At 35.9% G+C, this 57,671-nt stretch carries 63 protein-coding genes and 1 riboswitch (2 of these 64 running past the window's edge); of the genes, 50 read left to right on the top strand and 13 right to left on the bottom strand.

Annotation, left to right across the window (positions count from 1 at the left end):
* The 14 genes from rpsH to rplQ all read left to right on the top strand — a co-directional run.
* Window positions 1-385: the 3' portion of a 30S ribosomal protein S8 gene (gene rpsH, locus ODE14_RS12395; RefSeq protein ID WP_116095828.1), read on the top strand. 14 nt of this gene lie to the left of the window's left edge; only the last 385 of its 399 coding nucleotides appear in the window; its start codon lies off the left edge, out of view; the stop codon is at window positions 383-385.
* 17 nt (window positions 386-402) lie between these two features.
* Window positions 403-948: a 50S ribosomal protein L6 gene (rplF, locus tag ODE14_RS12390; protein ID WP_076391864.1), complete on the top strand. Its 546-nt coding sequence runs from the start codon at window positions 403-405 to the stop codon at window positions 946-948.
* 15 nt (window positions 949-963) lie between these two features.
* The gene (gene rplR / locus ODE14_RS12385; RefSeq protein WP_169231319.1) at window positions 964-1,317 is read left to right on the top strand and encodes a 50S ribosomal protein L18; all 354 of its coding nucleotides are present in this window, start codon (window positions 964-966) and stop codon (window positions 1,315-1,317) included.
* An 18-nt stretch (window positions 1,318-1,335) separates the two neighbouring features.
* Entirely contained in the window at window positions 1,336-1,857 is a 522-nt protein-coding gene (gene rpsE / locus ODE14_RS12380) for a 30S ribosomal protein S5 (protein WP_034712988.1), read from the top strand.
* A gap of 11 nt (window positions 1,858-1,868) precedes the next feature.
* Window positions 1,869-2,045, top strand: a complete 177-nt coding sequence (gene rpmD, locus ODE14_RS12375) for a 50S ribosomal protein L30 (protein ID WP_029297759.1) — start codon at window positions 1,869-1,871, stop codon at window positions 2,043-2,045.
* Between the two features lie 19 nt (window positions 2,046-2,064).
* A complete protein-coding gene (rplO, locus tag ODE14_RS12370; RefSeq protein WP_248390176.1) occupies window positions 2,065-2,514 on the top strand; it encodes a 50S ribosomal protein L15 in 450 nt (149 codons plus the stop codon).
* Between the two features lie 9 nt (window positions 2,515-2,523).
* On the top strand, window positions 2,524-3,903 hold the full coding sequence (secY, locus tag ODE14_RS12365) for a preprotein translocase subunit SecY (protein WP_066434454.1): 1,380 nt from the start codon (window positions 2,524-2,526) through the stop codon (window positions 3,901-3,903).
* A 3-nt stretch (window positions 3,904-3,906) separates the two neighbouring features.
* Entirely contained in the window at window positions 3,907-4,122 is a 216-nt protein-coding gene (gene infA / locus ODE14_RS12360; RefSeq protein ID WP_029297754.1) for a translation initiation factor IF-1, read from the top strand.
* A gap of 111 nt (window positions 4,123-4,233) precedes the next feature.
* Window positions 4,234-4,350, top strand: coding sequence for a 50S ribosomal protein L36 (rpmJ, locus tag ODE14_RS12355; protein WP_007839480.1), 117 nt, complete (start codon window positions 4,234-4,236; stop codon window positions 4,348-4,350).
* 9 nt (window positions 4,351-4,359) lie between these two features.
* Entirely contained in the window at window positions 4,360-4,737 is a 378-nt protein-coding gene (rpsM, locus tag ODE14_RS12350; RefSeq protein WP_042720400.1) for a 30S ribosomal protein S13, read from the top strand.
* A 12-nt stretch (window positions 4,738-4,749) separates the two neighbouring features.
* Entirely contained in the window at window positions 4,750-5,139 is a 390-nt protein-coding gene (gene rpsK, locus ODE14_RS12345; protein WP_002983263.1) for a 30S ribosomal protein S11, read from the top strand.
* Window positions 5,140-5,158: 19 nt separating this feature from the next.
* On the top strand, window positions 5,159-5,767 hold the full coding sequence (gene rpsD / locus ODE14_RS12340) for a 30S ribosomal protein S4 (RefSeq protein WP_169231317.1): 609 nt from the start codon (window positions 5,159-5,161) through the stop codon (window positions 5,765-5,767).
* Between the two features lie 33 nt (window positions 5,768-5,800).
* A complete protein-coding gene (locus tag ODE14_RS12335) occupies window positions 5,801-6,796 on the top strand; it encodes a DNA-directed RNA polymerase subunit alpha (protein WP_066434456.1) in 996 nt (331 codons plus the stop codon).
* Window positions 6,797-6,802: 6 nt separating this feature from the next.
* The gene (gene rplQ / locus ODE14_RS12330; protein ID WP_248390179.1) at window positions 6,803-7,327 is read left to right on the top strand and encodes a 50S ribosomal protein L17; all 525 of its coding nucleotides are present in this window, start codon (window positions 6,803-6,805) and stop codon (window positions 7,325-7,327) included.
* 57 nt (window positions 7,328-7,384) lie between these two features.
* Here the strand turns inward: rplQ and ODE14_RS12325 are convergent, their stop codons facing one another.
* On the bottom strand, window positions 7,385-7,804 hold the full coding sequence (locus tag ODE14_RS12325) for a hypothetical protein (protein WP_263601658.1): 420 nt from the start codon (window positions 7,802-7,804) through the stop codon (window positions 7,385-7,387).
* Between the two features lie 182 nt (window positions 7,805-7,986).
* Between ODE14_RS12325 and ODE14_RS12320 the strand changes: the two genes are divergently transcribed.
* The 9 genes from ODE14_RS12320 (at window position 7,987) to ODE14_RS12280 (ending at window position 15,791) form a co-directional block, all read left to right on the top strand.
* Window positions 7,987-8,619, top strand: coding sequence for a response regulator (locus ODE14_RS12320; RefSeq protein ID WP_263601657.1), 633 nt, complete (start codon window positions 7,987-7,989; stop codon window positions 8,617-8,619).
* Between the two features lie 6 nt (window positions 8,620-8,625).
* Window positions 8,626-9,462: a hypothetical protein gene (locus ODE14_RS12315; RefSeq protein WP_263601656.1), complete on the top strand. Its 837-nt coding sequence runs from the start codon at window positions 8,626-8,628 to the stop codon at window positions 9,460-9,462.
* A gap of 655 nt (window positions 9,463-10,117) precedes the next feature.
* Window positions 10,118-10,873 carry a sensor histidine kinase gene (locus ODE14_RS12310; protein ID WP_263601655.1) on the top strand — a complete coding sequence of 252 codons (756 nt, stop codon included), beginning with the start codon at window positions 10,118-10,120 and terminating at the stop codon, window positions 10,871-10,873.
* Window positions 10,874-10,982: 109 nt separating this feature from the next.
* On the top strand, window positions 10,983-11,579 hold the full coding sequence (locus ODE14_RS12305; protein WP_263601654.1) for a hypothetical protein: 597 nt from the start codon (window positions 10,983-10,985) through the stop codon (window positions 11,577-11,579).
* 35 nt (window positions 11,580-11,614) lie between these two features.
* Window positions 11,615-11,815: a hypothetical protein gene (locus ODE14_RS12300; protein WP_263601653.1), complete on the top strand. Its 201-nt coding sequence runs from the start codon at window positions 11,615-11,617 to the stop codon at window positions 11,813-11,815.
* On the top strand, window positions 11,812-12,369 hold the full coding sequence (locus tag ODE14_RS12295) for a hypothetical protein (protein ID WP_263601652.1): 558 nt from the start codon (window positions 11,812-11,814) through the stop codon (window positions 12,367-12,369). The genes ODE14_RS12300 and ODE14_RS12295 overlap by 4 nt, the downstream gene beginning before the upstream one ends.
* Window positions 12,370-12,563: 194 nt before the next feature.
* Entirely contained in the window at window positions 12,564-13,856 is a 1,293-nt protein-coding gene (gene eno / locus ODE14_RS12290) for a phosphopyruvate hydratase (RefSeq protein ID WP_066434478.1), read from the top strand.
* A gap of 86 nt (window positions 13,857-13,942) precedes the next feature.
* Entirely contained in the window at window positions 13,943-15,229 is a 1,287-nt protein-coding gene (locus ODE14_RS12285) for a citrate synthase (RefSeq protein WP_263601651.1), read from the top strand.
* A gap of 112 nt (window positions 15,230-15,341) precedes the next feature.
* Window positions 15,342-15,791, top strand: a complete 450-nt coding sequence (locus ODE14_RS12280) for a hypothetical protein (protein WP_263601650.1) — start codon at window positions 15,342-15,344, stop codon at window positions 15,789-15,791.
* Window positions 15,792-15,812: 21 nt separating this feature from the next.
* On the opposite strand, the gene ODE14_RS12275 is transcribed toward ODE14_RS12280, so the two are convergent.
* Window positions 15,813-16,178 carry a hypothetical protein gene (locus tag ODE14_RS12275; protein WP_263601649.1) on the bottom strand — a complete coding sequence of 122 codons (366 nt, stop codon included), beginning with the start codon at window positions 16,176-16,178 and terminating at the stop codon, window positions 15,813-15,815.
* 390 nt (window positions 16,179-16,568) lie between these two features.
* On the opposite strand from ODE14_RS12275, the gene ODE14_RS12270 reads away from it, so the two are divergent.
* From ODE14_RS12270 to ODE14_RS12215, 12 genes are all read left to right on the top strand, one after another.
* Window positions 16,569-17,483: a dimethylarginine dimethylaminohydrolase family protein gene (locus tag ODE14_RS12270; protein ID WP_263601648.1), complete on the top strand. Its 915-nt coding sequence runs from the start codon at window positions 16,569-16,571 to the stop codon at window positions 17,481-17,483.
* 95 nt (window positions 17,484-17,578) lie between these two features.
* Window positions 17,579-17,767: a four helix bundle protein gene (locus ODE14_RS12265; protein ID WP_263601647.1), complete on the top strand. Its 189-nt coding sequence runs from the start codon at window positions 17,579-17,581 to the stop codon at window positions 17,765-17,767.
* 303 nt (window positions 17,768-18,070) lie between these two features.
* Window positions 18,071-18,994, top strand: coding sequence for a citrulline utilization hydrolase CtlX (gene ctlX, locus ODE14_RS12260; RefSeq protein WP_263601646.1), 924 nt, complete (start codon window positions 18,071-18,073; stop codon window positions 18,992-18,994).
* Window positions 18,995-19,018: 24 nt separating this feature from the next.
* A complete protein-coding gene (locus ODE14_RS12255) occupies window positions 19,019-19,378 on the top strand; it encodes an S-adenosylmethionine decarboxylase family protein (RefSeq protein WP_248390228.1) in 360 nt (119 codons plus the stop codon).
* A gap of 2 nt (window positions 19,379-19,380) precedes the next feature.
* Complete coding sequence (locus ODE14_RS12250) at window positions 19,381-20,850, top strand: DUF4178 domain-containing protein (RefSeq protein ID WP_263601645.1); 1,470 nt, start codon at window positions 19,381-19,383, stop codon at window positions 20,848-20,850.
* A gap of 1 nt (window position 20,851) precedes the next feature.
* Window positions 20,852-21,049, top strand: a complete 198-nt coding sequence (locus ODE14_RS12245; protein ID WP_263601644.1) for a hypothetical protein — start codon at window positions 20,852-20,854, stop codon at window positions 21,047-21,049.
* 10 nt (window positions 21,050-21,059) lie between these two features.
* On the top strand, window positions 21,060-21,275 hold the full coding sequence (locus tag ODE14_RS12240; protein WP_248390235.1) for a DUF350 domain-containing protein: 216 nt from the start codon (window positions 21,060-21,062) through the stop codon (window positions 21,273-21,275).
* A complete protein-coding gene (locus ODE14_RS12235; protein WP_263601643.1) occupies window positions 21,268-22,782 on the top strand; it encodes a polyamine aminopropyltransferase in 1,515 nt (504 codons plus the stop codon). Before ODE14_RS12240 ends, ODE14_RS12235 begins: the two co-directional genes overlap by 8 nt.
* Window positions 22,783-22,839: 57 nt before the next feature.
* Complete coding sequence (locus tag ODE14_RS12230) at window positions 22,840-23,184, top strand: hypothetical protein (RefSeq protein ID WP_076391904.1); 345 nt, start codon at window positions 22,840-22,842, stop codon at window positions 23,182-23,184.
* A 289-nt stretch (window positions 23,185-23,473) separates the two neighbouring features.
* On the top strand, window positions 23,474-25,066 hold the full coding sequence (locus tag ODE14_RS12225; protein WP_263601641.1) for an NAD(P)/FAD-dependent oxidoreductase: 1,593 nt from the start codon (window positions 23,474-23,476) through the stop codon (window positions 25,064-25,066).
* Window positions 25,063-26,088 (top strand): hypothetical protein, encoded by a 1,026-nt coding sequence (locus ODE14_RS12220; RefSeq protein ID WP_263601640.1) that lies wholly within the window; start codon window positions 25,063-25,065, stop codon window positions 26,086-26,088. Before ODE14_RS12225 ends, ODE14_RS12220 begins: the two co-directional genes overlap by 4 nt.
* 29 nt (window positions 26,089-26,117) lie before the next feature.
* Entirely contained in the window at window positions 26,118-27,875 is a 1,758-nt protein-coding gene (locus ODE14_RS12215; RefSeq protein WP_263601639.1) for a discoidin domain-containing protein, read from the top strand.
* A gap of 23 nt (window positions 27,876-27,898) precedes the next feature.
* Here the strand turns inward: ODE14_RS12215 and ODE14_RS12210 are convergent, their stop codons facing one another.
* From ODE14_RS12210 to ODE14_RS12180, 7 genes are all read right to left on the bottom strand, one after another.
* Window positions 27,899-28,759: an alpha/beta hydrolase gene (locus ODE14_RS12210; protein ID WP_263601638.1), complete on the bottom strand. Its 861-nt coding sequence runs from the start codon at window positions 28,757-28,759 to the stop codon at window positions 27,899-27,901.
* Window positions 28,760-28,898: 139 nt separating this feature from the next.
* Window positions 28,899-31,175 (bottom strand): outer membrane beta-barrel family protein, encoded by a 2,277-nt coding sequence (locus ODE14_RS12205; protein WP_263601637.1) that lies wholly within the window; start codon window positions 31,173-31,175, stop codon window positions 28,899-28,901.
* Between the two features lie 323 nt (window positions 31,176-31,498).
* Window positions 31,499-31,840, bottom strand: a complete 342-nt coding sequence (locus ODE14_RS12200; RefSeq protein ID WP_248390259.1) for a DUF3817 domain-containing protein — start codon at window positions 31,838-31,840, stop codon at window positions 31,499-31,501.
* 5 nt (window positions 31,841-31,845) lie between these two features.
* Entirely contained in the window at window positions 31,846-32,643 is a 798-nt protein-coding gene (locus ODE14_RS12195; RefSeq protein WP_263601636.1) for a hypothetical protein, read from the bottom strand.
* A gap of 6 nt (window positions 32,644-32,649) precedes the next feature.
* Window positions 32,650-33,234: a nicotinate (nicotinamide) nucleotide adenylyltransferase gene (gene nadD / locus ODE14_RS12190; protein WP_263601635.1), complete on the bottom strand. Its 585-nt coding sequence runs from the start codon at window positions 33,232-33,234 to the stop codon at window positions 32,650-32,652.
* The gene (gene recJ / locus ODE14_RS12185; protein WP_248390268.1) at window positions 33,235-34,947 is read right to left on the bottom strand and encodes a single-stranded-DNA-specific exonuclease RecJ; all 1,713 of its coding nucleotides are present in this window, start codon (window positions 34,945-34,947) and stop codon (window positions 33,235-33,237) included.
* Between the two features lie 95 nt (window positions 34,948-35,042).
* Entirely contained in the window at window positions 35,043-36,665 is a 1,623-nt protein-coding gene (locus ODE14_RS12180; RefSeq protein WP_169231294.1) for an ABC-F family ATP-binding cassette domain-containing protein, read from the bottom strand.
* Between the two features lie 191 nt (window positions 36,666-36,856).
* On the opposite strand from ODE14_RS12180, the gene smpB reads away from it, so the two are divergent.
* The 5 genes from smpB to ODE14_RS12155 all read left to right on the top strand — a co-directional run bounded on the left by smpB (window position 36,857) and on the right by ODE14_RS12155 (window position 41,645).
* Window positions 36,857-37,315 carry an SsrA-binding protein SmpB gene (smpB, locus tag ODE14_RS12175; protein ID WP_248390274.1) on the top strand — a complete coding sequence of 153 codons (459 nt, stop codon included), beginning with the start codon at window positions 36,857-36,859 and terminating at the stop codon, window positions 37,313-37,315.
* 77 nt (window positions 37,316-37,392) lie between these two features.
* The gene (locus ODE14_RS12170) at window positions 37,393-38,892 is read left to right on the top strand and encodes an OmpA family protein (RefSeq protein WP_263601634.1); all 1,500 of its coding nucleotides are present in this window, start codon (window positions 37,393-37,395) and stop codon (window positions 38,890-38,892) included.
* A gap of 93 nt (window positions 38,893-38,985) precedes the next feature.
* Window positions 38,986-39,726 (top strand): YebC/PmpR family DNA-binding transcriptional regulator, encoded by a 741-nt coding sequence (locus ODE14_RS12165; RefSeq protein ID WP_263601633.1) that lies wholly within the window; start codon window positions 38,986-38,988, stop codon window positions 39,724-39,726.
* Window positions 39,727-39,849: 123 nt separating this feature from the next.
* Complete coding sequence (locus ODE14_RS12160) at window positions 39,850-40,677, top strand: UDP-2,3-diacylglucosamine diphosphatase (protein WP_248390283.1); 828 nt, start codon at window positions 39,850-39,852, stop codon at window positions 40,675-40,677.
* Entirely contained in the window at window positions 40,674-41,645 is a 972-nt protein-coding gene (locus ODE14_RS12155; RefSeq protein ID WP_263601632.1) for a glycosyltransferase family protein, read from the top strand. Before ODE14_RS12160 ends, ODE14_RS12155 begins: the two co-directional genes overlap by 4 nt.
* Here the strand turns inward: ODE14_RS12155 and ODE14_RS12150 are convergent.
* Together ODE14_RS12150 and ODE14_RS12145 are read right to left on the bottom strand one after the other, a co-directional pair.
* Complete coding sequence (locus ODE14_RS12150) at window positions 41,634-41,924, bottom strand: GNAT family N-acetyltransferase (protein WP_248390289.1); 291 nt, start codon at window positions 41,922-41,924, stop codon at window positions 41,634-41,636. The genes ODE14_RS12155 and ODE14_RS12150 overlap by 12 nt on opposite strands.
* 154 nt (window positions 41,925-42,078) lie before the next feature.
* Window positions 42,079-42,828 carry an RDD family protein gene (locus ODE14_RS12145; protein ID WP_248390292.1) on the bottom strand — a complete coding sequence of 250 codons (750 nt, stop codon included), beginning with the start codon at window positions 42,826-42,828 and terminating at the stop codon, window positions 42,079-42,081.
* A gap of 26 nt (window positions 42,829-42,854) precedes the next feature.
* Here ODE14_RS12145 and ODE14_RS12140 point away from each other — a divergent pair, with 26 nt between their 5' ends.
* The 7 genes from ODE14_RS12140 (at window position 42,855) to ODE14_RS12110 (ending at window position 49,705) form a co-directional block, all read left to right on the top strand.
* The gene (locus ODE14_RS12140) at window positions 42,855-43,838 is read left to right on the top strand and encodes a stage II sporulation protein M (RefSeq protein ID WP_263601631.1); all 984 of its coding nucleotides are present in this window, start codon (window positions 42,855-42,857) and stop codon (window positions 43,836-43,838) included.
* Window positions 43,822-44,784 carry a DUF4013 domain-containing protein gene (locus tag ODE14_RS12135; RefSeq protein WP_263601630.1) on the top strand — a complete coding sequence of 321 codons (963 nt, stop codon included), beginning with the start codon at window positions 43,822-43,824 and terminating at the stop codon, window positions 44,782-44,784. The genes ODE14_RS12140 and ODE14_RS12135 overlap by 17 nt, the downstream gene beginning before the upstream one ends.
* On the top strand, window positions 44,777-45,568 hold the full coding sequence (locus tag ODE14_RS12130) for a DUF4129 domain-containing protein (RefSeq protein ID WP_263601629.1): 792 nt from the start codon (window positions 44,777-44,779) through the stop codon (window positions 45,566-45,568). The genes ODE14_RS12135 and ODE14_RS12130 overlap by 8 nt, the downstream gene beginning before the upstream one ends.
* A gap of 8 nt (window positions 45,569-45,576) precedes the next feature.
* On the top strand, window positions 45,577-46,728 hold the full coding sequence (locus ODE14_RS12125; RefSeq protein ID WP_263601628.1) for a hypothetical protein: 1,152 nt from the start codon (window positions 45,577-45,579) through the stop codon (window positions 46,726-46,728).
* Between the two features lie 82 nt (window positions 46,729-46,810).
* A complete protein-coding gene (locus ODE14_RS12120; protein ID WP_263601627.1) occupies window positions 46,811-47,842 on the top strand; it encodes an AAA family ATPase in 1,032 nt (343 codons plus the stop codon).
* Window positions 47,843-47,890: 48 nt separating this feature from the next.
* Window positions 47,891-49,213 carry a DUF58 domain-containing protein gene (locus ODE14_RS12115; protein ID WP_263601626.1) on the top strand — a complete coding sequence of 441 codons (1,323 nt, stop codon included), beginning with the start codon at window positions 47,891-47,893 and terminating at the stop codon, window positions 49,211-49,213.
* 66 nt (window positions 49,214-49,279) lie between these two features.
* On the top strand, window positions 49,280-49,705 hold the full coding sequence (locus ODE14_RS12110; RefSeq protein ID WP_248390306.1) for an OsmC family protein: 426 nt from the start codon (window positions 49,280-49,282) through the stop codon (window positions 49,703-49,705).
* 72 nt (window positions 49,706-49,777) lie between these two features.
* On the opposite strand, the gene ODE14_RS12105 is transcribed toward ODE14_RS12110, so the two are convergent.
* Together ODE14_RS12105 and ODE14_RS12100 are read right to left on the bottom strand one after the other, a co-directional pair.
* Window positions 49,778-51,457, bottom strand: coding sequence for a T9SS type A sorting domain-containing protein (locus tag ODE14_RS12105; RefSeq protein WP_263601625.1), 1,680 nt, complete (start codon window positions 51,455-51,457; stop codon window positions 49,778-49,780).
* Window positions 51,458-51,687: 230 nt separating this feature from the next.
* Window positions 51,688-54,303, bottom strand: a complete 2,616-nt coding sequence (locus ODE14_RS12100) for an MGH1-like glycoside hydrolase domain-containing protein (RefSeq protein ID WP_263601624.1) — start codon at window positions 54,301-54,303, stop codon at window positions 51,688-51,690.
* Between the two features lie 187 nt (window positions 54,304-54,490).
* Window positions 54,491-54,596, top strand: a riboswitch (SAM riboswitch).
* A 61-nt stretch (window positions 54,597-54,657) separates the two neighbouring features.
* On the opposite strand from ODE14_RS12100, the gene ODE14_RS18745 reads away from it, so the two are divergent.
* From ODE14_RS18745 to ODE14_RS12085, 3 genes are all read left to right on the top strand, one after another.
* Window positions 54,658-55,596, top strand: coding sequence for an alpha/beta fold hydrolase (locus ODE14_RS18745; RefSeq protein ID WP_263601623.1), 939 nt, complete (start codon window positions 54,658-54,660; stop codon window positions 55,594-55,596).
* A 3-nt stretch (window positions 55,597-55,599) separates the two neighbouring features.
* Window positions 55,600-57,141 (top strand): ACT domain-containing protein, encoded by a 1,542-nt coding sequence (locus ODE14_RS18740; RefSeq protein ID WP_263601622.1) that lies wholly within the window; start codon window positions 55,600-55,602, stop codon window positions 57,139-57,141.
* Between the two features lie 115 nt (window positions 57,142-57,256).
* A protein-coding gene (locus tag ODE14_RS12085) for an O-succinylhomoserine sulfhydrylase (protein WP_263601621.1) crosses the window boundary here: on the top strand, window positions 57,257-57,671 show its start. The gene runs 752 nt beyond the window's last position; the window shows 415 of its 1,167 coding nt (coding positions 1-415); the start codon lies at window positions 57,257-57,259; the stop codon falls past the right edge of the window.

Below are 57,671 nucleotides of genomic sequence, written 5' to 3'. Positions count from 1 at the left end.
AATTTCAGATTTCCTAACAAGAGTAAGGAACGCACAAAGCGCAGGCCACAAAGTGGTGGAAATTCCTGCATCGAAAATCAAAAAGGAGATTACTAAGATCTTATTTGATCAAGGGTATATCTTAAACTACAAGTTTGAAGATAGCGCTGTTCAGGGAACGATCAAAATCGCTTTAAAGTACGACAAGCAAACCAACAAACCAGCTATTAAGTCTATCCAAAGAGCTTCTAGACCAGGTTTGAGACAGTACAAAGGTTCAGGAGAACTTCCAAGAGTACTAAACGGTTTGGGTATTTCTATCATCTCTACTTCTAAAGGAGTAATGACTGACAAGAAAGCTAGAGAAGAGAAAGTAGGCGGTGAAGTAATCTGCTATGTTTATTAATTTTTAATCACAGGAAAATGTCAAGAATTGGTAAAGCAATTATAACAGTTCCAGCAGGAGTTACAATCACTGAAAAAGATGGTGTGGTAACTGTAAAAGGTCCTAAAGGAGAACTTTCTCAGGAGCTTACAGCAGGAATTACTATAGAACAGAAAGATGGTGAACTGAACGTAAACAGACCATCTGATGCTAAACAACACAAAGCGCTTCACGGTTTATACAGAGCGTTAATCAACAACATGATTGTTGGTGTAAATACAGGTTTCGAAAAGAAACTGGAATTAGTAGGGGTAGGATACAGAGCTTCTCACGCAGGTCAAAAACTTGAGTTGGCTTTAGGATTCTCTCACGGTATCGTATTAGAACTTCCAAGCGAAGTAAAAGTAGATACATTGACTGAAAAAGGTAAAAACCCAATTATTACTTTAACGTCTCACGACAACCAACTTCTAGGGATGGTAGCTGCAAAGATCCGTTCTTTCAGAAAGCCTGAACCATACAAAGGTAAAGGGGTAAGATTCGTAGGAGAAATTGTTAGACGTAAAGCTGGTAAATCTGCTTAATAAATTATAAGTATTATGGCATTAACTAAAGTAGAAAAAAGAATAAGAATCAAAAGAAGAGTAAGAGGAAAAATCTCTGGATCTTCTGAATTGCCAAGATTATCTGTATACAAAAGTAATAAGGAAATTTACGCTCAGTTAATCGACGATAACAGTGGAAAAACTTTGGCTTCTGCTTCTTCAAGAGAGAAAGGCGTTGAAGCTAACGGAACTAAGACTGAAGTTTCTGCTGCCGTAGGTAAGGCTATTGCTGCCAAAGCTATCGCTGCAGGAATCGAAAATATTGTATTTGATAGAAACGGATTCGTATATCACGGGAGAATCAAAGCTCTTGCGGACGGTGCGAGAGAAGGTGGACTTAAATTCTAATCATTAAATTTCGGAAATATGTTAGGACTAGATAATATAGAAAGAGTAAAACCGGGAGGATTAGAACTTAAAGATCGTCTCGTAGCTGTAAACAGAGTAACAAAAGTAACTAAAGGAGGTAGAGCTTTCGGATTTTCTGCAATTGTTGTTGTAGGGAACGAAGAAGGAGTGATCGGATACGGTTTAGGAAAATCTAAAGAGGTTGCTTCTGCAATTGCTAAGGCAGTTGAAGACGCTAAGAAAAACCTTGTGAAAGTTCCTGTAATGAACCATACGATTCCTCACCAGACTACTGCTAGATACGGAGGTGCGGATATCTTCTTAAGACCTGCTTCTCACGGTACAGGGCTTATCGCCGGTGGTGCGGTAAGAGCGGTACTGGAATCTGCTGGTATTCACGATATCCTTTCAAAATCTAAAGGATCTTCAAACCCTCACAACGTGGTGAAAGCTACTTTCAAAGCGTTATTGGATATCAGAAGACCTGAAGAAATTGCTAGAATGAGAGGAGTTTCACTAAGTAAAGTGTTTAACGGTTAATAAATAAGACAATGGCAACAATCAAAGTAAAACAAGTAAGAAGCGCTATTGGAAGAACAAAAACCCAAAAGAGAACGCTTGAAGCATTAGGATTAAAGAAACTTCACCAAGTTGTAGAACACGAAGCTACTCCTTCTATCTTAGGAATGATAGCTGCAGTTAGTCACTTACTTGAAGTTCAAAAATAATTTTTAAAATAATTTTAAAATGAATTTAAACAACATAAAGCCAGCTGCAGGATCTACTTTCAATTCAAAAAGAATTGGTAGAGGACAAGGTAGCGGAAAAGGTGGTACTTCTACAAAAGGACATAAAGGACAAAAAGCAAGAGCCGGATATTCTCAGAAAATCGGTTTCGAAGGAGGTCAGATGCCTTTACAAAGAAGATTACCTAAATTCGGTTTCAAAAACGTAAACAGAAAAGAGTTTAGAGCTATTAACCTTGATTCTATCCAGACTTTAATTGAAAATAAATCCATCACAGGAGATATTACAAAAGAAGTTTTGGTAGCAAACGGTTTGGCAACTAAAAACGAATTAGTGAAAATTATGGGTAGGGGAGAATTGAAATCTGCGGTTTCTATCTCAGCTGACAAATTCACTAAATCTGCTGAAGAGCTTATCGCTAAAGCAGGTGGAAAAGCAATTACCTTATAATAATTACTAATGAAAGAATTTATACAAACACTCAAAAATATTTGGAGTCTTAAAGAACTTAGAGATAAAATTATCTTTACTTTAGGAATTATCCTTGTGTATAGATTCGCATCTTATATCTCTCTGCCTGCAATTAACCTTGCAGAAGTGGGAGATCTCTTAGAGCATTATAAAAATCAAGGCGGTAACAAGCAAGGAGCAGGTCTCCTTGGCTTGCTTTCGTCGTTTACGGGGGGAGCTTTCAGTCACGCTTCCGTAATGGCGTTAGGTATCATGCCTTATATTTCTGCTTCTATTATTGTTCAGTTGATGGGAATGGCTATTCCTTATCTTCAGAAGCTTCAGAAAGATGGAGAGTCCGGTAGAAATACATTGAACCAGATAACTAGATGGTTAACAATTGGAGTTTGTCTTGTACAGGCACCTTCTTATTTAACTTCTATTACTCAATTATTCTTACCATATGCTCAGTTCTCATCTGCATATTATGTAGAGCCAAATTCCATCATGTTCTGGTTACCAAGTATTGTAATCTTGGTTGCCGGTTCAGTATTCGCAATGTGGTTGGGTGAAAAAATCACCGACAAAGGTATCGGAAACGGTATCTCTATCCTTATTATGGTGGGGATCCTTTCAAGATTACCGGAAGCATTCGTACAGGAAATGGCAGTTCAGAACGGAAAAGGAGGAATGGGATCAATCATGATCCTTATTGAAGTAATTTTCTGGATGTTGGTTGTTCTTTTAGCAGTGGTATTATCCGTTGCTGTGAGAAAAATCCCTATCCAGTATGTAAGCAGAGCTCAGGCAAGAGGAGGTGTAAACAGAAATCTTATGCAAGGAGCAAGACAGTGGATTCCATTGAAAGTAAACGCTGCCGGTGTAATGCCGATCATTTTCGCTCAGGCGCTGATGTTCGTTCCGGGGCTTTTAACTAAAGTAGATGAGTCAAACACTTTTCTTGCAGGTTTCAAGAATGTTTTTAGCTGGCAGTACAATGTATTGTTTGCGCTATTGATTATTATTTTCTCATTCTTCTATACTGCGATCACAATTCCGGTAAACCAAATGGCTGATGATTTGAAGAGAAATGGAGGTTTAGTACCAAAGGTAAGACCAGGAAAAGAGACCGCTGATTATTTAGATGATATTTTATCAAAAATTACCTTGCCAGGTGCAATTTTTTTATCTATCTTTGCAGTCCTTCCGGCAATTGTACACGGAAGCTTTGTTCAGACAGATGCGTTCGCCTTATTTTTCGGGGGAACGTCACTATTGATTATGGTGGGAGTAATTTTAGATACTGTTCAACAGATTAATACCTATCTGCTGAACCATCATTATGATGGCTTAATGCAGTCTAAATTATCAAGAACGACTGGATATTAATTTATGGCAAAACAAAAACATATTGAACAAGACGGCGTTATAACGGAAGCACTTTCGAACGCTCAGTTCCGTGTAGAGCTGGAAAACGGGCATGTTCTCATCGCCCATATCTCCGGCAAAATGCGTATGCACTATATTAAGTTATTACCTGGTGATAAGGTAAAATTAGAAATGTCTCCTTACGATTTGTCGAAGGGGAGGATTACATTTAGATATTAAGACAATCTGCCAAATGGAGCGTATGTTCCATTTGGCTATTGTTAAAGAAATAAATACTATCAAATGAAATCGAAGGATTCTTTTGGCAGTTAAAAAAATAAATATTTTCAAATGAAAGTAAGAGCATCAATTAAAAAAAGAAGCGCTGATTGCAAAATCGTACGCAGAAAAGGTGTACTATTCGTAATCAACAAGAAGAACCCAAAATTTAAACAAAGACAAGGCTAACATTAAATTATGGCGAGAATTTCAGGTATTGATTTACCAAAAAACAAAAGAGGTGTTATCGGTTTAACTTACATCTACGGAATTGGAAGAAGTACTTCTTCAGAAATCCTTAAAGCTGCCGGTATCAGCGAAGACAAGAAAGTCAACGAATGGAATGACGATGAATTGGCTGCAATCAGAAACTATATCTCTGAAAACGTTAAAGTAGAAGGAGAATTAAGATCTGAAGTGCAATTGAACATTAAGCGATTAATGGACATAGGATGCCAACGAGGAATACGTCACAGACTTGGATTACCTTTAAGAGGCCAGAGAACGAAAAACAACTCTAGAACCCGTAAAGGAAAGAGAAAAACTGTTGCTAACAAGAAAAAAGCTAGTAAATAATCGTTAGGAATTATGGCAAAACAAACTAAAGTAGTTAAGAAAAGAAAAGTAAAAGTTGAGGCTATTGGTGAAGCGCATATTCAGGCTTCTTTCAATAACATCATCATTTCTTTAACAAATAAAAACGGAGAGGTTATCTCTTGGGCTTCTGCCGGTAAAATGGGTTTCAGAGGTTCTAAAAAGAATACTCCATTTGCTGCTCAGATGGCAGCTGAAAATTGCTCTGCTGTAGCTCACGAAGCTGGATTAAGAAGAGTAAAGGTGTTTGTGAAAGGACCAGGTGCAGGTAGAGAATCTGCTATCAGATCTATTCACAATTCAGGAATTGAAGTTAGCGAAATCATTGATGTGACTCCTATGCCACACAATGGATGTAGACCACCAAAAAGAAGAAGAGTTTAATTTTTAGAATTTATCCATTATGGCAAGATATATTGGTCCTAAAACTAAGATTGCGAGAAAGTTTGGTGCTGCAATCTACGGAGATGACAAAAACTTCGAGAAAAGAAAAAACCAACCGCCGGGACAACACGGTCCTAACAAAAGAAGAGGTGCTAAGAAATCTGAATACGCAGTTCAGTTAGCTGAAAAGCAAAAAGCTAAATATACTTACGGTATTTTAGAAAGACAGTTTGCTAACTTATTCGACAAAGCACACAGAAGTAAAGGTGTAACAGGTGAAGTTCTATTGCAACTTTGCGAATCAAGATTGGACAACGTAGTGTACAGATTAGGTTTTGCTAAAACAAGATCTGCTGCAAGACAATTGGTTTCTCACAGACACATCACTGTGAACGGAGAAATCCTGAACATTCCTTCATATTTGGTAAAAGCAGGTGATGTAATTGCTGTAAGAGAAAAGTCTAAGTCTCTTGAAGTAGTTACCAACGCATTGGCTTCTAAAGCAAATTATGAGTGGTTACAATTCAACGATGAGAAGAAAGAAGGTACTTTCGTTTCTGCTCCTGAGAGAATCCAAATTCCGGAAGACATCAAGGAACAGCTTATCGTCGAACTTTACTCTAAATAATTTTTTAATCAAATTTTTGCTCAACCCAATAATATGGCAATTTTACAATTCATAAAACCCGATAAAGTAATTTTACTTAACTCTGATGAATTTAGAGGTCAATTTGAATTCAGACCACTAGAACCAGGTTTCGGGCTTACAATCGGTAATGCTTTGAGAAGAGTGTTGCTTTCTTCTCTGGAAGGTTATGCTATTTCATCTATCAAAATAGAAGGTGTAGAGCACGAATTTTCAACTATTCCAGGAGTAATCGAAGATGTTACCGAAATTATTCTTAACCTGAAGCAGGTAAGATTAAAAGCTACGGCAGAAAACCAGTCAAACGAGCAGGTTAATGCCAAAGTATCAGGTCAGACGGTTATTACTGCTGGTGATTTAGGAAAATCTATCAACGGATTTGAGGTTCTTAACCCGGATTTGGTGATCTGTAACCTAAACAGTGATGTAACTTTCGAAATTACTTTCAATATTGAAAAAGGTAGAGGATATGTTCCTTCTGAACAAAATAAGTCAAACAATGCACCGGTAGGTACTATTGCGATCGACTCTATTTTCACGCCAATCAAGAAAGTACAATATAGCATTGAAAATTATCGTGTAGAGCAAAAAACAGACTACGAAAAACTTGTATTAGATATAGAAACTGACGGATCTATTAGTCCTCAGAACGCTTTAACAGAAGCATCCAAGATATTAATTTATCACTTCATGCTGTTCTCTGATGAGAGAATCACGCTGGAAACGGAAGCTGTAAAAGCATCTATCCAATATGATGAGGAAACTCTTCATACAAGACAACTCCTTAAGTCTAAATTAGCAGATATGGATCTTTCTGTAAGAGCCCTTAACTGTCTGAAGGCGGCTGAAGTAGAAACTCTTGGAGAATTGGTTTCTTACAGTAAGTCTGATTTGATGAAATTCAGAAATTTTGGTAAAAAATCTTTGACAGAACTAGAAGAATTAGTGCATTCAAAAGGTCTTAACTTCGGTTTCGACGTTGCAAAATATAAGTTAGACGCTGATAAATAATTAATAATGAGACACGGTAAAAAATTCAATCACTTAGGAAGAACGGCTTCTCACAGAAGTGCTTTACTTTCTAATATGGCTTGTTCTCTAATTGAGCATAAAAGAATCAACACTACTGTTGCTAAAGCAAAAGCTTTAAGAGTATATGTTGAGCCTCTATTAACAAAAGCAAAAGAAGATACTACACACAATAGAAGAGTTGTTTTTTCATATCTTCAAAATAAAGAAGCAGTTGCTGAATTGTTCAGAACTGTAGCACCTAAAATCGCTGAGAGAAACGGTGGATACACAAGAATCATCAAAACTGGTTTCAGACCTGGTGATGCTGCTGATACTGCTCTTATCGAATTGGTAGACTTCAACGAGCTTTACAACCCTAATGCTGAAGAGAAGAAGACAACAAGAAGAAGCAGAAGATCTGCAACAGCTAAGAAAGAAGCTGTAGTAGCTGAAGCTCCTGTAGTAGAAGAAAAAGCTGCTGAGCCTACGGCTGAAGCTGCTGATTCTACAGAGGAAAAGACTGAAGAATAATATTCATTCAGATATAAAATGAAAAACCGTTCAGATTCTGAACGGTTTTTTCATTGCTTAGATTTTAGTTTTTACCAGCTCAATGATATGATTGTCCTGATCAAGAATCAGGCTGTCTCCTTTTATCGTGGCTTTCATGTCCATTTTCTCATAAACGGCCTCATTGCCTTCAGAATCAACTTTATTCAGAATGAAAGTTTTATTATTGCTTCTGATGCTCATCGTCTTTTCATTATAATTGAAGACAACCTTGGCAAGACTTCCGTCAGTTGCCTTATACACAAAGTCTGTTTTTACATATTTTTTTCCGTTAACGTCAGTTTCATACTGAATATTAGGATCTGCTTTACCGCTATCAGTCATAGATTTTTCGGTACCATCTGATTTTAATACAGCTTTATTCCCCGTTTCACTTTTTTTGCAGCTTGTAAATGATAGTGCAATGACTGTAAATGCTGCGAAAAGTCCCTTTTTCATGATGTTAATTTTTTTTAATGTGATGATTGCCAAATATTTTTAGAAATAAAATATTTTTTATTAAATTTAATAAAAACAAAAACTAAACCAACAAATGAAACTTAAATCTTTTAAAATTACCCGAAAGAGTAATTGACTTCCGTTTATTTTCTGTTGAAATTTGTACCTAAACAATCACAGACATGAGTATTTCCATAGCCATCGTAGAAGACGAAAAGAATTATAACAATGCGTTAAAGAAAGTCATCAATTATCAGGATGATATGAGAGTAATTGCCCAGTATTTTGATGGGAATGACGCGTTACATAATCTTCCCGATATTTCTCCGGATGTCGTAATGATGGATATCCAGCTGCAGGATATGCTCGGTATTGAAATTATTGAAAATCTAAAAAAAGAACTTCCGGATACTCAGTTTATCATGTGTACCAGTTTTGAAGATGATGAAAAAGTTTTTAATTCTTTAAAAGCCGGGGCAATGGGATATTTGGTAAAAGGTGAAAGCATGGAAAAGATTCTCTCTTCCATCCGGGACGTCTACAACGGTGGCGCTCCCATGAGCTTTTCCATCGCCAGAAAAGTATTAAGCCATTTCGAAAGAAAACTTCCTGAAATAAAGGGTTTCGATGAATTGACAGTGAGGGAAAAAGAAATCCTTGAGCTGCTTTCCCAAGGTCTGCTGTATAAAGAAATAGCCGATAGGAAATTCATCAGTATTGATACCGTCAAAAAACACGTCGGAAACATTTACAGAAAACTCCATGTCAATAATAAAGTGGAGGCTATTAATAAATTTAACCATTTTAAAAACTAAGAACTTATGAAAAATTTATTTAAAGTGTTTTGTATTTTAGCTGTATTAGCTATTATATGCAGTTTAGAAAGTTGTGGTGATTTAAATAAAAAAAAGAACCCTAATAATAAATTTATGCCATCTCCTGATCTTGTAAAGATTCCGGCAGAATTGGCAACAGTTATGAAAAAGAATTTTGACAGTTGTCCATATAATGTTTTGAAAAAGATTGTTACATCTCATCCAAAAGATTATTATATTACGAATGAACAATTTACAAACATATACAATAATTTTCCACAAAAATCTGAAACGTTAAAAATCCATTTTATTCAGTATCGTAAGGAGCAAAACTACAATAATAATTATCCAGAACTAATTCCTTTTGACAAACAATTATATATTGTCTATTCTTATGCAGAAAATGGCAACATTGAAAAATATCATGGAATTTTTAATCTAGAGAAAGATATTTATATCTCCCAAGAAGACTTTGAGAAAATGAAGAATAATTATAAAGAATATATAAAAAAAGAGATCGGCCGATTTAATTGTATTCCTGAACAAGAACAAACTGATTATGTAAACATTAAGAAACAAGAAATAAAAGATTATTTGATTGACGTCCAGAAATATGAGTTGTCAAATGCTGTAAAAGGAAATATTGTGAAGTTTATACTTTCTACTGTCAGCGATACGGATAAATATAAGAATTACTATCAAAAGAAAAATGACAATGCAAAGCCTGGCCAACTAACACTAATTACAGATACTTGGGCAGATAATAATAGTTCTTCTAGGATTTCATTATTGTCAGATTATGATTTAAATACTTTATGCCCTTCCAATTGTGATGCAAAATAGCTTGAATAATATCTATTACTTATCGCTTATAATAACTTTCTTTTTATCATTGTATTTAGCATATAAAAGAATAAATAAAGATCAGAATCATATTTATTTTTATTTATTTTTTACAATTTTAAATGATATTATTATTGCCAAGACACAGATAATAGGTCAAAATATCTCAATATTTATTTACACATTATTTTCTATAGGGTATTTTTTCAACGTTTATATAAGGAGATTCAAAATAGAATATATCAGATATTTAATAGTTATTTTAACAATCTGTATTTTTACGTTTGGTATTTTTAGCCAGTTTAGTAAAGGATTTCATATATTAAATATAAATTTTTTAGTCGGTCTGGCTATTTATTATATCATTTTGAGTTTATGCTGGTTTTTACAAAAAGTAATGGATTTAGACTCAGGAAGAATGTCAGAAGATTTTACATTTTGGATATCAAGCGGGATATTGTTATGGGGCTGCTTTTTCATATTTAGAGTTCTCCCGACATATCTTTTCAATTCACAAGATCCAAGATTTTTGATTATGATTCAAAATATTTTTACAGGTGTTAATATATTGACTTATTGGATCTTATTTTTAGGATTGGCTAAAATTCTTAAAAAAAATAATTGAAAAGCTATGTTGCCAACCGAAATAAAAATAATGTATATCATTGCTGTAATTTTGGTAATGATCTTTGTAACATTTATAATTTTTGTTGTTTTGATGTATAACCGAAAACAGTTTCTCTATCTCAAAGAAAAACAGCTCAAAGAATCCGAACACCAAAACCAGCTTCTCCAAAAAGAGCTTGAAAAACAAAAGCTCATCGAAAAAGAACGGGAACGGATTTCTCACGATATGCACGACGACCTCGGGGCCGGAATTTCTGCATTGAAACTGCAGGCAGAATTTTTAAAACAGCGTGCCGAAGATGAAGAACTCAAGAACGATATTGAAGAACTTTTGAAAACCTCAGAAGAAATGAATCTTTCCATGAGAGAAATGCTTTGGAGCCTGAATTCAGGGAATGATACACTGGGAAGTTTTATCGATTATGCTAAAATATATGCTCAAAACTTTCTTAAGAGAACAACAATTGTCATCATTACAGAAAGCGGAAAAATAGCTGAAGAAACAACCATTTCAACCGAACAGAGAAGAAATCTGTTCTTATGCTTGAAAGAAGCTTTGAATAACATTTATAAGCATAGTCAGGCCAGTGAGATTAAATTATCATTCACCCAAAAAGAAAAAGAATTTATCATGAAAATTTCCGACAACGGAATTGGCATTAACCATAAAAATCCGGAAGGCAATGGTCTCCGGAATATGAAAAGAAGAATGCAGGAGCAGAACGGTCATTGTGAAATTACAACTGAAAACGGAACTCATCTGTTTTTCATTATAAGTTTTTAGGATAAATTTTTTAACCGGAATATCACTTTCTATAGAATTATCTTTTTGAATAATGTTTAGAAGTAAATTTTTTAAATAACTTTGAAGTACAAATTAAAAATTAATACCCATGAAAATTTTATTCGAATATGTTCTTCCTGTAGCCATTTTTATATTCGGAATGTGGCTTGCTGTTAAAACAGATTTATTAAAAGACACACAGGTCGACAATGGATCAGAAAAAACATACAGCTTTTCAAGAAGCCAGTTGTTTTATTGGACAATGATTGTAATAATATGTTTGTGCGCCGGTATGGGAAACAATGGTAACTTTGATTTGCTTTTGAAACTGAAAGAACCTTCAATTTTACTTTTATTGGGAATAAGTGTGGGAACTGCAAGTGTAGCAACATATATTGATAACGAGATACCAAATCCTAAAAAAAATACTGATAGTAATGGTTTTATAAGAGATATATTATCAGATGCCGGCGGAATAAGCGTACACCGCTATCAGGCTTTGTTATTTAATATAATTTTCGGTTTAGTGTTTGTCTGCCAATTCATTAATAATACTACGGAGTTTCCTGTTTTTGATAATTATGCTTTAGCTTTAATGGGAACAAGTAGCGCGGGCTATTTACTCATTAAAACAAATGAAAAACAGAAAAAAACTGTTTCTGATAGCTCGGTTATCAATGTTAACACAAATACACCTGTAAAATAAAGTTCTTTATAATACATTAACTTAAAAAATTGACCATGAAAATAATTGTTGACTATTTATTAGAATGGAATATATCTTCCAAAAAAGGAAAGGTTATATTAAAGCTTAAAGACGCAGATCCTGAAATAATAGATGATCTGAACTTTCAGGAATTTTCAGCGTTGGCAATAGTGCTTGAAAAAGGAAATGCAAGATTTGATGAAACAGAAAACTCAATTTATAATGTAATGCCATGAAAATAATATTTTATCTACTCGTAATTTTGTCATGTATTTCATGTAATATAAGGCATAAAGCCACATTGAAAGAACTGGAAAATAAAGGTTCAAATTATCAGATGTCGTACGATGCTACACGCCGGGGAGCTGTCATAAGTCTTGATAATAATGGTAAGATTGATAAAATTTTATCAGAAGTTCAGCCTGATGCCGCTATAGCAACCACGACGGATATTACCAGCAACCTCACCGGCAAATTGAAAACAGGAGATAGTGTATCCGCCGAACAAATTACAAAAATAGCTGAAACATTATCCAAATTGGGAGAAAGAACAGCTCCGGTGAATATGCTCAGAGACGCCCTGTACAGATTAGAGGAGCATTGTGTGAATTTTCCTGAGCAATGCCAAGATGAAAAGTATTTTAACAGCTTTAATAAAGTTGTAGATTTAATAGTCTCATTACAGGAGAAAATTTCAGAAACAGCTGCTAATGAAGCTAGAGTGGAAGAAGCCAAAACAATGAGAGCACTTAGCCCGCAGGAGAGGGAAAAATATAATTTAAATAAATAAAAGAATAGGCCACGATATAGGTGATGATCATTCTCATTATGATTTAAATGATAACGGCTCTGTTTTTATTTCAGTTATTTTTTAATTCATATATTAACTAAAATTTAACTCTGAATAAACGTATAAATTACGTGTCATCTGCTTTTTAAAGTTAAAAATTGATTAAATTTGTCTGAACTATAAAAAAACGAACAATGAGTTACATTTCTTACATAGAAGCGAGACAAATTTTAGATTCAAGAGGAAATCCTACAGTTGAAGTAGATGTATTCACGGAAAGCGGTGCTATGGGTCGTGCTGCAGTACCTTCAGGAGCATCTACAGGAGAACATGAAGCAGTAGAACTGCGTGATGGCGGTTCAGAATATATGGGGAAGGGTGTTCTTAAAGCTGTTGAGAATGTAAGAGAAGTAATCGCGCCTGAATTGGTAGGGCTTCCTGTTTATGATCAGAATCTTATCGACCAGATTATGATCGATCTAGACGGAACAAATAATAAAGGAAACTTGGGTGCAAATGCCATCCTTGGAGTTTCTTTAGCGGCTGCGAAAGCTGCGGCTGCCGAACTGAAAATGCCTTTATACAAATATGTTGGCGGTGTAAATGCCAATACCCTTCCTGTTCCTATGATGAACGTTATCAATGGTGGTTCTCACTCAGATGCACCAATTGCATTCCAGGAATTTATGATCATGCCGGTGAAAGCAGATTCTTTCTCCCATGCATTAAGAAAAGGAACTGAAATTTTCCATAACCTAAAATCCATACTTCACTCAAGAGGCCTTTCAACTGCCGTAGGTGATGAAGGTGGTTTTGCGCCAACTTTCTCCGGAACTGAAGATGCGTTGGATACATTGCTTCAGGCCATCGAAAAAGCGGGATACAAGCCTGGTGACGACATCATGTTGGCACTGGACTGCGCTGCTTCAGAATTTTACAAAGACGGAATTTACGATTACAGAAAGTTCCAGACTCCGGATGCCGCTCAGTTTTCAAGCAGTGAGCAGGTTTCTTACCTTGCTGAACTGGCTGCGAAATACCCGATTATTTCTATCGAAGACGGTATGCAGGAAAACGACTGGGAAGGATGGAAAATGTTAACGGATAAAATCGGAGACAGAGTACAGTTAGTAGGGGACGATTTATTCGTAACAAACGTTGAAAGACTATCAAGAGGTGTTAAAGAAGGTATCGCCAACTCAATTTTGGTTAAAGTAAATCAGATTGGTTCTCTTTCTGAAACGATGGCTGCCGTACAAATGGCACAGAATAACAGATTCACATCCGTTATGTCCCACAGATCAGGGGAAACAGAGGATTCTACTATTGCTGATCTTGCAGTAGCAATGAACTGCGGACAGATTAAAACCGGATCTGCTTCAAGATCAGACAGAATGGCAAAATACAACCAGCTGCTGAGAATTGAAGAGGCACTTGGTGAAACTGCAGTATTCCCAGGATTGGATGCATTTAAAATCAAAAGATAATTAATTGAAATTATAAATAACGGCAAGCGAAATTTTTAGTTTGCCGTGTTTTGTAATAAATAGTATATTTAGAAAAAAAATAAATAATGTCAGACAACAAAGTAATATTGAATTACGATGGTAATTCATATGAATATCCAATTGTGGATAGTACTATCGGAGACAGAGGAATCGATATTTCAAAATTAAGAGACCAGACTGGTCTGATTACACTTGATTTAGGGTATAAAAATACCGGGGCTACACTTAGTGACATCACTTACTTAGATGGAGATAAAGGAGAGTTATTCTACAGAGGATACCCAATTGAGCAGATTGCCGATAAATCAAACTTCACAGAAGTAATGTACCTTTTACTGCACGGTGAATTGCCTACTCAGGATCAGTACAGTTCTTTCGAATCAAACATTAAAAAATATAACTTCGTAGCAGAGGAGATGAAAAAAATCATCGATGCTTTCCCTCGTTCTGCTCACCCTATGGGAGTTCTTTCTTCATTAACTTCTGCTTTAACGGCGTTTAATCCAAAAGCGGTTAATGTAAATTCTAAAGAAGAAATGGACCATGCTGCAGAATTGCTTATTGCAAAATTCTCTCACCTTTGTGCATGGACATACAGAAAAACCCAGGGATTGCCGCTTAACCACGGAGATAACAGCCTGAATTATGTAGAAAACTTCTATAAAATGGCGTTCAGAATGCCGAACCAGGAATTTGAAATTGATCCTGTTGTTGTAGGAGCTTTAGATAAGTTATTAATCCTTCACGCAGATCATGAGCAAAATTGTTCTACCTCTACGGTAAGAATGGTAGGTTCTGCTCATACAGGTCTTTTTGCATCGGTTTCTGCCGGAGTTTCTGCGCTTTGGGGACCACTTCACGGTGGAGCAAACCAGGCAGTGATCGAAATGCTTGAGCTTATTGAAAAAGATGGTGGTGATGTAAACAAATGGGTAGCAAAAGCTAAAGATAAAAACGACAGTTTCCGTTTAATGGGCTTCGGACACAGAGTGTACAAAAACTTTGATCCAAGAGCGAAAATCATTAAAAAAGCGGCAGACGATATTCTTAACGCATTGGGTATTCAGGATAAAGCATTGGATATTGCCATGCAGTTGGAAAAAGTGGCTTTGGAAGACGAATACTTCGTGGAAAGAAAACTATACCCGAACGTAGACTTCTATTCAGGTATTATTTACAGAGCTTTAGGAATCCCTACAGAAATGTTCACGGTAATGTTTGCCTTGGGAAGACTTCCGGGATGGATTTCTCAGTGGAAAGAAATGAGAATAAAAGGAGACCCTATCGGAAGACCAAGACAGGTATACCAAGGCGCTCAAAAGAGAGATTACATGGAAATGGTAAACAGATAATATTTCCTGTTATAATAAATAGTCCCAAAGCTTGCTTTGGGATTTTTTATTTCGTAGAATTTTTTTAACTTAAAGTATGGAAAATGAGAAATTAAATTCGTTAAAAAGAACAATGAGAATTAATATTGTTCTTTATATTGTCTACGGACTCTTCCTCCTGATTGAAACATTCGATTTTCTTGAAATGTTACATTCCAAACCTGCGGATTATTCGCCGACATACAGTCTTGTAAACGTTATTTTCTACCAGATGGAGATGCTTATTTGTTTCCTTTGTGCCTTTAGTCTTATTATTCTTGTATCAACAAGACAATCTGTAAAGATGTTGTTTTATATCAGCCTTAGCCTTTTCATTTTCAGAATCGGAACAGTGTATTATCTGTATTTTTATGAAACCGAAGAACGATGGGTGCCCTTTATCTACAAAAGAGCCAATGATTTCAGCATGCTTTTCAGAAGGACTCTCGTTCCGGGGCAGTTGATAGTGAGTTTGATTGCAGTTTGGTATTCAATTAAAGCTTTAAGAAAAGTAGAAAATAAAATTATTGCAAATTCATGTTAAATGTCGGTGGTTTATTAGATGCTAGTGTTGAATTTTTATTGCTGTCACTATACTCTGAATCATTACCATAGAAGCCTTTCCTGTTTCGATAAAGTATTTTAAAATTAATTCATTCTCAAGTTCTACAGAGCCAAAGGTAAACTCTTCTTTTTCACTTTTAAAATGTCCGTAAAACTGATCTTTTGCATTTTTCAGATCTCCGGAAAACAATATTCCATTTTCAAGAGTAATCAGTTTTCTCGTGGTCAAGATGCTAAAATTTTCTGAATCAATAATAGTAGAGGATATAATTAATTCTTCATTGTCCAGTTTGAAAGGGTAGTATTTAAATAAATCTTTGGAATCCATTTCGTAAAATTTTGTCCATTTAAAATCGTAGGGCTTCATTGTGCTCCGTTTAATTTTTGCGATGCAGATATTATGAATTGATTTATCAGATTTTCTCATTTTACTTTTTACTCTGTGAAAGAACAATATAACAAATAATAAGTTTTGTGCACAACTGCAAGGTCTATTTTATTTTACAGACAGCGATTTTGACATTTTGATTTATATAAATAGCTTAGAGTTTTTAATTTGATGCTGAAAATTATTTTAAAAATTATCTATAAAATGGCTGTCGTTAAGCGAACAATTGTTTTAGTCTATTAAATTACTCAAGTAAAAAACTGTCATACGACAATATAATAGATTAATATTATCCGGACAATCTAAAATGCAACAAAAGTTTCCCAGATTCACTCCTTTACTTATATTTGTAGCATTGCATAAATCTTTATGAAACTAAATATAAAAAACGAAACAGGAAGGCTGAAATCAGTGGTTCTGGGACAGCCAAATTCTATGGGAGGTGTTCCGACTCTTGAGGAAAGTTATGATGCCAAATCCTATTATTCCATACAAAACAATATTTACCCGAAAGAGCAGGATATTATTAATGAAATGAATGCTTTCGAATCCGTATTGAAAAAATACGACGTGGAAGTACTGCGCCCGAGTATTATAGAAGATTATAATCAGGTCTTCGCTAGAGACGTTGCTTTTGTTATTGATGATAAAATGATCATTTCTAATGTCATTACCGACAGGGCAGATGAACAGGGGGCTTACAGGAATATTTTTGAAAAAGTGGAATGGAGAAAGATTATCAATCTACCGGAAACCGCGCATATTGAAGGAGGAGATGTCATTGTATGGGACGATTTTCTTTTTATCGGAACCTGCTTCAGCGAAGACTACAGAAGCTATAAGACAGCCAGAACTAATGAATATGCCATAGAAATTCTCAAAGAATACTTTCCTAAAAAAAGGATTATCGATCTGGAACTGAAGAAAAATGATAAAATTCCATATGAAGGTATTTTGCATCTGGACTGTACTTTCAACCCGATCGGTAAAGACAAATGTATTATTTACAAAGACGGTTTTGTAGATGAAAGTGATTATCGCCTGATTATCGACATTTTTGGTGAAGAAAACTGTTTCCATGTAACGGCAGAAGAAATGTTTGAAATGTTCCCGAATGTTTTTTCGATCTCTCCGGAAGTAGTGGTTTCAGACAAAACTTTTACCAGGATGAACAACCACCTGAGAAACGAATGGGGGATGATCGTTGAAGAAATCCCTTATCGCGAAATTTCAAAAATGGGAGGGTTGTTAAGGTGTTCTACGATGCCACTTGTGAGAGAATAAGTTTAAACGCTATAGGGTTTTAGAATATGAGTGTATCAGTGTAATTGCATTTTGTTTTAAAAGTTTTATATTTTTAAACTTAAATACAAATGATTATGCCTACTATAAAATTTAATCAGGATCTGCGGGTTTATCAGAAATCTTCTGATACAGCAATGGAAATCTATCAGCTTTCAAAAATTTTCCCTACAGAAGAACGTTATTCTCTTACAGATCAAATACGAAGATCCTCACGCTCAGTTTCAGCCAATATCAGTAAAGCATGGGGCAAAAAGGAAATATGAGAAATCTTTATTTCAAAACTTACAGATTCTGAAGGCGAGGCAAGAGCAAACTCAGACCTGGCTGCAATTTGCAAGAAGTTGTGAGTATATTAATTAAGAATAATTTAAAATTTTAAACAATCAATACAACCAAATAATCGGGATGTTAATGAATATGATGAGTTCAGTCACAAACTTGGTGTAGATTTTCATCAATAAACGAAGAAAAGTAATTTTGTACTAAACACTAAACACTAAACACTAAACACTAAACACTAAACACCACTCAGACTCTCAAACCCAAAAACCCCTCCAACACAAACTATGCAGACAACAGATACCGTATTAATGATAGAGCCGATTGCATTCGGATTTAATGCAGAGACGGCAAAAAATAACTATTTTCAGATAGAGCAGAAAGGATTTGATACGCAGTTCAAAGCGTTGTCAGAATTTAAAGCTTTTGTTGAAAAACTGAGAAGCAAAGGAATCAATGTCATCACCATAAAAGATACATTGGATCCCCACACTCCGGATTCTATTTTCCCGAATAACTGGGTAAGCTTTCATAAAGAAGGAAAAGTGGTTTTATACCCTATGTTCGCTTCCAACAGAAGAGTGGAAAGAAGAGAAGATATCATCGAAACCATCAAAGACCAGGGATATGAAGTTTCGGAGATCGACGACTGGTCTTTCCCTGAAACGCAGGGTCATTACCTGGAAGGAACCGGAAGCATGATCTTCGATCACGATAATAAAATTGCGTACGGCTCGGTTTCTTTAAGACTGGATGAAAATCTATTCAGAGAGTTTTGTGAGAAATATGGTTTTACACCGGTTGTTTTCCATTCATTCCAGACGGTTGGAGAAGAAAGACTTCCGATTTACCATACCAATGTGATGATGTGTGTTGCAGATCAGTTTGTGGTTATTTGTCTTGATTGTATTGACGATGAACTGGAAAGAAGCAAGGTTATTGAAACCATTAAAAATTCTGGAAAAGAAATCATTGAAATTTCTGAAGAACAGATGCAGCAGTTTGCCGGAAATATGCTTCAGGTAAATAATAAAGAAGGGCAGAAGTTTTTGGTCATGAGCGAAACCGCTTATAAATCTTTACATGAAGATCAGATTTCTGCGATAGAGAAAAACTGTGAAATTATTTATTCAGACTTAAATACGATTGAAGTAAACGGAGGAGGCAGCGCACGTTGTATGCTTGCAGAAGTTTTCTTACCGAAAAAATAATATATTTGCTGAAAATATATTGAATTGGAATCATTTACCAGCAAAGGTTTACATATTCTTCTGACTTTGGAAACGGAGTCAGAAGCTTTATTATTAGACAGTGAAGGGTTTTTGGAATTTACCCGAAGTGTACTCTCAACAAAAGATGTTGAAATTGTAGGAGTAACAAGTCATGTTTTTGAAAACCATAGCTTTACAGCTGCTGTCTGCCTTAAGGAATCTCACCTGTGTATCCATACCTGGCCGGAATTCAGGCAGCTTACCTTTGATGTTTTCCTCTGCAATTATTTACAGGATAATACGGCAAAAGTTGAAAAAATTGCCGAAGAAATGATACAGTATTTTAAAGCTAAAACCATTCAGAAACACAAAATTTACAGATAAACATGCATTACATTTGTCCCGTATGTAAAACCGAGAATACAATTGATGCAGATTTTGAAATCAGTGAATATATCTGCAAATCCTGTTCAAATCTTATTGATATTTCTAAAAATATTTCCGCAAAAGTTGTTAAAAAGCCTGTCGAAAGTGTTGTTCTGGAAGTCGGGCAGAAAGGAACAATTGACGGAACAGACTATACCGTAACCGGAATTATCATCCGAAAATACGGAAGTACTGTTTTCTGGAGGGAATATTATTTAAAAGACAAAAAAGGACAAGACGCTTTCCTGAGCGAAAGCGACGGACACTGGGTTTTTCTGCATGTGATTAATGCTATGGATGTTAAGAAAAAGCTTAATGATAAAGTTGCGGAATTCCATATGAAAAACTACAGATGGTACGAAACTACGCAATGTACAATACATGCGGCGGCAGGCTTTTTTGAAGACAGGCTCAATTTTTCGATTGCCAACTACAAAGAATATGTAAACGGAACCCAAATGATTTCTCAGGAACAGTCGGGCAGTAACACCGAGTTTTTCTTCGGGAAACATATTTCAAAATATAAAGTAAAAAAAGCATTTAATATTCTTAGTCTTCCGAATTATTCAGGAATAGGAATTGTTCAGCCTTTTTATGTCAATGTAACACAGGCTATCAATATTCTGGCTGTATCAGCGTTAATAATCTGCCTCATTCAGCTTTACGTGGTCGGTACCAGAACAAATGCCCTGGTTTTTGAACAGGAAATTAACTTTGCCGATGTTGCAGATAAAGAAATGGTAAGCAAAAGCTTCGAATTATCCGGCGGTTCCGCACCGTTGAATGTTGAAGTTTCTTCTAATGTTGATAATTCCTGGGCAAATGTAGGATTAGGCCTGGTTAATGAAAAAAACAACGAAATTGTTTTCGCTTCAAAGGATATCGAACAATACCATGGCTATGAAGATGGAGAAAACTGGAGCGAGGGAAGCCAGCGTGAATCATTTAATTTTTGTGGCGTTGCTTCCGGAAATTATCATTTTGTGATTTCTGCTGAAAGACAGGAACCTCTTAAAACTTCGCAGCCTGCAAAATATATTTCTCCGGATGGTAATCTTTCGATATCGAGGGAAGAGAATGGAACCGTGAGCGTAACTAATCAGTCGACCTTCGAAACCACATCTTTCGGGGATGCTAAAATGATTAAAAAAGATTCAGTAAGTACACTCGGGCAATTGGTTCACAAGATACTGGGAAAAGCGGATATTGATTCTTTACTAAATGCAAATGCTCAGGCAGAAAGCATATCTGCAACCCCTGAAAATAAATCTGTAAAAATAAAAGCAGAATGGTTGCCGGTCTCTTTCAGGAATTTTGTATTTGTTCTTTTATTTCTCATAGCATTGGTTTTGGGTCTGTATTTCGGAAGAAGGGCCTTTGAAAGATCAAAATGGTTCAACAGTTCAAATTCACCGTATACCTATTCATAAGATGGAAAATATACTTCATTACTTAAAAGAAAACTGGATTTTGTTTCTGTGCGGAATGTTTTTTATCGGCTGGTTTACTTATCTTACTTTCGCAGGAAATCAGTTCTGTGACTGCGAAAAAACAGAAACCTACCGCGACGGAACAACAAGAAGATATCATTCTTCAGGAGTCGGCTATTACAGATACTATCACAAATAAAATATAAACTATGGATCAGATCAACTTTTTACCGGTCATCAATTCAGTGATTTATTCCTTTCTGGGAATAGCCATATTGCTGGTTTGCTATGTAATCATTGAAAAATTAACCCCTGAAAAAACCTGGCACGAAATCGCTCACAATAAAAATACAGCTTTGGCTATTATTTTCGGAGCTTTCATCATCGGGATTTCAATTATTATAAGCGCGGCAATTCATGGATAAAAAGAGGATTCCTCTTGAACTGCTGCTGATGTTCTCAGTATTTGTCATTGCTACCTGTGGACTGATCTACGAATTGGTGGCAGGGGCGCTGGCAAGCTATCTTTTGGGCGATTCCGTAAAACAGTTTTCCTTCATCATCGGCGTGTATCTTTTCTCAATGGGAGTAGGATCGTATTTTGCCAAATTTATTAAAGGAAATTTAATTGATAAATTCATAGAAATTGAAATTCTGGTAGGCATTATCGGCGGAATCAGTTCTGTGGTTTTGTTTATTTTATTCAATACGCTGGCGCATTTTGAAGCTGTTCTTTATCTTTTTGTTTTTTTTACCGGGTGCCTTGTTGGCGTTGAAATTCCGCTTCTGATGAATATTTTAAAAGACAGGGTGCAGTTTAAAGATCTGGTGTCAAACGTTTTTGCATTTGATTATATCGGTGCATTGCTGGCTTCTATTTTATTTCCATTGGTTTTAATTCCGAATCTTGGTATCGTAAAAACGCCATTGTTTTTTGGATTGATTAATATTTCGATAGCGATATTTTTATGTTTTTACCTTAAAAATGAATTGTCAAGACCGGTTTCATTAAAAATAAAATCGATTGGCGCATTCATTTTACTGGTTGTTCTTTTTATTTTTTCTGATAAAATTTTATCATTTTCGGAAGAAAAATTATATGGTGAAAATGTTGTATATACCAAAAGCTCACCGTATCAGAGAATAGTTTTAACAAGAAATAACCGGGAATTCAGGTTGTATTTAAATAATAACTTACAGTTTTCTTCTGTAGACGAATACCGTTATCATGAAGCATTGGTTCATCCTGCAATGTCGATGGCTAAAGAAATTGATCATATTCTAATTCTCGGCGGAGGAGACGGTTTTGCGGTTCGTGAAGTCTTAAAATATGAAGCCGTAAAAGACATTACTTTGGTAGACCTCGATGGAGAAATGACGAATTTTTTCAAAAATAATGAAACCATGCGTCGGTTAAATCAAAGCTCTTTATCCAGCCCTAAACTTAAAGTCATTAATAAAGATGCTTACATCTGGGTGAAAGAAAATACTAAAAAATACGACGTCGTCATTATTGATTTTCCGGATCCTTCTAATTATAGCTTGGGAAAATTATACTCTTTACAGTTTTACAGGGAACTCGAAAAACTGACAACTTTGGACACTAAAATTGTTGTGCAGACAACTTCTCCTTATTTTGCTTCTAAATCCTTCTGGTGTATTGAGAAAACAATTAATAAGGTTTTTCCTTTTACCTCGGCGTATCATACGTATGTTCCGTCATTTGGAGAATGGGGATTCTCAATGGCTTCATTTGAGCCGATCAATAATAAAATATACCGCAAAATTCCGAATCTGAAATTTTATGATTACAATTTTTCCCAACTTTCTTACTTTACGAAAGATATGAAGACAAAAGATATTGAAGTGAATCGTTTGGATAACCAAATTTTAGTACGTTATTTTGATGAAGAGTGGGGGAAAGTACAATAAAGACTATCAATTATTTGCTATATTTGTATCATAAATTGATATTTAAAATATAAAATTATGATAGCTGAAATTGAAAAATATATCGAAATCCAAAATAATATCGATCAGATTCTTAAAGATTCGCCCTTTAAAATCTCTTACATCATTGAAAAAACAGGAATAAAAAAACCAACTTTTTTTAAAAAGATGAAAGAAAAAAGATTTACTTCCGAAGAACTGCTTTCGATTGCTAAAGTAATGGAGCCAGTTTATAGAAATGAAACCCATGAAGAGATTTTAGAATCTTTAAAAAGGGCTGAAGAAGATATTGAAAATGGCAGAACTGTTTCCTTTAGAGAATTTTTGGCAGAGAAAAGAAAAAATTTGATACAGTCTAAGAATGATAAGAGTCGAAATAACTGAAGAAGCTCAACAGGATATCGACAATATTGGAGAATTTCTTCTGCAAAATTGGAACGAAAAGGTTTTGTTGAATTTTATGATAAGCTGGAGAATGCAATTACAATCTTAGAATCAGGAAAAGTCTTTTTTGAAAAATATGAAGATACCAAATATAGAAAATTCCTTCTAACAAAACATAATACCATGATTTGTGACATTAGAGCAGATGTTCTGTATGTTTTAAGAATTATCAACAACTTTCAAAATCCTGATGATAACTATGAAAGCATCTCAAAATAAACTTTAAATCTTGTCAAATCAATCCACTCAATTTTCACGGAAAGATTTCCTTAAAACTTTATTTTTAGGCAGTCTGATGCTTCCTTTTTTACAGTATTGCAGTAAGAAAGGCAAATCATTATTGCTTAAAATCACCGGAACCAATCATATTTTAGGCCATAAACTCTGGGCAAAAGATTTTCCTAAACCTACAGAAGCAATTCATACGAAATATCTTATTGTAGGAGGCGGGATTTCAGGGCTTTCGGCCTGCCGGTTTTTCAGTGAGAATAATGAACAAGATTATCTCTTACTGGAAATGGAAAACCATTTGGGCGGAAACTCATCCAACGGACAAAATCAATTCTCCAAATTTCCTCTGGGAGCACATTATCTACCGTTGCCCAATAAAGAAAACACCGAAATCATTGAATTTCTGAAAGAAACCGGAATTTATCAGGGCGACGATGAAACCGGTGACCCGACCCTGGATGAATACCAGATGACTTTTCCACAGCAGGAACGGCTATTCTTCAAAAATTCCTGGCAGAATGATATCGTTCCCCAAAACGGAATTTCAACAAAAGTAAAAACGGAATTCGACCGCTTTTTTAAACGGATGGATGATTTCAGGAACAAAAAAGACGAATCGGGGAACTATTGGTTTGCCATTCCGGTTCATGATTCCAGCCGCGAAGATGAGGTTTTACAATTGGAGAAAATTATTTTTAAAGACTGGCTTAAAAAGGAAAATTTTATGTCGGAAGAATTGTTATGGCTGCTGGATTATTCGTGCCGCGACGATTATGGATTGGGAATCGATTACGTTTCGGCTTGGGCGGGAATTCATTATTTTGCCGGAAGAAAAAACAACTGGAGTAAGAAATACAAAGATCAGGTTTTTACCTGGCCGGAAGGAAATGCACGATTGGCAAAGCATTTTTCAAAATATATAAAAGATAAAGCTTTATCTAACCATTTGGTTTTTGATCTTAAAATCAATGATGATAATGTTGAGGTTTTAAGCTTTGATAATATTCAGAACAAAACAAAGAAAATTGTAGCTGAAAAGGTTTTGTTTGCAACACCACAGTTTGTGAACGAAAGAATTTTAAATCATAAAAAAGCAGGAAATTTCAATTATGTTCCGTGGCTTTTAACAACGATTATTTTACGAAATGACTTTGGAGGAGATGAAGAATTGGCTTGGGATAACGTAATTTATGGTTCCGACGGTTTGGGTTATATTTATGACCAACATCAGAATGTAGAGCAAATTATGGGCGAAAAAGTGATCACTTATTACAGGAGTTTTTCGACGGATAATTGTAAGAAAGCACGGAAAAGATTATATGCTTTAAAAGAAAATCAGCTGAAAAACCTCGTTTTGGAAGATTTGAAAAAAGCACATCCTCTGATTGAAGATTTTATTATCGAAATGCAGTTTCATAAAATAGGGCACGCAATGATTGCACCGGTTCCGGGACAGATTTTCGAAAATTCCAAGAATGCAAAACAGCCGATTGACGGAAAAGTTTTCTTTGCACATTCGGACCTTTCGGGAATTTCAATTTTTGAAGAAGCATTTTATCAGGGATGGAGAACTGCAAAAAATATGTTATGAAACAACCCTGGATCCATAATGCAAAAACAGACGGCTGGTTTATTTTATCGCCGCCTTTCATCATTTTGCTGATTGTTTTCTTGTTTCAGAAACAGATTCAGGGACTTGAAAATCATTATTCCTTTTACACATGGCTGTTTCTGATTGTTTTTGTAGATGTTTCGCATGTCTATTCAACTTTGTTTAAAACATATTTTGTTAAGCAAGAGGTTAGAAAGAGAAAGCTCTTGTATTACGGAATTCCTGCTGTAAGCTGGATTTTGGGATTGGTTTTATATCAATTCGGAAGTTTGACGTTCTGGTCGGTTCTCGCTCTGATTGCCGTTTTTCATTTTATCAGGCAGCAATACGGTTTCATGAGAATTTATGCCCGATTTGAACCGAATAGCTGGAGTAAAAAAATAGACGGAATTGCCGTATATTCTGCCACCATTTTTCCAATGTTGTACTGGTTTAAAACACCCAGAGCTTTTACATGGTTTGTTGAAAATGAATTCAGCTGGCTTCAGAATATTCCGGATTATGTTCCTTTGATTACTTTCCTGTATTTCGGAATTTTAATCGTCTGGATATTGAAAACGATGTATGAAATATTTAAAAATAAACAATATAATATTCCTAAAATTGCCTTAATATCCGGAACCTATCTTTCCTGGTATTTTGGAATTGTTTATTTCAATAATGATCTGGTTTTCACTTTCCTGAATGTTATTTCACACGGGATTCCTTATGTCGCCTTAATTTACATCAGGGAAATAAAACAGAAAGATGAGCAGAAATTAAATAATTTATCTCTTTTTAAATCAACTTTCGGAATATTCCTGTTTGTTGTAACGATTCTTGCCTTTGCATTTTTTGAAGAATTTTTATGGGAAATTTTAATCTGGAACGAACATTTTTCTTTAAATCTAAATATTTCACTTACCTGGTTCCAATTTTTAATCCCTTTATTGGTCGTTCCTCAGCTTACCCATTATTTATTGGACGGTTTTATTTGGAGAAAACCCAAAAAAGTTAATTAATTTTGTCTTCAAAGTTAAAAAGTATGAAAATGCAGAAGTACCTCTTGTCAGTAATGCTCCTGTTGGGATTGTTTAGTTTAAAAGCCCAACAGAAGACATTTTGTAACCCCATTAACATCGACTATGGTTATACCCCGTTTGAAGTTTTTTCAAAACAGGGAAAACACCGTGCTACCGCAGATCCTGTAATTGTTAATTTTAAAAATAAACTCTTTCTTTTTTCTACCAATCAGGAAGGATACTGGTACAGTGATGATATGCTCGACTGGAAATTTGTAAAGAGAAAATTCCTGAGAGATAACAAATACATTCATGACCTGAATGCTCCGGCAGTCTGGGCCATGAAGGATACATTATACGTTTTCGGATCTACCTGGGAACAGGATTTCCCGATCTGGAAAAGCACCAATCCTACAAAAGACGACTGGAAAATTGCTGTTGATACACTAAAAGTAGGAGCCTGGGATCCTGCCTTTCATTACGATGAAGACAAAAATAAATTGTATCTGTACTGGGGTTCCAGTAACGAATGGCCTTTACTGGGCACCGAAGTGAAGGTAAATACGCTTCAGTCGGAAGGTTTTGTAAAACCGATTGTAAGACTGAAGCCTGAAGATCACGGCTGGGAAAGATTCGGGGAATACAATGATAATGTTTTCCTGCAGCCTTTTGTGGAAGGAGCATGGATGACAAAACACAACGGGAAATATTATATGCAGTACGGAGCTCCGGCAACAGAATTCAGTGGATATTCAGACGGAGTGTATGTAAGCAACAAACCTTTGGAAGGCTTTGAATATCAGCAGCACAATCCATTTTCTTATAAACCGGGAGGTTTCGCACGGGGAGCGGGACACGGCGCAACTTTCGAAGATAATTATAAAAACTGGTGGCATATTTCTACCATTTTTATTTCCACAAAAAATAATTTTGAAAGACGTCTGGGGATCTGGCCTGCAGGATTTGATAAAGATGATGTGATGTATTGCAACACGGCTTATGGAGACTATCCCACGTATCTTCCGCAGTATGCACAGGGAAAAGACTTTTCCAAAGGGCTTTTTGCCGGATGGATGTTACTGAATTATAACAAACCGGTTCAGGTTTCATCAACACTGGGAGGATATCACTCTAATTATGCGGTGGATGAGGATATCAAAACCTACTGGAGTGCCAAAACAGGGAATTCCGGAGAGTGGTTTCAGACGGATTTAGGAGAGGTTTCCACCATTAATGCCATTCAGATCAATTATGCGGATCAGGATGTTGAATTTATGGGTAAAACGCTGGGCAAGATGCATCAGTACAAAATTTACGGTTCCAATGATGGCAAAAAATGGAATGTTATTGTTGATAAAAGTAAAAATACGAAAGATGTTCCGCACGATTATGTAGAACTTGAAAAACCGGCAAAAGCAAGATTTTTAAAGATGGAAAATTTAAAAATGCCGACAGGAAAGTTTGCATTAAGCGGATTCAGGGTGTTTGGAAAAGGTGCAGGAGCAGTTCCCGGAAAAGTGCAGAATTTCGTGCCTTTACGTTCTGATCCTAAAAAATACGGCGAAAGAAGAAGCATCTGGATGAAGTGGCAGCAGAATTCCGATGCAGACGGATATGTAATCTATTGGGGGAAATCTCCTGAGAAATTATACGGAAGTATTATGGTGTACGGGAAAAATGAATATTTCTTTACCGGAGCCGACAGAACCGATGCGTATTATTTCCAGATCGAGGCTTTCAATGCCAACGGAGTTTCGGAAAGGTCAGAAATCTTTAAGTCTGAATAAAAAAAGAAAACGCTCTGAAATTTTCAGAGCGTTTTCTTTTGATCGGTATTCTTTAAAAACATATGTATTTTTTGAATAAGAAAATCAGAATTTGGTTCATTGATCCAGTTAACATGGTTTCCATTAAATTCATAGGATTCATGATATACATTATTTTTTTCTAATACGGAATCTAAGGTTTTCATTTGTGATAACGGGACAATATCATCATAAATTCCATAAAAAGAAAGAGTAGGAGGAGCGGTTTTATTTACCCATCGTACAGGGCTTCCGAAATCCATTAATGATCTATTTTTGGGAACAATGGCAGGATCAATCATATGTTTTTCAAGAAATGAATAATCATTGTAATTTTTAAATCCGGGATCATTGAGATCTGCAGGCCCTACGATATTGATTACTGCTTTTACCTTATTATCCCGGTTAAATTGATAGGCATATAACATGGAGATGTTTGCCCCTGCGCTGTTTCCTAAAAGAATATATCTGGGTTTGAATGATAATGTCTGATCGAAGTACTTTGTTATAATGCGAATATCATCAGTTTGGCCCGGAAGAGCAAAATTTGTTGTGGAAGCGAGTCGGTAATCTGCATTGACAAAGATATTTCGCGGGAATTTTTCCATCAGTTTGTGGGTAAAAGCAGTGAGTTCAGATTTACTGCCGGCGCGCCATCCTCCACCGTGAATAATGATAAAAATATCTTTTTCTTTCTTACTGTTTTCCGGAAGATAAATGTCCATTTGCTGCTGGGAATCTTCTCCGTACGGAATATTTTTCTCAATCGTAAATGATACCCCATTTCCGAAATTAACGTTTTTTTGCCTGCAGTTACTGCATATTATAAGTAATATAATACTTAAAATGAATAAACGGTTGTTCATGTATAAAAATCTTTCCTGATTATATTTATCCTGATCAAAAATTATGCTTCATTGTATATGCCAGGATTCAACAATAAAAAACCCACCGTAAAACGGTGAGTTACCACAAAAAATAATATATATGAAGAAATGATTGTTGTTATCTGGTTCTGTTTTTAATAGCGTCCGAAGCGCTTTCGATATCCCTTACTTTTTTCACTTTCTGATTTCCGAAATTGTAGGTAATGCTTACGGTAAGATTTCTTCTGTATTGGTCATTTCTGATATAATTGTAATTTCCACTCGACTGAAAATCTTCTATTTCCACCAAATTGGTTCTTAAAACATCATTCACGTTTACTGCAAAAGTCCAGTCGTTCCAGTTTTTCTTGATGCTAAGGTCAAGACTCATCAGGTCTTTCAGAATTCCAAGCTCGATTTGCTGTTGATCTACATAGAAGAAGTTTACTCCCAGGAACCATGTTTTCTTCTTGTCAAGACGCAGGGTATTGTTACTGGTGATGACTAAGCTGGTAGATTTTCTGTCGTTGATATAAGTGTCAAAAACCTGCCCGGTTGTAGGGTCCGTATTCAATGTTCCGTTGTTGATATTGTGCTGAACTCCCGCATTGAAATTCAATGTCAGATATTGCTTGAAAAGCGACTTTTGAACCCCAAGCATGGCAGACATTTCCTGCTTGTCCCCGAAATTCGTCCTGATATAAGCCAACTGAACTCTTTTCTGGTTGGTTTCAGGATCAATATAGCTTCTCTGTAAAGGCACCTGTGTAATCTGGTCTTTTTCATAAGTGTGATTCAGGATCAGGAAGTACGAGTTTTTATACATATACGTTAATTCCTGGTTGTAAGTGGAAGATGCTTTTACAAAAGGATTGTTCTGTGTATAGTTGTCCTGTGTAATGATGTTTTTCACAGGATTAAGCTCCCAGAAACTTGGTCTTCTCATCCTGCTTGAAAAGGAATACGAGATATTGTTCTTATCATTAATCGCGTAGTTAAAGCTTAAATATGGCAAGAAGTTGTTATAGTTTCTTTTTATTCTCTGATATTCAGGTTGTTTTGCATTGTCAGATGTTCCAAGGCTGTTGGTGATTTCATATCTTGCGCCGATTTTTCCCGAAAATTTATCTGAGAATTTTTTCTCTAAAGTAAGATATGCTCCATAAATATTTTCGTCATAAATAAAGTGGTTGGGATCTGTGGTTAAGTCAATCATTTGTAACTGTCCCGCATTGTTGTAGATGTAATCGTAGGTGTAATTTTTAGTGTCGTTATCTGTTTTGGTCTTATTAAAATTTCCTCCGACAGAAAATGTAAAATCATTTTTAAATTTCTGAATATAATCTACCGTTCCGGAAAAATTATTGATGATCTGCGGAATATCCTGAATAATTTTCTTCCCTGTTCTTGAAAATCCGGAAGTGCTTCCCTGAACATCTGAAATCATCGTATTGTTGTCAGAATACTGAAATCTTTTATAATTGAGATAAGCGGCATTTACATTGAATTTACTTCCGAGAGAATCAAGTTTCAGCTCATAGTTCAAATTAACTGAATTATTATAATTTCTTGCATTTTCTTTATTTTTAGTCCTCGTATAATCTGTTGATATCAAGTTATCATTATTATCATATCTCGTGATGGTATTCAGCAAGTTGATGGTAGAATTATAGCTTTTATTGGCCCATGAATTCCAGGATAATGCAAGATTGCTCTTTTCGGTCAGCTGATAATCAACATTGAGATATCCTCCAAGGTTTTTGTTAGGATCATCAATATCACCCACAGATTCGTTCTGAACATTTCCTGATCTGTTCCTCAAAATGTATGTTTGTGGATTAATATTTTCTCCACCGCTAAGGTTGGCATTGATTCCCAGTTTATCTTTTCTGTAATTTACAGAGAAACTTGCGTTACTGGCATTATATTTATTCTGAGAGTTAGACATTCTCATGTTTCCGCTTGTGCCGTCACTCATTTTTTTCTTCAGAACAATGTTGATGATTCCGTCAGAAGATTCTACCTGATATTCGCTTCCGGGAACCGTAATCACCTCTATTTTCTGTATATTTTCTGCCGGAGTATTTTTTAAAAACTGTGTTAAAGATTCTGCATCCATATTGGTTTTTCTACCGTTAATGTATATTAATGCATTGTTTTTCCCTGCAATCTTTAAAGTCTTATCATCGGTTGTAGACAACAGCGGAGTCTGCTTCAGCAAATCAAAAGTAGTATTTCCTTTTGCTACTGGGGAAGCTGCTACGTCATACACAAAACGGTCACTTTGTTTTTTGAAAACCTGTTTGGTCATTGTAACGCCTTCTATACTTTTCGTTTTTACACTGTCTTGTTTTTTCTCCTGTGCGAAGGTCATTCCGCTGAAAAATATAGCTGCAATTAAAATTGTCGTTTTCATGTCTTTAATTTTTGAGAGTTTAATAGCTTGTATTTGTTATTATTTAACATTGCAAAGATATATAATAAATTAAGTATCTTGCAATACAAAGTACTTAAAATGTTTTTGAATATATTTTAACTAATTGATTTACAGTGATTAAAATTTTAGTTAAATTTTTAACTTATTAAGTCTTCGTTATTGTAGAGACAATTCAGCTGAATAAAATATTACATGTTAAGCTAAAAAAATAAATAAAGAAAAAAGAAATTATAATAATCAGCAGGATAACTATCACGGGTTGATTACAAAAAAAAAAGGATCTGAAAAGATCCTGTGTAGTATTATTCTCTGTCAAAACGCGCAAGTTTTTTATCGACCCAGATAGTGGCAAAAGGAAAAAATGCCGAAAGAAGTGCAAATACAAAATCTTCATCGTCCCATTCGTAAATCTTTCTTGCAGGAAGGCAAAGCAGCAAATAGAGCGTAAAAAAAAGACCGTGTACATTTCCAATGATAATGATGAAAATGGTAGGCAGCAGTCCCTCATCATCGTACCGTTTCCAGATCATGGCAACACCATAGAGCAGGAAACACGTAATTGCTTCGGCAACGCAAACCTGCTTAAACCATTTGATTATTTTTTCCTGCGGATATTTTGAGAAAAATTTTTCGATGAAATTCATTTGAATTATTTATAATAAATGATAAATGAAGTTTTTAATCCGTTATACCGTCCTGCATTTTCAGAGAGTACAAAGATAGGAGAATTAATAAAACCAATGATCATTCTTTCAAAAGAAGGAATGAACTTTTGGTTATGAGCATCAGATATTTGATGCCTAAAATGATCAAGTTTTAAACTATGAGAGGTATTATCATAGGAAAGGTAAACAGTAGTAAAGGAATCTTTAATGTTTGGTGGTTTTCTGTATCCTTTTGGATACTTATATTTTTTATAGAAAAGCTGATTGATTAATTGGTCAGCTAACATTCCATTATTTTCATATAACCAATCCAAATGATCATTAATTTCAAAAATTATAGAAGGATTTTTTTCAACATAATCAAGAAGCGATTTCCGAATAATATTTTGTATTATTTCTTTGCCAAACTTTTCTTCTGTAAATTCATTCATATAGTGATAATAACACGAATTTGCAGAGTAGTTTCCCATACAATTTCCCATCCATGTACCGCCCCAAAATATTCCAAGCTTTTTTAAAGAAGCTTCTAGTTCTTTATGTGCAGGAAATTCAGAACCATTAGGTGCAATGTTATTTATGAAGTACTTATTTACAGTTTTAGCGTCACGCACGGCTATCAGTGAATCTTTGGTACATTGCTCCTTTTTATATTTCAATATTTCCTGTAGCCTTTTTTCCATCGCAGACTCTCTTTTTATTTCAACAGAATCTTTCTGAAAAATCACCTGGCCGAAAATAAAATAGTGACAAAATAATAAAGCTAAAAAAAAGTACAGTTTCATAAACAATTACTTATAAAAACTACTACCGTCCAAATATTCGAAAACTTCGGGAGGAAGCATAGGTCTTACATTTTTTCCCGTTTTGATCATATTCCGGATTTCGGTTGCAGAAAGCTCAATAACAGGGGCTTCAATAAAGGAAATATTCTCATGCTGCAGATATTCCGAATCTTTTTTTTCACCCTCAAATACCCTTGGATAAACGATGATATGGTGATTTTTAACAAGTGTATCTGCATTTTTCCATTTGTGAAGATTCTGAAGATTATCTTCGCCCATAATTAAGCTGAAAGAATAATCCGGATATTTTTCGTGAAGATAAGTTAGCGTATCAATGGTATAACTCGGCTGAGGTAAAGAAAATTCCACATTGGAAGCGCGCATTTTTGAATAATTTTTCACGGCAAGCTGTACCATGTCCAGGCGGTTATGGTCTTTCAGCAATGATTTTTTTTCTTTGAAAGGGTTTTGCGGACTTACCACAAACCAGAGTTCGTCCATATCCGTATGTTCCAGAATATAATTCGCAAGAATCAGATGCCCGATATGGATAGGGTTGAACGATCCGAAAAAGAGACCTATTTTCTTCATTTAATCCCTGAATTTCACATCTTTAATATTAAGATAATGTGTTACATTACCTTTCCAGTGATTTTCTTCAAGAGTAAAAACAAGATCAAAGCTTTTTGTTCTGAAATCATCGGCAAACTGTCCCAATTTGAAACCCACACATTCGATATTTCTTCCCGTTGATTCCTGTCTGATATAAAACTTGAGATGATTATTATCTTTACCCATCGTTTTAATATATCCTGAAACCTTCTGATTGGTTAAAGCAAGGATGGGTTTCATGTTATGAGGCCCGAAAGGAGCCAGCTTTCTGTGAAAATTAATAAACTCCCTGTTAATCTCATCTATCTGAATTTCAGAATCAATGGTAATGGAAGGTTCCTTTTGATGTTCTTTAATTTTCTCCGAAACCACTCTCTCGAATTTTTCCTTGAAGGCATCAAATTTATCTTTTTCCATTGAAAGTCCTGCTGCAGCATGATGTCCTCCGAATTTCAGGAAATATTCAGAGCACATATCCAAAGCTTCATGAACGTCAAAATCTGCTACAGACCTCGCGGAAGCAACCATTTCACCATTATTTCCGTCAGTAAAAACCAAAGTTGGTTTATAATAAGTTTCAATTAATCTTGATGCTACTATTCCAATCACGCCTTTATTCCACTCAGGGTGGTAAACAATAGTGGTGTATTTTGTTTCCTGCTGGGATTCAATAATTTGATTCAGAGCAGAAAGGGTGGAATTCATATCTAGTTCCCGTCTTTCATCATTGAGATCCATGATGTCGCTTACGATCTGGTGAGCGTGCTTCAGGTTATCAGAAACCATGAGTTCTACAGCAGCTTTCCCGTGAGAAATTCTTCCCGCAGCATTGATTTTGGGAGCAATTTCGAATACAATATTGGAAATCTCAAAATGAGAAAGTTTGTCGTCCGGAATTAATAATCTTAAGCCTAAATTTCTCGTTTTGCGCAGAATTTTAAGACCCATTTTAGCCAAAACCCGGTTTTCTCCGGTCATAGAAACAATATCGGCAGCAATAGAAATGGCAAGAAGGTCTGTGAGTTCAAAAAGCTCTGCTTCAGGAAGTTTGTATATCGTATTTAAACCCTGGCAAAGTTTAAAACCAACTCCGCATCCGGAAAGTTCTTTAAAAGGATAGCGGCAATCGCTTCTTTTAGGATCGAGAACGGCAACTGCACTGGGAATTTCGTCGCCGGGTAAATGGTGATCGCAAATGATAAAATCAATGCCTAAATTCTGGGCATAATTGATCATATCCAATGCTTTGATTCCGCAATCCAGGGCAATGATTAATGAAAAGCCGTTTTCTTTGGCAAAATCAATACCTTCTGTGGAAATTCCGTACCCTTCAGAATTTCTGTCGGGAATATAAAAATCAAGGTATTTTTTCTGAACAATTTTGCTGAGGTACAGATACATCAAGGCAACGGCAGTAGTTCCGTCTACGTCGTAATCTCCGTATACCAGTATTTTTTCTCCATTCTCAATGGCGGTGGCAATGCGTTCTACGGCTTTCTGCATATCTGCCATTAAAAACGGATTGTGAATGTCGGTAAGATTCGGTTTAAAAAATTCTCTGGCCTTTTGATAATTGTCAATTCCTCTAAGAACGAGGAGCTTAGATTCAAAAGTTCCAAAACCAAGAGACGAACTTAATCCATCCACAATTTCTTCATCGGGTTCGGGCTTGTAAATCCATTTTTGACTCATTTCACAAAAATAGGGAAATATATTTTAAAAGGAAAGTTTAATGTTGCCGCAGAATGTTAAAAAAAACCGCTCAGGTTATGAACGGTTTTAAATATTTAAGAATACATTTTCTCTCTTAATTCTTTTACCCTTTTATCGGCAAGGTATTCGTCGTAAGTCATCTCTCTGTCGATAATTCCGTTTGGAGTCAGTTCGATGATTCTGTTACAGACTGTGGAAAGCATTTCGTGGTCATGAGAAGCCAATAAGATGTTTCCTTTGAAGTTAGACAACGAGTTGTTCAACGTCGTGATACTTTCAAGGTCTAAGTGGTTGGTAGGCTCATCAAGCAAAAGTACATTGGCTTTCTGAAGCATCATTCTGCTGAACATACATCTCATTTTTTCACCTCCCGAAAGTACTTTACAGGATTTCAATGCTTCATCACCAGAGAAAAGCATTCTCCCCAAGAATCCTCTTACAAATTCTTCGTGACGCTCCTCATCATTTTTAGTGAATTGTCTTAACCAGTCAACAAGGCTTAGGTCTTCCTGAAAGAAGTTTGTATTATCTAAAGGCATGTGAGATTGGGTAGTTGTTACTCCCCAGGCTACAGTTCCTTTGTCTGCCTGAACATTTCCCGCTAAAATTTCAAAAAATTCTGTGATTGCCAATGAGTTTTTAGAAAGAACGGCAACTTTATCACCTTTTTTAAGGTTTAAATCGATGTTAGAGAATAATAATTCTCCATCTTTCGTTTTTTCAAGACCTTTTACATCAAGAATCTGATCTCCTGCTTCTCTTTCCATTTCGAAAATAATGGCAGGATATCTTCTGGAAGATGGCTTAATATCATCAATGTTCAGTTTGTCAATCATTTTCTTTCTTGCTGTTGCCTGCTTGGCTTTGGCAACATTGGAGCTGAATCTTGCGATAAAGTCCTGAAGTTCTTTTTTCTTTTCCTCCGCTTTTTTATTAGCCTGAGCTCTTTGTCTTGTTGCTAATTGTGAAGCCTGGTACCAGAAAGAGTAGTTACCCGTGTAAAGGTTAAGTTTAGCATAATCAAGGTCACCGATGTGGGTACAAACCGTGTCTAAGAAGTGACGGTCGTGAGATACAACAATTACCGTATTTTCATAATCTGCAAGGAAATCTTCCAGCCATGAAATCGTATCGATATCAAGGTCGTTGGTAGGTTCATCCAGAATCAGTACATCAGGATTCCCAAAAAGCGCCTGAGCCAAAAGAACTTTTACTTTGTCTTTGTTTTCAAGCTCGCTCATCATCTGCCAGTGCATATCGTCTGTAATCCCAACATTAGAAAGCATGGTCTGTGCATCCGATTCTGCAGTCCATCCGCCCATTTCATCATAGATTACACCCAGTTCACCTGCTTTGATGCCGTCTTCATCAGAAAAGTCTTCCTTCGCATAAAGCGCGTCCATCTCTTCTTTTATTTCGAATAGTTTTTTATTACCTCTCAAAACCGCTTCCAGAACAGTATATTGATCGTAAGCAAAGTGATCCTGCTCAAGAACTGACATTCTTTTTCCAGGTTCCAAAGATACGTGTCCTGTTGTTGGGTCCTGTTTTCCTGTTAATATTTTAAGGAATGTAGACTTTCCTGCACCATTTGCTCCGATAATCCCGTAGCAGTTTCCTTTCGTAAACATAATGTTTACTTCGTCAAAAAGAACTCTTTTCCCGAATTGTAAAGATAAGTTAGATACTGTTAACATATAGTTTTGTAAATTTGGCGCAAAAATACGAAAAGAATTTGGGTATTTCGTAATAATGTAATATTCAAGTTTTTAAATGTAAGGTATTTTTTATATATTTCATTAATAAATTTATATAAATAAGGATTTCTCAAAAATAATTTAATGAGTGTCAGATAAACCTTATTTATTCAGATATCAGACAAATCAAGATGAAAATAGAAAAAACAGTCAATATATTCAATAGAAGAGCCAGATTTGAATACGAAATTCTTGAAGAATATGAAGCCGGAATGGTGCTCACCGGTACGGAGATAAAATCTTTGCGTTCTTCCAAGGCTTCTATTGCAGAATCCTTCTGTCAGTTTATTGACGGGGAATTATATATAATTAATATGATGATTGATGAATATAAATTGGGTACATTTTATAATCATAAAACAAAAAGGGAACGGAAATTGCTGTTGCACAAAAAAGAACTGCAAAAGCTTGAAAAGAAATTAAAGGATGCAGGGAATACCATTATACCTTTGAAATTATATATCAATGATAAGGGAAAAGCAAAGGTGCTGATTGCCCTCGGAAGGGGTAAAAAACTCTTTGATAAAAGGGAGAGCATTAAAGATAGAGAAAATAAACGTAACCTCGACAGAATATTAAAGAAAAGTTAAAAATCATCGGAAAAACTTTGTATATAAAGAAAAATTATATTTATTTTGCATTATCAATTATTTAATCATTTAATTCTATGAAAAATCTAAAATTAGGAATTTCAGCATTGGCGCTTACTGTCGCTTCTACTGTGTTCGCTCAGACTACCAACAATCCGTGGATGATCGGGGTTGGTGCTCATGCGGAAAACCACTCGGCACAGAGAGACAACTTCAGTAATACGTTCTCTGCTAATAATTTGACGAAGAACATGTTCAATGTGAACAACTTCTCTATTACTCCGCCATTATCTAAGCTTACTGTTGCTAGAAACATAGGTAAAGGTTTAGTAATCGACTGGCAAACTACTGTAGGTAATGTTGAAAACAAGAGATTTAACATGGGTAAAGAATTCATGTTAATGACTGGTATTGGTTTCCAAGCAAAAGCTGCAGGTCTTTTATGGGATGAAGAATCTTGGTTCGATCCTTATTTAAGAGTTGGTGCTAACTACCTGAGACATGATTATACATCTCTTACTTTCCCAAGAGAAGCTCTTATTAACGGAATGCCTACTGGAGAAGTAATTGGAAATGGTGATAACGGTAACGAAAATGGTAAAGCAAACTTCTTTACTGTTGCTACAGGTGCTGGTATTAACTTCTGGTTGACTAAAAACTTCGGTTTAGGTATCCAAGGAGATTACGTATCAACTCCAGGTGATAAATCAAATGTTGCTAACTTCTGGCAAGCTTCTGCTTCATTGAACTTCAGATTCGGTAACAGAGACAGAGATAAGGACGGTATCTTAGATAAAGATGATTTATGTCCTGATACTCCAGGTTTACCCGAATTCCAGGGATGTCCTGATACAGATGGAGACGGAGTTCCAGATAAAGATGATCAATGTCCAGACGTAGCTGGTCCGGTTGAAAACAACGGATGCCCTTGGCCAGATACAGACGGTGACGGTGTAATCGATAAAGATGATGCTTGTCCTACAGTTGCAGGTCCTGCAGAAAACAACGGATGTCCTTGGCCAGATACAGATGGTGACGGTATCTTAGATAAAGATGATGCTTGTCCTACGGTTCCAGGTCTTCCAGAATACAACGGATGTCCTAAGCCTAAAAAAGTAACTGCTGAAGAAGTTGAAAAAGAATTCAGAAATGTATATTTCGATTTCAACAAAGCTACAATCAAAGCTGAATCAACTCCAGCATTAGATAGAGCAGCTGCTATCATCGTTAAAGATGGAGGTAACTATCTATTAGAAGGTCAAACTGATGCTAAAGGTTCTGAAGCTTACAACCTGAAATTATCTAGAGAAAGAGCTGCTGCAGTAGTTGCTGCTTTAGATGCAAGAGGTGTAGATGCTAACGCACTTAAATCTGTAGGTGTTGGTAAAGCTAAAGCTACAGTTCCAGCTACAGCTTCTGATGCTGAAAGACAAGTTGACAGAAAAGTAGTGGTAAGAGCTATCGAAGATATGAACGAATGGAATGCAATGAAGAAGAAAGATTATGAAGATGCTCCAGTGAAAAAAGCTCCTGCTAAGAAAACTACTAAGAAAAAAGTAGTTAAAAAGAAAAAATAATCAATTTTTCTAAATAATAAATACCTCCAGTTTTCTGGAGGTATTTTTTTTTCGTTCACTTTTAATTATTTTTGTTGAAAATTAAAAAATAAAATGGGAAGAGCATTTGAATATAGAAAAGCTTCTAAAATGGCCAGATGGGATAAGATGGCCAAAACTTTTTCTAAGATAGGAAAGGATATCGCACTAGCGGTAAAGGCCGGCGGTTCTGATCCGGAATCAAATCCTGCATTGAGAAGGTGTATCCAGAATGCAAAAGGAGCAAACATGCCGAAAGATAATGTGGAAAGAGCTATCAAAAAAGCAAGTGGTGCAGATGCCGAAAACTATGAGGAAATTACTTATGAAGGCTATGGTCAGGGAGGAGTCGCATTTTTTATTGAGTGTACTACCAATAATCCTACAAGAACCGTTGCGAATGTAAGAGCTGTTTTCAATAAGTTTGACGGTAATCTTGGCAAAAACGGAGAATTGGCTTTCATCTTCGACAGAAAAGGAATTTTCACCATCGATTTGTCTCAGATCAAAATGGATTGGGACGATTTTGAAATGGAAATGATCGACGGCGGTGCTGAGGATGTTGAAAAAGATGAAGAAGAAGTTATGATCACTACTGCTTTCGAAGATTTCGGTTCGTTATCCCATAAATTAGATGAACTTGGAATTGAGGCAAAAAGCGCAGAACTTCAGAGGATTCCTAATAGCACAAAAGAAGTGAACGAAGAACAGTTCAAAGCTAATATGAAAATGCTTGAGCGTTTCGAAGATGACGACGACGTGCAGAATGTTTATCACAATATGGAGGTTTCAGAAGAGCTGATGAACACTCTTTAATATTGGAGCATATACAATATAAGCCTCACGGGTTTTTAAAACCTGTGAGGTTTTAAGCAATACATAAAAATAATATAACATTCATATACAGTTAATTTTCAAGTAGTTTCTTTGCATAAAACTATGAAAAGAAACGTTGAATTAGTTGTGATATCGGATGTGCATTTGGGAACTTATGGATGCAAGGCTAAAGAATTGATGCGGTATCTCAATTCTATTCAGCCGAAAACGCTGGTTTTAAATGGCGATATCATCGACATCTGGCAATTCAAAAAGTCATATTTTCCTAAGCCTCATCTGAAAGTGATTAAAAAGATCCTTTCATTTGCTACAAAAAATACGGATGTGTACTACATCACCGGAAATCATGATGAAATGTTCCGGAAATTTACCGATTTCGAATTGGGTAATCTGAAAGTCTGCAATAAAATCTGTTTAAATATTGATGATAAAAAAACATGGATTTTCCATGGCGATGTTTTTGATGCTTCCGTTCAGCACTCTAAATGGATTGCTAAGCTCGGCGGAAAGGGGTATGATCTGTTAATTGTTATCAATAATATCGTAAATTGGTTTTTGGAAAAGATGGGAAAAGAAAAATATTCATTCTCCAAAAAGATCAAAAATAACGTAAAAAAAGCAGTTAAGTATATCGGAGACTTTGAACTGACCGCTTCCGAACTTGCTATTGACAATCATTATGATTATGTAGTATGCGGGCATATTCATCAGCCACAGATACGTGAAGTAGTTAATAAAAAAGGTTCCTGCATTTATCTTAATTCCGGGGACTGGATTGAAAATCTTTCTGCTTTGGAGTATCATGATAAAGAATGGAAAATTTTTTATTATGAAGATCATAAGCATTCTTTGAAAGATGATGCTTCGGACGAAATTCAGGATATTAAAAGTACCGATCTTTTAAAAATAGTAACCAATTTCACGAAATGAAAATCTTATATGCATTTCAGGGAACAGGAAACGGGCATGTTGCCCGTGCTCAGGAAATTGTTCCCATCCTGAAAAAGTATGCGTCTGTTGAAACACTGATCAGCGGTCACCAGTCACAGTTAAAGGCTGATTTTGACATTAATTACCAGCATAAAGGAATTTCCCTGTTATACAATAAAACAGGAGGATTATCCTACCGTAAAACTTTTGTGGATAATAATTTTCTGGAAGCTTTCAAAACGATCAGGGAAATAGATCTTTCTGAATATGATCTTATTATTAATGATTATGAACCGCTTACCGGCTGGGCATGCAAATTCAAAAAGTACCCCATGATTGAATTGAGCCATCAGGCTTCCATGCTATTTAAAGAAACACCTAAGCCGGAAAAAAAAGATTTTTTTGGAGAACTTGTGCTGAAATATTACGTTCCTGGTGAGAGAAGAATAGGATTTCATTTCGAAAATTATCATCCTCAGATTAAAAAGCCCGTTATCAGAAGGAAAATAAGAAACCTTAACCCAAATAAAAAAGGCTTTTATTTGGTCTATCTTCCAAGTTTTTCAGATGAAAATATCATTAAAGTTTTAAAACAAATTCCGGTTGAATGGAAAGTTTTTTCTAAATACTCGAAATTCCAGTTTAAAGATAGTAATGTTGAAATTTTTCCTATTGATGAAATTCAATATCTCAGAAGCTTTGAAAATTGCGATGGAATTCTTTGCAATGCGGGATTTGAAACTCCTGCAGAAGCGCTTTTCATGGATAAGAAACTATTTGTGATTCCTATTCATAATCAGTATGAGCAGGAATGCAATGCCTGCGCTTTAGACAAAATGGGAATACCGAATTCTAAAATTTTAAATCTTGAAGAAATTCGTAATTGGGTAGCTTCAGACCGCCATCTGAAAGTGGATTATCCTGATGATATTGAAGAAATCTTAGTGAATGAAGTTTTAGCGTTGTAAAAAAACATCATCCACATCATTCATTCTCATCATAACAGATCTTGCATAAGAACAATGCGGATAAACTTTCCAGTTATTTTCCCGGGCAAATTTTATAGCTTCTTCTACAAGATATTTTCCCATTCCGCGGCCTTCAAATTCGGGATGTACCAAAACGAATGAAATGATAAATTTATTTTCATCCGGAAAAATAGTATAGGTTAATCTTCCGATTTCTTTTAACTCATTATTTAAAGTAATCACACCGCCGTTTCCTGACTTATTATTTTCAAATCTCATAATCTAAGTTTTTATGTAAAGTAAAAATACAAAAACTGCACCGCGAAACTTTTGATGTACGTTAAGAAAGGAAAATGGTGGATTTTGATTCACTGTACTTGTCAATTTCTGATAATGATGTGATTTAGATCTTAATTAGATTGACCATTTTGTTTTAGCTATCTTTACCGGTGTAGTAATTGTAGTCTTTGATAATAATTCCTATAAACTGCCTTTCCGTCATTTTTGTAGGATCTATTTCCAGTTTGAGAATGCTTTTAATCTTATCGGAAAGTTTACTGATAACATGTCTGTCATCAATTCTCAGGGCTTTGAGATAATTATCTTTGATGATTCTCATGTCATTGTCACTCAGAGCAATCACCTGGGGAAAAGTAGGGACATAATCTTCCCGGATATTTTCTAAAATAGTATGTGAAATATTAATCTTGTTTTTTAAGGAAATTACAGCCGTTCCTGAAGCAATATCCCCTAATCGCTGATTATTTTTGGAAACAACCATCGAAACAAGTGCAACAACTCCTGCAAAAGAAGTATCTATGATTCTGAAAACCCATCGGATCAGGTAATCTCCGAATCCCGCCTGGTAACCGTCAATCTTTACAACACGGATTTTCATAACTTTTTTTCCGGGAGTCTGCCCCTCCATAAGGCTTTCAAAAACCACGGGATACACTACCGTAGGAAAAAGCAGGATGATATAAACTGCTGCAATTGACCATTGATCCAACCCCTGTAATAAATAACCAAGATTCAGAACCGTGAAGAAAATATACACAACAGCGATCCCATAAGCTATTTTTATTAAAAGATCAATAAAGAAAGCAATCAGCCGGTCTCCAACACTGGCGATGTTGAAATTAATATTTACATTTTGTGAAGTATTAATCGCAATTTGAGACATAATTTTATTATTTTAGCCTTATAGTTATGAGAGAAGTTTATTTTATTAAACAAAATAAAGAAAAATGGTTGGGAATCGAACAGGTTATCCAGGGGAAAGTTAAAAAAAATCCTGATGACCTCTCTTCGCTGTACATTAATCTTATCAACGATCTTTCTTTTGCACAGACCTATTATCCTAAAAGCAATACAACAGTTTATCTGAATCACCTCTCTTCACAGATCTTTCAGAAAATTTATAAAACTAAAAGAGTAGAAGAAAACCGTATGGTATATTTCTTCAAAACGGAAGTCCCTTTGCTTGTATACCAATACCGAAGATATTTAGTCTATGCATTCTTATTCTTTACGTTATTTACCCTCATCGGTTTGCTTTCTGCAGTCTATGATAAAGATTTTGCTAAAATTATTTTGGGAGAAGATTATGTAAACCAGACCATTGAAAATATCAAAAAAGGTAATGCCGTTGGCGTTTATCAGAGCGGATCTACCTGGGGGAGTACAATCGGGATTATATTCAATAATATCGGAGTAGGAGCCAAACTTTATATTTATGGGATTTTTGGAGGAGTTGGTACTTTGTGGGCGCTTTTGTCAAACAGTGTAATGCTCGGTTCTTTCCAGTATTTTTTCTATGATTACGGAGCTTTGGGCGACAGTGCACGCGGAATATGGCTTCATGGTGTTTTTGAGATCTTTTCCATGGTAGTGGAAGCCATGTGTGGGCTTATTCTGGGAGCGTCCATCTTATTTCCAAGAACGTTTTCAAGGTTCAATTCTTTTAAGAACGGTTTTAAAGATTCATTTAAAATATTTTTAAGTACGGTACCCTTTACCATCTGTGCCGGAATTATCGAAGGTTACGTCACAAGACATGCCCTGAATATGCCCTTGTCTTTAAACCTGATTATTATCTTCGGATCACTTCTCATTATCGGATTTTACTATTTTATATATCCTTCCATCGTTAACAGAAAAATCAATAACCAGATCCATGATGCAGTTTTATAAAAAGAGAGATTTCGGAACTTTTATCACAGACAGTTTCACTTTTTTAAAATTATACGGTAAGAATTATTTTAAAAATTTTCTGCTCCTGAACGGATTGCTGCTGATTCTGATGTTGGTAGTTATTGTTTTCGGGTATAAAGAATTCCTTGGAGCAATTTTCGGTTCCAATATGGCAGGGCAGAGTTATTATTTTGAGCAGTTTCTCAGTGATAATATGGGAATGCTTATTGTATGCGGAATTTTGTTATTCGTTCTTTCTTCAGCGCTCATGATCATAAACTTTCTGTTTCCTGTTTTTTACATGAAAAGAATTGCGGAAGGAAAAACAAATATAAAGGCAGATGATATCCTCAGTGATTTTAAATCAAACGGTAAAAAAGTAGCCGCTGCTTATTTCGGATTAACATTTCTGGTGTTGCCCATTGCATTTGTCATTTTCGGGATCTCGTATATTCTTATTTTTATTATTATAGGATTGGTAATTATGCTTTTTGTAGTGCCTAATTTGTTTAATATCATTTTATTTTTCTGCTTTGATTATTTTAACGGGACAAGAGGATTTTTTGAATCACTAAGTTATGCCATAAGATCGCAGTTCTCCTATAAAAACGGAAGAGAAAATTCTCCGTATTGGAAATATTGGGGAGCAACCATCATTATGATGGTGTTGTTTTACATTGTGAGCCTGTTCTTTTCATCTATTCCAATGATCCTGTTTATTATGAAACTTTCAACAACAGCTCCTGATGCACAATTTGAGCAAAATCCTTTTGCCGGAAGCTTCGGAACTTTGTTTTTTGTGATGTACGGGATTTCTTCCGTTATTTCAACCCTGCTGATGAATGTTTTGTACATCAACTCGGGATTAATGTATTATGACAGCCGCACAGATCTTCATCAGAAAATGGAGCTGGCAGAAATAGATACCATCGGGATTAATGAATAAGTTTTTTATTTTTTTACTGATTTTTTTAGCTGCAGGATATGTTCATGCACAGGATGATCCGCCGCCGACTGCAGAAGTGTATGTAGATTCTGTCAGTACAAGCCACTACAAAAATATGTACCGGGCAGATTCTGTATTGCAGAACAAACCGGTTACAGATAATACGGTTTATCCTAAAAAATTTAAAGAAAACGTTCCGTCAAGATATAAAGGTGAAGATTTTGACTATACCACAACAAAACCGAGAATGTCAGTATGGGAAAAGCTGATGAAAAAAATCGTTGAAATCCTGAACAGCATTTTCGGAGAAACGGTTTTTACGAACTCAGCCAATATTGCAGGAATGCTTGTAAGGCTGTTCGCAATTATTCTCGTGGGCTTCCTGCTATACTTTATTATTAAATATCTTATCGGTAAAGATGGAGGTTTTCTTTTCGGGAAGAAAAACAAAAAGGTTGATCTTAAAGATGAAGAGCTTCATGAAAATATTCACGAAATTAATTTTCCGGAAAGCATCCTGAAGTTTGAAAAATCCGGTGATTTCCGTTCCGCGGTGCGTTACCAGTTTTTATTTGTATTAAAAAAACTCAGTGATAAAAAACTCATTGGCTGGAATCCTGAAAAAACCAATAAAGACTATGTGGCAGAACTAAAAGCCCCGCATCTTAAGGACGAATTCTTTCAGCTTTCATACATTTTTGATTACGTATGGTACGGAGAATTCAGCATTTCGGAAGAAAGCTATCAGAAATTTAAAACCCAGTATCAATCGTTTAAACCGTAAATCTTGCCATGAATAAAACTTTCAAAATATATGCTGTAATTTTCATCGTTGTGATGATTATTCTGGTATTGTTTGAAGCGAATAAAACGGAAAGAACGGACTGGAGGAAAAATTTTGATATCAACCAGAAATCACCTTTCGGTTTGTTTGTTTTTAACAATGAGGTAAATACGCTTTTTAAAAATAAAATAAAAAAAATATCAGAGACACCATACGATTATTATCAGGCTGATAAGAAGCCGCATAATATTCTGGTTATAGAAGAGACAATCGACAGACCGTCATGGAATAAGATTCTGGATCAGGTATCCAAGGGTTCGGATGCGATGCTTATCGTGAGTGAAATGCCTAAACAAATCTCGGATAGTATCGGTTATTATGATTCACAGATTTCTTTCGAAGATAAAAATGTGCTGAAGCTTACGGACAAAAAATTCAGCAACGATTTTATCCATTTGGATAAATTTCCTTCAGGAAGAGGTTTCACCTTTATAAAGCCGGGTGTTGAGGTTTTGGGAAAAACAGTTGAGAAAAACAATTCAGACCAGGCCAATTTTATTAAGATTGCATTCGGAAAAGGAAAAATTTATGTGCATTGCGAACCCCTTTTCATTACCAACTATTATCTGTTAAAACGTGGGAATGTAAGGTACGCCCAGGATGTTTTTTCTTACCTTGATGACCGTGAAACAATCTGGTTTGTAGAAAATGATGCAAAAGTTTCACAGTTTTTCCTAAGATTTATCCTCTCAAAACCTGCGTTAAAGTATGCGTGGTGGGTATTGTTAGGAGGGTTGGTTCTTTTTATCTTCTTTAATGCTAAAAGAAAACAGCGTATCGTCCCGATCATAGAGCCGTTAAAAAATACCTCTGTTGATTTTGTGAAAAGCATCGGCAATTTATATCTTCAGGAAGGAGACTTTCATGATATGATGGCTAAAAAAGCACAGTATTTCCTGAATAAGGTAAGAATGGATCTCCTGATCGACACACAGCATCTGGATCAAGAATTTGCCAAGAAACTTCATCTAAAAACCGGCAAACCTATGGAAATGATTGATGAAGCCATGAATCTGATCAAAAAGGCACAAGATCCGTATGCACAGGTAATGAAAGAAGATCTTGGAAAAATGAATAAATTGCTTGACGAAATAATTTAAAAAAGTATAACAATCTAAAAATATCACAATGTAACAACTCTCTCCTGGTTGGTACATCGGTAAATTGTTAAATTATATTATAATGGAAAATATAGAAAACCCAAATATTGAAGGTCAGAATTCAATATCTCTTGATAAAAAAGAAGACCAGTTTCAGTCTAGGATAGATATGATTGAGCTTAGAACAAGTCTGGAAAAAGTAAAGTCCGAAATTGCCAAAGTAATCGTAGGGCAGGAAAGTATGGTAGAACATCTTTTGGCTGCACTTTTATCAAACGGACACGTTCTTATCGAAGGTGTTCCCGGAGTTGCAAAAACCATTACTGCAAAATTGCTGGCAAAAACCATTGATGTAGGCTTTAGCAGAATCCAGTTTACGCCGGATCTTATGCCGTCTGATATTTTGGGAACTTCGGTTTTTAATGTAAAAAATTCCGAATTTGAATTTAAAAAAGGCCCTATTTTTTCAAACTTTATTTTGATTGACGAGATCAACAGGTCACCCGCAAAAACACAGGCCGCCTTGTTCGAGGTAATGGAAGAAAGACAGATTACGATGGATGGAACACGCTACATTATGGAAGAACCCTTTCTTGTAGTGGCAACCCAGAATCCTATTGAACATGAAGGTACCTATCGACTGCCGGAAGCGCAGCTTGATCGTTTCCTGTTTAAAATCAATGTAGGATATCCTGACCTGCAGCAGGAAATTGCCATCATAAAAAATCAGCACGAAAATAAAACGGAAGACAAAACAGATGTAGTAAACCGCGTTATCACGGCTCAGCAGTTGAAAAATTACCAACAACTTGTAAAAGAGATTATTGTTGAGTCGCATTTGATGGAATATATCGCCAAGATTATTGTGAATACAAGGGAAAATCAGTTCCTTTATCTGGGAGCTTCTCCAAGGGCAAGTCTTGCATTGCTAACAGCCTCCAAAGCTTTTGCTGCATTGAGAGGAAGAGATTTTGTAACTCCTGAGGATATCAAAGAATCGAGTTATGCCGTATTGAGACACAGAGTAATCGTATCGCCTGAAAGAGAAATGGAAGGCCTTACCGCTGATGAAATTATCAGACAAATTTTAGAAGGAATTGAAATTCCAAGATAGGAGTAATAAGTCAACTGCTATCTGCAACCTGAAAGCCGACATTTAAAAATGAAAAACTTATACATCAATACGCGCTTTTTTTACGTGCTCATCGGAGTGGGAATTCTGTATGTCTTTGCATTCTTCTTTCCGTTTCTTATGTGGGCGGCGCATATTGCTTTACTGCTTTGCTTTTTAGCGGTAATGGTAGATGCTCTCTTTGTTTTTAACAAAAATAAAGGAATTTCGGCACAAAGGATTTTGCCTGAAAAATTATCCAACGGAGATGAAAATCCTGTGAAAATCGATATTAAAAATAATTATGATTTTGAAATTTCGGTTAAGGTAATCGATGAGATACCTTTTCAATTTCAGAAGAGGGATTTTCTGATTGAAAAACAAATTTTCCCGGGAAGAAATACCTTTTTTCAATATATTCTTGAGCCTAAAGAGCGCGGAGAATATAATTTCGGAAGCCTGAATGTGTATGTTTCTTCACCTTTAGGTTTTGTGTCTAAAAGATTTAATTTTCAGAAAGATGCCAATCTGCCTTCTTATCCTTCTTTCATCCACCTGAGAAAATATGAACTGATGGCTATTCAGAGCGAATTTCTATTAGGAGGAATTAAAAAAATAAGAAAGCTCGGCCATACTATGGAGTTTGAGCAGATTAAAGAATATGTACCGGGAGATGATATCAGGACGATCAACTGGAAAGCAACTTCCAAGACAAACCGGCTGATGGTAAACCAGTTTCAGGACGAAAAATCCCAACGGATCTTTATGCTGATCGATACCGGAAGAACGATGAAGATGCCTTTTAAAGGATTGAGCCTGCTGGATTATTCCATCAATGCAACAATGGCTTTATCCCATATTATCCTGAAAAAAGGAGACCGGGCCGGGATGATGACGTTCTCTAAAAAAACGGAAAATAAAATTGCCGCAGAAAACAAGTCGGGTCAGCTCAGAAAAATATCAGAAGCGCTTTATAATATTAAAACCGATTTTTTTGAAAGTGATTTTAACAGGCTGTATCAGGATGTAAAATATTCTTTGAACCAGAGAAGTCTTATACTGCTGTTCACCAATTTCGAGACGCTGGACGGACTTAACCGTCAGTTGAAATATTTACGTGGCATCGCTAAAAACCATCTGTTGGTAGTGGTTTTCTTTAAAAATTCTGAACTTCAGACGCTGATTAATAAAAATCCGGAAAATATGCAGGAAATTTATGATGAGATTATTGCCGAAAAATTTGAGTTTGAAAAGAAACTGATTATTCAGGAACTTAGAAAATACGGGATTTATACGGTTTATACACTTCCTGAAAACTTGAATATCAATGTTATCAATAAATATCTGGAGATAAAAGCGAGAGGAATTTTATAATTTTGCAATAAGCAATAAGCAATAAGCAATAAGCAATAAGCAATAAGCAATAAGCAATAAGCAATAATGAAAATAACACTTAACAGAATCAACGACGATTTTTTGTTTGAATGTACCAACGCTCAGGGAAATTCAATTCTTCTCGATAATACAACACAACCGGGCGCAAAAGGTGTTTCGCCTATGGAAAGTGTTCTGATGGCCGTTGCAGGCTGCAGCGGGATTGATGTTGTTTCTATCCTGAAAAAACAAAGACAGGAAATTACAGATTTTAAAGCTGAGGTAGAGGGAGAAAGAATTCAGGTTGACGATGCAAAACCTTTTAAATCCATCAAAGTAAAATTTTTACTGGAAGGAAATATCGATCCTAAAAAAGCTCAGAAAGCAGCCCAGTTGTCATTTGAGAAATACTGTTCTGTTTCCAAAACCCTGGAACCGACTGTAGAAATAGGATTTGAAGTTTTGGTTAACGGAGAAGTTGTTCAGCCTTAGGCTGTTTATACTAACAAAAAGAAACCCGCGGATAAAGAATTATCCGCGGGTTTTTAATATAATTTATAATTATTATTTCTTGATGGTTTTCATGCTTTTCAGAGAACCGTCTTTCATTTGTAAAGTCAGGATGTACATTCCGGATTTTAGTCCTCCTAAAAATACTGTTGAAGAAGGGTTTTCAATGGTTTTTACCACTACTCCCGAAAGATCTGTTATTACTGCCTTTCTCACATTTTCGGCCTTCTCAAGGTATAAAGTATCCACAAACGGGTTAGGATGCGCAATTCTTTCTTTTTCTTTTACGGTAACTTCATTTGTTGCCAAAGCTAAAGGTTCCAGGGTAACTGTTACGGTAAATGTGTTGTTATCAACTTTATTATATTCTGCGGTGCAATCTGATCCTCCATATGTTCTCCATGCTCTCAGCTCGAAATTTACGGTTCCCGTAAGATCATTAGCCAGCGTGAGTCCTGTTCTGTTGTAAGAATACGTACCTGAAGAAGATCCGGATCCTGAGGTTACTGAAGGTTCTGTAACATTGTTGGTTGTACAAACCAAAAGACTTCTCTGCTCACCCATCCATCCGTTTGAAGCGGTAGACATTTTATAAGAAACGGCTGTAGATTTTATTTTATATCCCGAAGGCACGTTTACACTTAAGGTTCCTGCGCAGTTCGTAGTGGATGAAGTGGTAACGCCGGAATTGTTATATTGTGTATTGATGTCGCCGGCTGTATAAAGTGTGCTGATCTGTCCCGGTGTAAATTCTTTCATTTTCCAGAAACTTTGTGAAGAACCTCCGCAATTCGATCTTACCCAGAAATAATATGTTTGCCCGGTTGTAAGTTGATTAAGAGTTACTGTAGTTCCTGAAGTCACATTTCCTGTAGGAACTGTTGTTGCTGTAGGAGCTGTAGGTGAAGTACTGTAATAATATTGATACCCGGAAGCAGGCGCACTTGCCGGTGCTGTCCAGCTTAGTGTTGCTTCTGTCATGGTAGTGGTAGCCGTGATATTTGTTGGTGTGCTGCATGCATTATAGGCGTCTGCCGCAAAAGCAAAGATGTTAGGAATACCTCCCGTTCCAACTTTTGTTACCGTTACACTCTTTACACTTTTCGACTGATTGGCTGTGCTGATAGCCAAAGGAATCTGATATAACCTAGGATTGGTCCCCGAGCCGGATTCAAGATTATCGTTGTTTAAATTGATTCTCCCGATTCCCTGAATCGCATAGCTGCTTCCGCCGTACCAGTCGGAAATGCTGATTGCAGAGAATGTCTGAGAAGTATTATCTGTAAAATTGACGTCCACATCTACGGTACAGGCCCCACTTCCTCCCGTTGCCAGCATATATACTGTAATGGCCTGCATTGGTGTCGTGAAAATTAAAGTCCCGTTGTCGTTGGTATTTTGAAGTCTCAGGGTATTGTTTGAACTGTAAGCGCCAAGTTGGTAAGATAAGCCGGATGTTGAAGCTACAACAGAATTGATAATTCCATTTGTAGGAAGTCCGTACGTAAGTGGATTGCTTGTTGCGGTTAGTTGAAAATCCCGTGAAATAAAAGCATAGCTTACACCATCTACATCATTGTTAGTGGAAGATGCTGAAGGACCAACACCATTGGCAATAACATCAGCATTGAAACCACTCTGGATAGGAAGCGGCTGATATTCCTGGGCATTGAGTTGATAATTGCATACAGCTGAAAGTACCAAAGCTGTAAGAGGTAGTAATTTTCCTTTCATAAGAAATAGTTTATTAAATTTATTTGCTAATATAGATATTATAATGTTAAAAAATCAATCCAAATTTAAAAATATTATAAATATTATATTGATTTTACAGTAATAATGTTTTTATATTAATGATTAAATAGATTTTAACTATATTTCTGAATTCTATCATTGAAAGAATTAATAAAGTGTGGTATATGAAAAAAGCCTCTGAAAAGAGGCTTGTAATGAGTAAAATACTTTTAGAATGACATTCTTGGTTTCAGCAGCTTTGCAACGGTTGCTGTCCATCCGGTCTGATGGGATGCTCCTATTCCCCGGCCGTTATCACCATGGAAGTATTCAAAGAATGTAATATAATCTTTAAAATTTTCATCATAATTGAATTTGGCGTTTCCTCCGTTAAAAGGACGCTGTCCTACCTCATCTTTTAGAAAAATAGAACATAATCTATTGCTTATATTTTGGGCTACCTCATCAAGATTTCTTTTATCTCCGCTTCCCGTTGGAAGTTCTACCTTCATGCTGTTTCCGTAATAAAAATGGAACCGCTGTAAACTCTCCACAATAAGGAAATTGATAGGAAACCATATCGGGCCTCTCCAGTTGCTGTTCCCTCCGAACATTCGGCTGTCACTCTCTGCCGGTGTATAATATACAACATTCTGTGTTCCGTGAACAGAAAAGACAAATGGATTTTCTTCATATACCTTAGACATGGCCCGTATTCCATAATCGCTTAAAAATTCTTTTTCATCCAGCATACGGCTCAGTACTTTTGTAAGTCTTGTTTTTCTGAGAATGCTCATCAGATGTTTTCTTCCCTGGCCTTCTTCTTCCCAGTGGGAAACCAGTTTTGTAAGTTCGGGTTTGTTTTTGAGCACCCAATCCATTCTTTCAACAAAATTAGGCATCTTATCAAGCAGGTGATGGTCTATAATTTCTACGGCAAACATCGGGATAAGACCTACAATACTTCTCAGTTTCAGGGAGACACTGTCTCCGTTTCCAAGCTGTAAGACATCGTAAAAAAATCCGTCTTCTTCATTCCAGAGTCCTTTTGTCCCGTCACCCAGGTTCTCCATGGCTTCAGCAATATAAAGATAATGTTCAAAGAACTTGATGGCCATATCTTCGTATACCTGATAATATTGGGCAAGTTCCATTGCAATACGCATCATATTCAATGCATACATCGCCATCCAGCTGGTTCCGTCTGCCTGTTCCAGATGCTGCCCGTCTTTTAATACCATGTTCCGGTCAAAAGCACCGATATTATCAAGGCCCAAAAATCCTCCTCCGAAGATATTTTTTCCGTTTTTATCTTTCCGGTTTACCCACCATGTGAAATTAAGAAGCAGCTTTTGGAAAACTTTTTCTAAAAATAAAAGATCGGGCTTTCCGTTCTGTTTTTCATCAATCTTGAAAACCCTGAAACAGGACCAGGCATGTACAGGCGGATTTACATCGCTCAGGTTCCATTCGTAAGCAGGAAGCTGTCCGTTTGGGTGCATATACCATTCCTTTGTAAGCAATAGAAGCTGTCCTTTTGCAAACTCGGCATCAATCAGAGCGTACGGAACACAATGAAACGCAAGATCCCAGGTAGCGTACCAAGGATATTCCCACTTATCAGGCATTGAGATAATATCTTTATTATGGAGATGGTTCCATTCCGTATTTCTTACATAATTTGAGAAATCACGAGGCGCTTCATAATTAGGGTCACCTTTGAGCCATTTTCCGACATTGTAATGGTAAAACTGTTTATTCCAGAGCAATCCGGCAAAAGCCTGCCTTTGTACATTTCTTTCATCTTCGTTTGTTACATCATTCTGGATTTCCTCATAAAATTCGTTGGCTTCAGTAATTCGTGCACTGAAGATTTCATCAAAATTTTCAAAAGGTTCATCAAGATCTTGTGGAGAAAGTCTGAAGTCAAAAGATTTCGATTCTCCGGCTTCAATAATTTCATCCAGCAGGAACGAAGCTTTAGTCCCTGTTTTTTCAGGATTTATAGTATTGCTGCCATAAATAATATAATCATTAATCCCGTCTTTAAAATAGGTGTTTCCGGGATAAGGAGCTCCGTATAATTTAGGATTATTGGTTTCATTTTCGCAAAAAACACTTTCCGCGTCCGTGTCTCTTGAATAGAATTTTTTAATCGAAATACTGTCATGCTGAATATTAATGCAGCCGTCGTGCGAAGCCACAGTTTGTCCTTTGTAGGTATTATAACCCCATTTCCAGTTATTTCTGAACCACACTGTTGGTGCAATTATTATTGGGGCGGCATTATCACTCCTGTTAAAAACCGTTACGCGTATTAAGAAGTCGTTGTGATCCGCTTTGGCATATTCAATAAAAATATCAAAATATTCATCCTTGTCAAAAATCCCGGTATCGAAAATTTCGTATTCTGCTTCCTTTTTGCCTCTTCTGGCATTTTCTGCACGGATGTCATCATAAGGGAAAGCGTTGATAGGATATTTATACAGCATTTTCATGTAGCTGTGAGTGGGCGTGTTGTCCAGGTAGTAAAAGATCTCCTTAATATCTTCACCGTGATTTCCCTGAGGATTGCTCAATCCGAAAAAACGCTCTTTTACCATCTTATCTTTCTTATTCCAAAATGAAAGGGCAAAACAAAAAATCTGTTTGGCGTCTGAGATTCCGGCGATACCTTCTTCCCCCCATCGGTAAGCGTAGCTTTCTGCATTATTATGGTTGGCAAAATTCCATGCATCGCCATTGGGACTGTAATCTTCCCTTACATTCCCCCATTGCCGGTTACTGACGTATGGGCCCCAGTTTTTCCAGTCTGTGTTTTGTAATCTATGTTTTTCAGCAATCATATCTCATCATTTTTCATTACGAAGGTAGCCTTTTTGTTAAAAAATTCCAACTTCCTTAATTTGAATTAAACTTAATATCATGCCGAAAAGCCTTTTAAATGAGGCGTTGAAGTGTTAAGTTAAATTTTTATAAAAAATTGAAATAAAAGTTTTATCTTTGCACCATTCGTTCATTCAAATATTGAAAATGTTATCAAGAAAGGTTGAGGGATTAGACCCGATGAAACCTTAGCAACCCTTTGCGCAAGCAAAGAAGGTGCTACGTTCTACCAAATAATTTGGACAGATAACTTACCTGAAGTTCTTTTCAGCCATTTCCTGTGGCATTTTCAATTGTATTTAAAATAAATAAAATTGAAAGCAGAACTAAGACATATTAATTTTTCGTATCACACCAATTCCGGAAGGGAATACAATATCTCGTTAAGCTATCAGCTGTTCGGGAAAGAATTGTTTTCTGCACCGGTAATTCTGATAAATCATGCTTTAACCGGAAATTCGGATGTTGCTGGAGAAAAAGGATGGTGGAAAAAATTGATTGGAAAAAAGCAGATTATTGATACAGATCAGTACACCGTTTTGTGCTTCAATATTCCGGGAAATGGCTATGATGATTTTTTCATAGAAGATTATGAATATTTTACGGCATCAGACATTGCCAATATCTTTTTACAGGGTCTTGAAATTTTAAATATTAAAAGCTTACATACTATTATCGGGGGCTCTCTGGGAGGAGGTGTCGGCTGGGAAATGCTGGTTAAAAATCCGGCACTCGCTGAAATATTTATTCCTATTGCCTGTGATTTTAAAACCCACGACTGGCTTCATGCGCAATGTCTTGTTCAGAAATTTTTATTAAATCATAAGGAAGAACCCCTGCAAAAGGCAAGAATTCATGCCATGTTATGTTACAGAACACCGGAATCGTTAAATGACAGATTTCAAAACAGATACAATCATGAGAAGGAGAGGTTGGAGTCGGAAGACTGGCTCATTTATCACGGTAATGCGCTGAACGAAAGATTTAGTTTACCATCATACCGGTTAATGAATCAGTTGCTGATGACCATTGATGCGGATGAATCCGAACTGAAAAGGATAAAGGCTCAGATACATCTCATTGCTGTAGATATGGATCTTTTCTTTCCCGCTTCCGAAATCCGAATGTGCTTTGAAAAATTAAAGAAAGATAAAGAGAATGTATTCTATCATGAAATTAAATCAATTCATGGTCATGATGCCTTCCTAATGGAATATGAACAATTAAATACGATCATTAAAAATATTTTGTAGAAGATGAAAAGCAATGCAAACGAAATAAAATTTTTGAGAAACAGGTCAATCATCAAATTTGAAGGAGAGGATTTCTTAGGGGAAATCGGTATTGACGGAAGAATTTTTAAAGCGCTTACGTTAGCGAGAATCAGTGTTGGGGTTATTTCACAGCAGGCGATAGAAAACGGGATTTCCATTCTTGTACAGGAAAGCGATTCCGAAAAAGCAGTGAATTGTCTTATTGATGAATTTGAAGCAGAAAGAAAATCGGGCAAGGTTTCCCAGATTTATAGTATTAACAACGTATCGGTTTTAGGCTTTGTTGCGGAAGATTTAAATAAAATACTGGCTGAGCTGGCCAGAAATAATGTTTTCCCGCTGTTGCTTAATCAGATTGCAGCAGAGAAAAGAGTAAATATTGTGGTTACTTCTTCTCAGGACGAGAAGGCGAAAAATATCATAGAATCTGAAATTTCTAAAAAACCAAAAACAGTTCATCTGGCCATTATCGGTCATGGAAACGTAGGAAAAACCTTAATAGAACAGGTTCTGGAGTCTTCAGAGGAAATTAAAAGAAGGAAAAAAATCGATCTTAAAGTAGTAGCTGTTGCCAATTCAAAAAAAATTGCCTTTAACAAAAAAGGGTTTGACAGCAACTGGAATGATGAGGTTTTAACAGCGGAAATTCCGTCAGATGTTCAGGAACTGATTAATTTTTCGAAAGAAAATCAACTTGAAAATCTGATTGTAGTAGATAATACGGCAAGCAAAGAATTTGTTAAAAATTATCATGCATTAGCGGAAAACGGATTTGACCTGGTTTCATCTAATAAGATTTTCAACACGCTCCCTATTTCGGAATATCGGCAGCTTCGATATACATTGAACAAAAACAACCGTCGTTATCTTTACGAAACCAATGTAGGAGCCGGTTTACCATTGATTGACACCATAAAGCTTCTACACCTTTCAGGAGAAAATATTACCAGGATTAAAGGGGTTTTTTCCGGAACACTGAGTTATGTTTTCAATAATTTTTCCTTGAGGGATGACGCATTTTCAACGATTATCAATGAAGCACTGGAAAAAGGATATACGGAACCGGACCCAAGAGAAGACCTATCCGGAAATGATGTCGCAAGAAAATTATTGATTTTGGCGAGAGAATTAGATTTAATCAACGAATTTGAAGACATCAATATCCAGAATTTAGTTCCTGAAAGCTTGCTTTCCGTTTCAAAACCGGAATTTCTTTCAAGATTGAACGAGTTGGATGAAGAATATCAAAAGATCAAAAACAATCAGAAATCCGGCCATGTTTTAAGATATGTCGGAGATCTTCACGGCGATTTACAAAAAGAAAAAGGTGAACTTGATGTGAAGCTGATTTCAGTTCCTGCAACCTCCGCTTTAGGACAGTTAAAAGGATCAGACTCCATCTTTGAAATTTACACGGAAAGTTATGGCGAAAATCCAATCGTTATCATGGGAGCCGGTGCAGGAGCCAAAGTTACCGCAAGAGGCGTTTTTGGGGATATTTTAAGAGTAAGTGAAACTAAATAGGACAAATAATTTGAACCCGAAAGGGTTCAATATCAATAGCCTTAGGTGAAACTATAGAACAAAATAAATTAAACAACCTTCAAGGTTTTTAAAACCTTGAAGGTTTCAAAAAAATATGGAAAATTATAATTTTGAAACCTCCGCTATAAGAACCCAGACGGAAAGAACTCAGTTTGATGAGCATTCAACACCTTTATATTTAACATCCAGTTTTATTTTTCAGGATGCGGAAGATATGAGGGCGAGTTTTGCGGAAGAAAAACAGAAAAATCTGTACAGCCGGTTTTCAAACCCGAATGTAACAGAATTTACAGAGAAAATAGCCAAAATGGAAGGTGCTGAAGCAGGGTATGCCTTTGCAACCGGAATGGCGGCCATTTATTCAACATTTGCCACGTTATTAAATGCGGGAGATCACATCGTAAGCTGTCAGTCGGTTTTCGGTTCTACCCATACATTGTTTACCAAATATTTCCCGAAGTGGAATATTGAAACAACCTATTTCAAAGCGGAAGATGCTGAAAATGTGG

The sequence above is a fragment of the Chryseobacterium sp. PET-29 genome, from assembly GCF_025736815.1.
In the GTDB taxonomy this organism is placed as follows: Bacteria; Bacteroidota; Bacteroidia; order Flavobacteriales; family Weeksellaceae; genus Chryseobacterium; species Chryseobacterium nepalense.
Note: the sequence above shows the minus strand (reverse complement) of the source record. Positions and strands in the feature narration are given on the sequence as shown.

Coding starts and splice junctions, on each gene's coding strand:
- ODE14_RS12200 (WP_248390259.1), bottom strand. CDS start 31,840: ATGAATTTCATCGAAAAATTTTTCTCAAAATATCCGCAGGAAAAAATA.
- rplQ (WP_248390179.1), top strand. CDS start 6,803: ATGAGACACGGTAAAAAATTCAATCACTTAGGAAGAACGGCTTCTCAC.
- ODE14_RS12325 (WP_263601658.1), bottom strand. CDS start 7,804: ATGAAAAAGGGACTTTTCGCAGCATTTACAGTCATTGCACTATCATTT.
- ODE14_RS12160 (WP_248390283.1), top strand. CDS start 39,850: ATGAAAAGAAACGTTGAATTAGTTGTGATATCGGATGTGCATTTGGGA.
- ODE14_RS12215 (WP_263601639.1), top strand. CDS start 26,118: ATGCAGAAGTACCTCTTGTCAGTAATGCTCCTGTTGGGATTGTTTAGT.
- smpB (WP_248390274.1), top strand. CDS start 36,857: ATGAAAATAGAAAAAACAGTCAATATATTCAATAGAAGAGCCAGATTT.
- ODE14_RS12280 (WP_263601650.1), top strand. CDS start 15,342: ATGAGAATTAATATTGTTCTTTATATTGTCTACGGACTCTTCCTCCTG.
- ODE14_RS12265 (WP_263601647.1), top strand. CDS start 17,579: ATGCCTACTATAAAATTTAATCAGGATCTGCGGGTTTATCAGAAATCT.
- rpmJ (WP_007839480.1), top strand. CDS start 4,234: ATGAAAGTAAGAGCATCAATTAAAAAAAGAAGCGCTGATTGCAAAATC.
- infA (WP_029297754.1), top strand. CDS start 3,907: ATGGCAAAACAAAAACATATTGAACAAGACGGCGTTATAACGGAAGCA.
- secY (WP_066434454.1), top strand. CDS start 2,524: ATGAAAGAATTTATACAAACACTCAAAAATATTTGGAGTCTTAAAGAA.
- ODE14_RS12230 (WP_076391904.1), top strand. CDS start 22,840: ATGATAGCTGAAATTGAAAAATATATCGAAATCCAAAATAATATCGAT.
- rpmD (WP_029297759.1), top strand. CDS start 1,869: ATGGCAACAATCAAAGTAAAACAAGTAAGAAGCGCTATTGGAAGAACA.
- ODE14_RS12320 (WP_263601657.1), top strand. CDS start 7,987: ATGAGTATTTCCATAGCCATCGTAGAAGACGAAAAGAATTATAACAAT.
- ctlX (WP_263601646.1), top strand. CDS start 18,071: ATGCAGACAACAGATACCGTATTAATGATAGAGCCGATTGCATTCGGA.
- ODE14_RS12335 (WP_066434456.1), top strand. CDS start 5,801: ATGGCAATTTTACAATTCATAAAACCCGATAAAGTAATTTTACTTAAC.
- recJ (WP_248390268.1), bottom strand. CDS start 34,947: ATGAGTCAAAAATGGATTTACAAGCCCGAACCCGATGAAGAAATTGTG.
- ODE14_RS12205 (WP_263601637.1), bottom strand. CDS start 31,175: ATGAAAACGACAATTTTAATTGCAGCTATATTTTTCAGCGGAATGACC.
- ODE14_RS12240 (WP_248390235.1), top strand. CDS start 21,060: ATGGATCAGATCAACTTTTTACCGGTCATCAATTCAGTGATTTATTCC.
- ODE14_RS12180 (WP_169231294.1), bottom strand. CDS start 36,665: ATGTTAACAGTATCTAACTTATCTTTACAATTCGGGAAAAGAGTTCTT.
- rpsE (WP_034712988.1), top strand. CDS start 1,336: ATGTTAGGACTAGATAATATAGAAAGAGTAAAACCGGGAGGATTAGAA.
- ODE14_RS12105 (WP_263601625.1), bottom strand. CDS start 51,457: ATGAAAGGAAAATTACTACCTCTTACAGCTTTGGTACTTTCAGCTGTA.
- ODE14_RS12295 (WP_263601652.1), top strand. CDS start 11,812: ATGAAAATAATATTTTATCTACTCGTAATTTTGTCATGTATTTCATGT.
- ODE14_RS12310 (WP_263601655.1), top strand. CDS start 10,118: ATGTATATCATTGCTGTAATTTTGGTAATGATCTTTGTAACATTTATA.
- ODE14_RS12100 (WP_263601624.1), bottom strand. CDS start 54,303: ATGATTGCTGAAAAACATAGATTACAAAACACAGACTGGAAAAACTGG.
- ODE14_RS12115 (WP_263601626.1), top strand. CDS start 47,891: ATGAAAAACTTATACATCAATACGCGCTTTTTTTACGTGCTCATCGGA.
- ODE14_RS12155 (WP_263601632.1), top strand. CDS start 40,674: ATGAAAATCTTATATGCATTTCAGGGAACAGGAAACGGGCATGTTGCC.
- ODE14_RS12235 (WP_263601643.1), top strand. CDS start 21,268: ATGGATAAAAAGAGGATTCCTCTTGAACTGCTGCTGATGTTCTCAGTA.
- ODE14_RS12250 (WP_263601645.1), top strand. CDS start 19,381: ATGCATTACATTTGTCCCGTATGTAAAACCGAGAATACAATTGATGCA.
- rplF (WP_076391864.1), top strand. CDS start 403: ATGTCAAGAATTGGTAAAGCAATTATAACAGTTCCAGCAGGAGTTACA.
- rpsM (WP_042720400.1), top strand. CDS start 4,360: ATGGCGAGAATTTCAGGTATTGATTTACCAAAAAACAAAAGAGGTGTT.
- ODE14_RS12120 (WP_263601627.1), top strand. CDS start 46,811: ATGGAAAATATAGAAAACCCAAATATTGAAGGTCAGAATTCAATATCT.
- ODE14_RS12130 (WP_263601629.1), top strand. CDS start 44,777: ATGAATAAGTTTTTTATTTTTTTACTGATTTTTTTAGCTGCAGGATAT.
- ODE14_RS12300 (WP_263601653.1), top strand. CDS start 11,615: ATGAAAATAATTGTTGACTATTTATTAGAATGGAATATATCTTCCAAA.
- ODE14_RS12140 (WP_263601631.1), top strand. CDS start 42,855: ATGAGAGAAGTTTATTTTATTAAACAAAATAAAGAAAAATGGTTGGGA.
- rpsD (WP_169231317.1), top strand. CDS start 5,159: ATGGCAAGATATATTGGTCCTAAAACTAAGATTGCGAGAAAGTTTGGT.
- ODE14_RS12275 (WP_263601649.1), bottom strand. CDS start 16,178: ATGAAGCCCTACGATTTTAAATGGACAAAATTTTACGAAATGGATTCC.
- ODE14_RS12170 (WP_263601634.1), top strand. CDS start 37,393: ATGAAAAATCTAAAATTAGGAATTTCAGCATTGGCGCTTACTGTCGCT.
- ODE14_RS12270 (WP_263601648.1), top strand. CDS start 16,569: ATGAAACTAAATATAAAAAACGAAACAGGAAGGCTGAAATCAGTGGTT.
- ODE14_RS12110 (WP_248390306.1), top strand. CDS start 49,280: ATGAAAATAACACTTAACAGAATCAACGACGATTTTTTGTTTGAATGT.
- ODE14_RS12135 (WP_263601630.1), top strand. CDS start 43,822: ATGATGCAGTTTTATAAAAAGAGAGATTTCGGAACTTTTATCACAGAC.
- ODE14_RS12195 (WP_263601636.1), bottom strand. CDS start 32,643: ATGAAACTGTACTTTTTTTTAGCTTTATTATTTTGTCACTATTTTATT.
- ODE14_RS12315 (WP_263601656.1), top strand. CDS start 8,626: ATGAAAAATTTATTTAAAGTGTTTTGTATTTTAGCTGTATTAGCTATT.
- ODE14_RS12165 (WP_263601633.1), top strand. CDS start 38,986: ATGGGAAGAGCATTTGAATATAGAAAAGCTTCTAAAATGGCCAGATGG.
- ODE14_RS12245 (WP_263601644.1), top strand. CDS start 20,852: ATGGAAAATATACTTCATTACTTAAAAGAAAACTGGATTTTGTTTCTG.
- ODE14_RS12145 (WP_248390292.1), bottom strand. CDS start 42,828: ATGTCTCAAATTGCGATTAATACTTCACAAAATGTAAATATTAATTTC.
- ODE14_RS12220 (WP_263601640.1), top strand. CDS start 25,063: ATGAAACAACCCTGGATCCATAATGCAAAAACAGACGGCTGGTTTATT.
- ODE14_RS12125 (WP_263601628.1), top strand. CDS start 45,577: ATGAATAAAACTTTCAAAATATATGCTGTAATTTTCATCGTTGTGATG.
- nadD (WP_263601635.1), bottom strand. CDS start 33,234: ATGAAGAAAATAGGTCTCTTTTTCGGATCGTTCAACCCTATCCATATC.
- ODE14_RS12150 (WP_248390289.1), bottom strand. CDS start 41,924: ATGAGATTTGAAAATAATAAGTCAGGAAACGGCGGTGTGATTACTTTA.
- ODE14_RS18740 (WP_263601622.1), top strand. CDS start 55,600: ATGAAAAGCAATGCAAACGAAATAAAATTTTTGAGAAACAGGTCAATC.
- eno (WP_066434478.1), top strand. CDS start 12,564: ATGAGTTACATTTCTTACATAGAAGCGAGACAAATTTTAGATTCAAGA.
- rpsK (WP_002983263.1), top strand. CDS start 4,750: ATGGCAAAACAAACTAAAGTAGTTAAGAAAAGAAAAGTAAAAGTTGAG.
- ODE14_RS12285 (WP_263601651.1), top strand. CDS start 13,943: ATGTCAGACAACAAAGTAATATTGAATTACGATGGTAATTCATATGAA.
- rplR (WP_169231319.1), top strand. CDS start 964: ATGGCATTAACTAAAGTAGAAAAAAGAATAAGAATCAAAAGAAGAGTA.
- ODE14_RS12210 (WP_263601638.1), bottom strand. CDS start 28,759: ATGAACAACCGTTTATTCATTTTAAGTATTATATTACTTATAATATGC.
- rplO (WP_248390176.1), top strand. CDS start 2,065: ATGAATTTAAACAACATAAAGCCAGCTGCAGGATCTACTTTCAATTCA.
- ODE14_RS12305 (WP_263601654.1), top strand. CDS start 10,983: ATGAAAATTTTATTCGAATATGTTCTTCCTGTAGCCATTTTTATATTC.